Source organism: Photobacterium sp. HL06 (genome assembly GCF_059552575.1).
The window spans coordinates 1034745-1092415 of sequence record NZ_CM183914.1; the positions used below are offsets into that span (position 1 = coordinate 1034745).

A 57671-nucleotide genomic window follows, 5' to 3' on the forward strand; every position below is an offset into this window, starting at 1 on the left:
CTTCCTGCCAGCCTGAAATGGCTACTTTGCGGTTTCCATCTTCATCAATGTTTACGTCAAGGGCCAGAACAATATGTTCAGGGCCGTATTTTTCCATCCAGCCTTTAACAAGCTCTGGCTGTTTCACGGCTGTTGAACCAATGACAACGCGCTGGGCGCCTGCTGCCAATAAATCAGCAACGTCCTTTTCCGTCCGGACCCCCCCGCCAATCTGAATATTAGCGGGAGTGCTGGCAAGCAGTTTACTGATCAGATCCAGCTGGCGGGCCGACGTATCTTTAGCCCCGGTAAGATCAACCAGGTGTAGCCAATCGGCCCCTGCCTGGTTATACAGCTTGAACTGTTCGGCGGGATCAACTTTGTATTCTGTGACTTGGCCGTAGTCTCCCTGAAAGAGGCGAACAACCTGGCCATTAATTAAATCGAGTGCGGGAATAATCATCCTAAGTCCTTTTGATGTGTTTTAACTCACTGAATTAACAAGTCACATCTCTAAAAAGTTTTTGATCAGCTGAGCACCTGCTTTGCTGGAGCGTTCAGGGTGGAACTGCACGCCATAATAATTACCACTCTGGACTGCTGCGGTAAACGGCTGGCCATATTCGCAGCGGGCAATGGTATAGCCCCCTTGATCAGCATCCTCGGCGGAAACCGGCATGGCATAGCTATGAACAAAATAAAAGTAGCTGCCTGCCGGAATATTGTTAAACAGCGGGTGGCCATCGGCAGGGGTGACGGTATTCCACCCCATGTGAGGCAAAGGAAGCGAACCGGTTTCCAGCTTCTTGATGGGCGCATCACACAGGCCAAGGCATGGCACAAGTTCTGTCCCACTCTGGCCTTGTTCTTCTGACAATATGCCAAGCAGTTGCATGCCCAGGCAGATACCCAGCAATGGCTTGTCGACCTGCTTGACGAGTTCGACCAAGTCGCGATCCTGCAGGTTCTTCATCGCCTCGCTAGCGGTGCCTACGCCAGGTAAAAACAGTTTATCTGCCGCCAGTACGATGCTTGGCTCTTTGCTGACAGTAACAGTGTAACCTAAGCGCTCGATAGCAAACCGTACCGAAGAGACGTTGGCACAGCCGGTATCAATAATGACAACTTTCTGGTTTTCGCTTGCCATTACAGTACTCCTTTGCTGCTCGGTAATTCGGTGCCTTCTACTCGAATCGCCTGACGTAGTGTACGGCCAAAGGCTTTGAACAGGCTCTCGACGATATGGTGGTCATTGTCACCAGTCGAAGACAGGTGCAGGGTGCAGGCCAGGGTGTCGGTGAGCGAGCGGAAGAAGTGCGATACCATTTCAGTCGATAGGTCACCGACTTGTTCGCGGCCGAATTGGGCATCAAATTTCAGGTAAGGGCGACCGGACAGATCCAGGGCACACTGGGCCAGGCATTCATCCATCGGCAGGCTGAAACCAAAACGGCCAATACCGCGTTTATCCCCTAAGGCTTCTTTCAGTGCCTGGCCGAGTGCCAGTGCGGTATCTTCTATACTGTGGTGATCATCAATGTGCAAGTCACCCTTGACGGTGAGCTCCATGCGGAAACCACCGTGTGTGGCGATTTGATCCAGCATATGATCGAAGAAACCCAGGCCAGTTTCAATTTTGTTGCCACCCGTTTCATCAAGGTTCACTTTTACCCGGATGTCAGTTTCCTTCGTGGTACGAACCACTTCGGCGATCCTTGGGCTGGTAGTCAGATCTTTAACGATCTGAAGCCAGCTCATGCTCTCGGGATTGTATTGGATACCACGAATGGCCATATTTTCAGCCAGCTGCAGATCTGTTGGACGATCGCCTATGACCGCTGATGTCGCAAAGTCGACACGGCCCTGTTGCAGGTAGCCTTTAACGAGACCAAGCTTAGGCTTGCGGCAGGTGCAGTTTTCGTCGTCAAAGTGTGGGCAAATAAGCACATCATCAAATTTCACCCCTTGTGATTCGAAGATTTCCATCATCATATTGTGCGGGGCGTCGAAATCTGCCTGAGGATAGCTCTCTGTGCCAAGGCCGTCCTGGTTGGTGATCATAACGAGCTTATAGCCAGCATCTTGCAGCTGAAGCAGCGCTGGGATCACGAAAGGTTCGAGCTTCAGTTTATCCAATCGGTCAACTTGAAAATCAATGGGTGGCTCCACAATTAAGGTGCCGTCACGGTCGATAAATAAAATCTTTTCCTTGCTCACAATACTCTTCCTTTAACTCTTAATTCTGGTTCAGTTGCTTGCGGATAAACGCCAGTGTTTTTTCACATTCATCGCGGTTGCCGACACTAATTCGAATACAGTTCTCGATAGGGGAGCGTCGAAGAATAATGCCGTGCTCCCACAACGCGTTAAATAAGGCATCCGCATCCGGGAATTTCACCAGTAGGTAGTTGCCGTAGCCGTCATATACCGTCACCCCTTCCAGCATGCCTAGCCCGGCTTGAAGGTAGGCCCGGTTGGCACTGAGATCGAGGACTTGGAATTTGGTTTTTGCCAAACCGGCCGGCGAGAGGGCCTGAACAGCGATATCAGTCACGGGGACAGGAACAGGGTAAGGTGCGATGACCTTGAGCAGCAATTCAATGATCTCTGGGCTTGCCAGGGTGAAGCCGCAGCGGAGCCCTGCCAGGGCAAAGGCTTTTGACAGCGTGCGTAGAATGACCAGGTTCGGGTATTGGCTAAGCAGATCGACAGCGGATGCTTCCGAACAAAAATCAATATAGGCCTCATCGACGACAACCACTGCCTTGTCGGTAGTCATATCGAGCAGCGCCTCAATATCCTGGCGGTTGATCAAGTTACCGGTCGGGTTATTTGGGCTGCAGACAAAAACGAGTTTAACGGTATCGAGGCTATCTCGAATTGTTGGTAAATCCAGTTGCCACTGCGCGGTCAGCGGAACTGTCTTGGTCTTGACATCAAAGGTCTCTGCACTGATTGCATACATACCATAAGTCGGCGGGCAGTATAGGATGCTGTCTTGGTTAGGCTCACAAAAGGCGCGGATCAGTAGTTCGATGCCTTCATCAGCTCCGCGAGAAGTGAGCACCTGCTCTTTTTTCACGTTAGCATAGTCGGCATAGGCCTGGATAAGCTCTTCCGGCTGGCAGGTGCTGTAGCGGTTGAGGCGATCACACTTGATGTTGTACTCATTGGCAAAGGGGGATTCATTGGCGTTAAGCCAGATATCACCGCTGCCGCCGAGGCGCCGTGCTGACTGATAGGGCGTCAGCTCGCGGACTGTTTTGCGCGCTAGTTTTGAAATTGTCATGACTAGGCCTCCTTTGCTGACGTTCGTGCGGCTTGCTGGGCCTGCAGTTTTTCCACCCGGATGGTAACAGCGCGTTTGTGGGCATCGAGGCCTTCGGCTTCGGCCATCGTTACGACCGTCGGTGCCAATTGCTGCAGGCCGCTGGCACTTAGCTCTTGCACGGTCATGCGTTTGGTAAAATCAGCCAACCCTAGGCTGGAGTAGGTTCGAGTATAGCCGTACGTCGGCAATACGTGGTTGGTACCTGACGCGTAGTCACCGACCGATTCCGGTGACCAGTTACCCAGGAAGATAGAACCTGCATTATCTAACAGTGGCACGAGTTCGCGTGGATTACGAGTCTGTACAATCAGGTGCTCAGGACCATAGTGGTTAGAGATCGAGATACACTGAGTTAGGCTCTCGGCCACAATCAGCAAGCTTGCCCCCAGAGCCTGGCGGGCGATGTCAGCCCGGGACAGCTCTGCCAATTGTTTTTGGATCGCATCTGCGACGCGATCGGCAATGCTTGGATCCGGGGTAACCAGAACAACCTGGGAATCCGGGCCGTGTTCGGCCTGGCTTAGCAGATCGGCGGCGATAAAGTCAGGATCGGCAGTGTCATCGGCAATAACCAACACCTCAGAAGGACCAGCTGGCATATCGATTGCCGAGCCACGGAAGTCGTTGCTGACCTGGCGCTTGGCCTCGGTCACAAAAGCATTGCCCGGGCCGAAAATTTTGTCTACTTTGGCCACGGTTTCTGTGCCGTAGGCCATCGCGGCAACGGCCTGAGCACCACCGACATTGTAAATCTCGTTAATGCCACATAGCTTGGCCACATACAGGATTTCATCGGCAATCGGTGGCGGTGAACACAGTACGGCCTGGCGGCAACCAGCAATTTGTGCCGGAACACCCAGCATCAGAACGGTTGACGGCAATGGGGCGCTGCCACCTGGAATGTACAGCCCAACCGAGTTAATTGGTCGTGTAACCTGTTCACAAACCACGCCTGGCTGGGTTTCAACCCGTAGCGTTTGTTGCTGCTGTGCTTTGTGGAACGTCGCAATGTTGTTATAGGCCTGCTGAAGGGCCTGTTTCATGTTGTCGCTCAGGCGATCGGCAGCGGCTTCCACTTCCTCTGTGTCGACTTTGATAGCCTCAGGGCGAACCTTGTCGAACTTTTCGGTCAGCTCCAGCAGAGCGTCATCGCCGCGCTGGCGGACATCTGCAATGACATCAGAGACGATTGCCGTGATGTTGGCCCCTTCGGTGATTGCCGGGCGCTGGAGCAAGGATTCTTGCTGGCTATCGCTTAAAGATTGCCACACAACCGTTTTCATGGTGTTACTCCATCATCTTTTCAATTGGTAGGACAAGGATTGAACTAGCACCAAGGGCTTTTAGCTGCTCCATGGTTTCCCAGAATAGATTTTCAGTACTCACCAGGTGAACGGCAACGCGGCTTTTATCTGCGGCGAGCGGCAATACGGTTGGGTCTTCAGCGCCAGGAAGCAGTGCTGTGATTTTATCCAGGCACTCTGTCGGCGCATGTAGCATGATGTACTTTGATTCCTTGGCCTGGATGACGCCTTGCATACGGGTTAGGATTCGTTCGATAAGTGATTGCTTGTCCTCGCTAAACTCACCCACGCGCTGGATAAGGACTGCTTTGGAGCGAAGGATCACCTCGGCTTCTTTCAGACCGTTTGCTTCAAGAGTGGCACCGGTAGAAACAAGATCGCAGATGGCATCGGCAAGACCGGCTCGAGGGGCAACCTCAACAGAGCCGTTCAGCATACAAGGGCTGAATTCTACGCCTTGCTCATCCATATAGCGCTTAACCAGTTGCGGGTAGGTGGTTGCGATACGTTGGCCCTGTAGATCTTGCGGACCGTTGTAGGTTGCATCTTTATCAATAGCAATGGATAAGCGGCAACCGCCAAAATCAAGGCGACGTAGTTTGGTGTATTCACAAGGCTCGCCAAGGGCTGCACGCTCAAGGCCAACTTCTTCCAGCTCGTTTTCACCAATCACGCCCAAATCGACCACGCCATCCATGATCAGGCCAGGAATATCGTCATCGCGCACCAGCAATAGATCGATAGGCATGTTCTCAGAGTGTACGACCAGGCGCTCACCCATTAGGTTGAATTTAATGCCGCAGCGTTTGAATAGATCCTGGCACTCCTTGCTCAGGCGTCCTTTCTTTTGAATGGCAATTCGTAGTCGTTGTGTCTGCATCGCTTTATTCCCTGTATTCGATTATTTTTTAAGCCTGAAAACGAAAAAACCCTCGGAAGTTTATTCTTCCGAGGGTCTGAATTCTGTAATTTCTATTGACCGCTGGAAGAGTTTTTGTCCGTCTTCCAGAGTGAGGCGTATCCTCCCGAAAGACTAATCAGGATGATGATGGTGATGTAGGTTTACCATTTGGATACGCATAATTATGTACTCTGTATAAATCGTTATTAACTCATTGCTTGCTATTCACACTAACCAAGCTGATTTGATTTTGCAACAGGATTTTTAATGAAATATTAATTTATTAAAATGTTGCAGATAAATTGTAAGCAATTAGCTTGGGGGCGATGGTAAATCAAGCACCTGGCCTTGTGTGTTTGAGGTGTTGCGAACAGGCCGTAACGTCTTGTTAACGTTGGTGCGGCGATGTGGCTATACATAAATATCAAGCAGTCCCTTGGGCGGCCGTTTTTTTGGTTGCTCCTGAGGGGAATTTTCTTTGTCTTTGTTTTTTGCTTCGACTTTTTGCTTTCGTTCATCAATCAATGATGCCTGGGTGACTTTCTTCAGCTGTTTTTGAGCGGTCAACGGCAGATTGTTATTGGGGTTGATCATGTCATTGCCTCGTTACACAGATACGTTCTGGTTACTTTATCGACAACAATGGGTGTTGATTGAGTGTTTTTTGTTCGTTATGTCGGTTTTATTGGGCGGGGTGTGATATTGCCCGGGGAAATGATCACAAGAATGTAACTGGGTATATAAAAGTAGAAATGAGAAGCCCGCTTAAGCGGGCTTCGTATCGGGATCAGATTGATCAGCCACAGCACTTTTTGAATTTTTTGCCACTGCCGCAAGGACATGGATCGTTACGGCCGACTTTGTCACTGGCTGCTGGCGCCGTGACTACAGGAGCTGTGGTTTCCGGCTCTTCATCCGGGTGAGGGTACTCACCATCAATGTAAAACCATTGGGTTTCTTCACCGACAGGTTCACGCAGGAAACGCGATTTTTCATGCAGGAAAAACTCTTCTTCACCGTCTTGGTAGTACGCTTTGAATTCGACAAAACCCTCACCATTGTCGGCAATTTCGCTGCAAATGACTTCAAGTCCAAGCCACTTGGAGTGGACGGATTCAGCAATGGCTTCACGGTACTGTTCAGCTTCGCAGCTAGGATGGTAGGTGGCGACAACAAAGTCAACCAGGCCCAATACATGGGCGCTGTACCGGGCACGCATTAACTGCTCCGGGTGCTGGGCACGGGATGGCTGCTGGTGAATGGGCTGACAGCAGGCTGTCAGTGTTTTCTTGCTACCACACGGGCATAACTGGGCTGGGTTAGGCATTAATTAGTCTGTCGCTGTTGTTTCAAAAAAAGAGGCCCATTTTAATGACTCCAGATAAAGATCTGCAACGTCTGATTCTTCGATGTTCAGTTGTTGGCTTAATTGGCTGACCTCTTCCCAGTGCGCTTTATCATAAGCCCTGATCAACTTAAGAATGGTACCTAGCGGGCCTGCTTGGCATACCAGGGCCTGCTGTATTTCATCACTAAGAGGAAGGAGGGTGATCAAATCTTCGATGGGTTGATCAAGCAGGGAGTCCAGGAGCGAAAACAACCCGGTTAAAAAGGCTTCATTGCCGATAATTTTTGGCGTTACCAGTGTACTCAGCCGTTCGCAGAAGTGCGCCCGCTGCAGTGACAAGCTATACAGTGATTGCGGCTTTCTTTCTGTCGCATGTGCGGTGGCAACGAAACTAATAAACCGTCGCAGGCGTTCTTCGCCAAGGTAGATCAGTGCTTGTTTAAATGAGGAGACGGGCTTAGCCCGGGTCGATGTCATGTTGTTGACATGACGTAGCAATTTATAAGACATCGAGACATCTGTGGCAATTATGCGCTCGACTTTATCAAAATCCACATTAGGCAGGCTGACTTCCTGATACAGGCGAAGGGTAGTCAATGCACACGGGGTTAGCGTTTTGCGCTGCATCATTTCAGGCTTGCTGAAGAAAAAACCTTGGAACAGATCGAAGCCGGCATTGTATGCCTCCATGAATTCCTCATGGCTTTCGACTTTTTCGGCGAGGAAAAGGATCTTGTTGGCTTTGTCTTTGTGGTGGCGGATAAAGAAGCGAGCCTTGGCAATCGGTGTCGAGCGGATATCAAACTTGACGATATGGATATGTGGCAGGAAACGGTTCCAGGCCGCATTGGGGATAAAATCATCCAGGGCGAGGGTGTACCCCTTCTGGTTTAACTCGATAACGGCTTCAAGCAGCTCGTCGCTTGGGTTGCAGGTTTCGAGTATTTCAATGATGAAGCTCTTTTTTGGGAACATCAGCGGTGTTCGCTGGATCAGGCTGCTATAGGGAAAATTAACGAAAGCTTTTTTCCCCGCCGTGGCTTGTACTGCACCGGACGTAAAAAAGTTATCGGCTAACAAACGGTTCGTTGCTTGTTCATCACCAATATCTGGGAAGCAATTACTGGGTCCATCACGAAACAGCAATTCGTAACCAACGGTTGCTTTGTCTCTGTTTAAAACAGGTTGTCGCGCAAGATATGAGTGCATGAAATAAAACGCAAGCTTTTGATTTAATGGCTAATATACCGTTAAGCGCCAGTGATAATAAAGGGCTAATAACACTGTTTTATATCAAGGTCACTTTACAGCTAAATACTACAAATATTTATGGTTTCACATAGTGATACTAATAGCAAATCAAGACAATGATCAAAAACATAGAATCATTCACTGAGTTAATACACAATAGCCTTCTTTAGCGAAACTTTTGTGCAATATATGACGGTGTTTACAGTCATACAAGCTGGATTGCTTGTAGGTGGAGGCGTTTTTATTGCCATGCTATTGAATGCATGGCGTAAAAATCGCACGCAGGAAGCGCAAACTAAAATTGTTCCTATTGGCCTTATTGGTGGCTTTGCCAACTTCTGCGATACCCTAGGGGTAGGCAGCTTTGCGATAAAAACGGCTGGATATAAGCAGCTGAAGCTGATCGATGACAAGCTACTGCCAGGTACGCTGAACTGCCAGGCAGTCATGGCAACGGTGGTTCAGTCATTGATTTTTTTGACGGCGGTTAATGTCGATGAAATCACGCTGGTGAGTTTGGTGCTGGCTGCCTGTTTGGGAGCAACTGCTGGGGCCCGGCTGGTGTCTGGCTGGGATCGCCAGTTGATCCGGCTAGTGATGAGCGGGGCGTTGTTGGTGGTTGCCAGCCTGATGCTTGCCGGGCAGCTAGAGCTGTTTCCGCTTGGGGGATTGGCCCTGGGGCTTAGCGGCTGGAAGCTGGGGTTTGCTGTAGTGGGCAACTTCCTGTTCGGGGCTTTGATGACCGTTGGGATCGGCCTTTATGCTCCTTGTATGACGATGGTTTACCTGTTGGGGATGCACCCGCTGGCTGCGTTTCCTATTATGATGTGCTCCTGTGCATTCTTGAGTTTCTTCTCCGCCGGAAGTTTTATCCGTATGAACCGTATTAACAGCCGGGCGGCACTGACGGTTGTTATCACTGGCCCTATCGGGGTTGTGATTGCGGCTTACCTGGTCAAATCGCTGGATCTGCAGTTGCTAGCCTGGCTGGTGATCGGAGTGGTGTTGTATACCTCGCTGACGATGTACCGCTCTTGGGCCGCTGAACGAGCAGAGTTGAACGCCGCTCAATCCCCATCCTGAATTTAGGGGCTGGTGTAAAAGAAAAGGTACGCCACGGCGTACCTTTTTTATTCGTATTCATTCGTAGCAATGAGGCTAATAGCCAACGCTAGGATTTCAATGCAAAATCACGCGTTTCCAGCTGGCAGCCATCAGGTGTGCAGACCAATACAGAGCCGTGATCATACCAATCGCCGAGCACAGTACGCAGCGCGGGGTGATCATCGACGGTCAGTTCATGGACATCAGGGCGGTGCGTATGGCCATGGATCATCGCCTTTACCTGATATTGCGCCATGACTTTCACTACCTCATCCGGTGTGACATCCATAACATCCTGCCGTTTCATCTGATTTGTCATACTGCTGTTACTACGCAGTTTGTCACCGACCTTTAGGCGGTAGGATAGCGGCAGGCGGAAGAACAGCCATTGAATAAAACGGTTATGCACTTTTTTCCGATAGCGCTGGTAGCCTTCGTCAAGGGTGCACAGGGTATCGCCATGTAGAATTAGCGTTGGTTTGCCGTACAGGTCAATGACGCTATGTTCCGGTAAGAGCTGGACACCGGTTTCCGCACTGAAGCGCTTGCCAATTAAAAAATCACGGTTACCGTGAATGAAATAGCAAGGGACGCCAGAGTCGGTGAGTTGCTTAAAGGCGGACTTAATTTGCTGGTGGAACGGAGAGTCATCATCGTCGCCTATCCACATCTCGAATAAGTCACCCAGGACGTACAGTGCGTCAATCCCCTTGGTTTCCTCTCTCATGAAAGTAAGAAAACAGTCGGTGATATCACTACGTTCGGCACTGAGGTGCAGATCAGAAATAAACAGTGTTGTCATAAGGAAGGAGAGGGCGGCCGTCAGGCCACCCTGAGAGTATTGATTACTCTTCGATAGTCACGTTGTTGATAACAACTTCTTCAACTGGCACGTCCTGGTGAACGTAACCCCAGTTACCTGTAGAAACCGCTTTGATCTTGTTGACAACGTCCATGCCTTCAACAACTTCTGCAAACACGCAGTAGCCCCAGCCATCAGGTGTCTCTGATTTGAAGTCTAGGAATTTGTTGTCATTAACGTTGATGAAGAACTGAGAGCTTGCTGAATGCGGCTCCATAGTACGTGCCATTGCCAGCGTACCTACTTTGTTGCTTAGGCCGTTGTTAGCTTCGTTTTTGATTGGTGCGCGAGTTTCTTTCTCTACCATGCCAGAAGACATGCCGCCGCCCTGAACCATGAAACCATCGATAACACGGTGGAAAATTGTATCGCTGTAGAAACCATCACGGCAGTATTGCAGGAAGTTTGCACACGTTTCAGGCGCTTTTTCTGTGTTTAGCTGAATTTTGATGTCACCAAAAGTAGTGTGAAGCGTTACCATGAGCTTGTCCTTTAATGGATGTATTTTGCTTTAAACGTTGGATTTTATCTTACTAAGGAAAGGCGTCAACATGATCTCTCATCATTATCTGTCTACGGTGAAATAAGGCGACTATTTCACCAAATCCAACGCCAAACCAATAAGTAAACGTTTAGGTATAACTATAGGTGAATAGGGATGAAAGCGAGAATTCAATTGCCACCTTATTAAGCCCTTTGCGACACTGCGAGCTTTTTGTCCGCCAAGAGGGGATAAACCGTGGCATCGGCGCATTTTTCCTTGCCTTCATTTGTCATAAGAGGTGTAATTACTCCTCTTAAAGTAACCCCATAAAATGAGTAACTACGAGACATGTTAAAGATCTATAACTCGCTCACTAGACAGAAAGAGGAATTTACACCCATCCAGCCTGGCAAAGTAGGCATGTACGTCTGTGGGGTTACCATTTACGATTTGTGTCACATCGGCCATGGCCGTACTTTCGTGTCGTTCGATGTGATTTCTCGCTACCTGCGTTATTCGGGTTATGATTTGACATTTGTCCGTAATATCACTGACATCGATGACAAAATCATTAAGCGTGCGGCAGAAAATGGCGAAAGCTGTGATTCTCTGACCGAGCGCCTGATCGGTGAGATGCACGCTGACTTTGATGCGCTAGGCATGAAACGCCCAGACATTGAGCCACGTGCGACAGCTTACATTGCAGAAATTGTTGCCATGTGTGAGCGCCTGATCGAGCGCGGCTTTGCTTATGTTGGCGATAACGGCGACGTGATGTTTGAAGTCAGCAAGTTTGATGAGTACGGCAAACTGTCCAAACAGGATCTTGAGCAGCTGCAGGCAGGTGCCCGTGTTGATGTTGAAGCGGCTAAGCGTAGTCCGCTGGACTTCGTGCTGTGGAAAATGTCCAAGCCGGGTGAACCGACGTGGGAATCACCATGGGGGCCTGGACGTCCGGGCTGGCACATTGAGTGTTCTGCAATGAACTCGGCTATCCTTGGCGACCATTTTGACATCCACGGTGGTGGCTCTGATCTACAGTTCCCGCACCATGAAAATGAAATTGCCCAGTCATGCTGCGCAACAGGTTCACAGTATGTGAATACCTGGATGCACAGTGGCATGGTCATGGTTGATCGCGAGAAGATGTCCAAGTCTCTGGGTAACTTCTTCACAATCCGCGACGTGCTGGGCTATTTCGATGCTGAAACCGTTCGTTACTTCCTGATGTCAGGCCATTACCGTAGCCAGCTGAATTACAGTGAAGATAACCTGAAGCAGGCTCGCTCTGCACTTGAGCGCCTGTATACGTCACTACGCGGTCTTGACGTACAGGTAGCTGCACAAGGCGGTGAAGAATTTGTCGCACGCTTCAAAGAAGCCATGGATGATGATTTCAATACGCCAGAAGCCTACTCGGTACTGTTCGATATGGCGCGTGAAATTAACCGCCTGAAGTCTGATGACGTAGCCGCGGCTTCAGCTCTGGGTGCCCGAATGCGTGAGCTGGCTGATATCCTTGGCCTATTGGCTCAGGAGCCAGAAGCGTTCTTGCAAGGTGGTGCAGGTGAAAGCGATGATGTTGCTGAAATCGAAGCGCTGATCCAGCAGCGTTTGGATGCCCGTGCAGCAAAAGACTGGGCAGCGGCCGACGCGGCTCGTGACAAGTTACTGGCAATGGATATTATCCTGGAAGATGGCCCGCAGGGTACGACTTGGCGTCGTAAGTAAAAACTCCCTCAGCGAACAATAAAAACCGGAGCCATTGGCTCCGGTTTTTTTATCCCTAGCGACAGGTGGCGTCACGATAGTGAAATAACAGAACAATACACTTTAGGCATAAGGCTTTTACCTGGTTTTCATGCGAACAATTAAATCTGATCTAACATCACCATTCGAAAACAAAATGTTCCAATTCGACTGTTTTCGATCACGTTTAGAGCAATAGGTCTAAAATGATTGTTCAATACTGATTACTATGCTTTTCGTTGTATAACCCAATGATGCTTTCGTTCCCCCGATGAAAAGCATCGATTGCTAAGGATGATAATAATGAAAAAAGTATGGCTTGCTGCTGCAATTAGCAGCTCACTGCTTGCACCTTCTGCCCTTGCTCTACCAACCCCTGACACCGATAAAATTGTGGTTGCCCACCGTGGTGCCTCGGGTTACCTGCCCGAGCATACCCTACCAGCCAAAGCAATGGCTTACGCCATGAAGCCTGACTATATTGAGCAGGATGTGGTGATGACCAAAGATGACAAGTTAGTGGTACTGCACGATCACTACTTGGATCGCGTAACGAATGTGGCTCAGCTGTTCCCTAACCGGGCCCGTGAAGATGGCCGGTTTTATGCGATAGATTTTACCCTGGCAGAGATCAAGCAGCTGAGCGTAACAGAAGGCTTTAATATCAAAGACGGCAAGCAAGTCCAAGGTTTCCCTGAGCGTTATCCAATGTGGCAGTCTGATTTTAAAGTACCTACTTTTGAAGAAGAAATTGAGATGATCCAGGGTTTGAACAAATCATTGGGTTACGACATCGGGATTTACCCTGAAATCAAAGCACCATGGTTCCACCGCTATGAAGGTAAAGATATCAGTAAAGCGGTGCTGAAAGTCCTTAAGGATTACGGTTATACCAATAAAGAGAGCAACGTCTATCTACAGACATTTGATTTTAATGAGCTAAAGCGTATTCATGATGATCTAATGCCTGCAATGGATATAGACGTGAAGCTGGTTCAGCTGCTTGCCTACACCGACTGGAACGAAACCATGGTGTATGACAGTAAAGGGCAGGCACAACCTTACGATTACGACTGGATGTTTGCCAAAGGCGGAATGGAAAAAATCGCCAAATATGCCGATGGCGTTGGCCCGTGGAAACCGATGGTTGTCTCGGATCAATCAACCAAAGGGAATATCAAGCTAACAGGCTTGGTGAAAGCGGCTCACCAGCAAGGCATGCAGGTGCATCCATATACTTTCCGTGCTGATACCGGCCGTATAGCAACGTATGCCAATGACTTCAATGATATGTTGGATATTTTCTACAATACGGCCAATGTTGACGGGGTATTTACAGATTACCCAGACAAAGCCGTTGACTACCTATCATCACAAACCAATTAATTACTATTTATAGCTAGATAGTAACGATAAGGCGGCGCAGTTCTCTGCGCCGCTTTTTTAATACAAGCGACTTTTCGGCTAGACATGTTCCGGCAATTCAGCACCGCATTTCTTACAATAATTCGCATCGGCTTCATGACCGCTGGTGGAGCAGTTGAGACAGCGGATCAGATCTCGCTGTACTTTCATTTCCTGGCTAAGCTCTGCGGTAATAATGCCCGTCGGTACCGCTAGGATGGAGTAGCCAAGCAGCATGGTAAAAGCGGCCAGCGTTTTGCCAAGGTCTGTTTGCGGTACGATATCGCCATAACCGACAGTGGTAATGGTCACGATAGCCCAGTAGATACTTTTCGGGATACTGGTAAAGCCATTGTCTGGCCCTTCTATGACAAAAAGCAACGCGCCCAGCACGGTGACGAGAATAGCAACAGTACTAAAGAAGACGAGGATCTTTCGTTGCGCCATCAATAAAGAGCGCAGCAAGATATTCGAATCCTTGAGGAACCGGGCCAGTTTTAATATACGGAATATCCGCATAACCCGGATCAAACGGACGATCAGCAGATAGTTAGAACCGGGGAACAGGAAGGCGATATAGCTCGGAAGAATCGCAATCAGATCAATCACCCCATAGAAGCTCCGGGCGTAAGCCCATGGTCTCGGCGAGCAATATAGGCGGGCGATATATTCGACAGTGAATAGTAGGGTAAAGACCCATTCCATGACAGAGAGGAGATGGGAGAACTGGGTTTTGACATCTTTCATCGAAGAGAGGATCAATACTAGTTCAGAACATAGGATAGCGATGATCAGGACAATATCGAAATACTGCCCGGCTTTTGTCTGGGTACCAAATATCACTTGATAGAATTTTTGCCGAGTATTGAGTGTAACCATAACGCCCTGAATTCAAAGATAGCTGCCATACCAGATAGGATAATGAACAATCAGGAGGGTTACCAGTTACCGGCAGTAAGTACCTCGCCAAAATAGGAAGGGGAGGTACTTTTGTGAGTTCACTGAACCAGTTTTTGCTTAGTCTGGCAGCGTTGCTATCAAGCCAGGCCCGGGAATAGTGCCCGTAGGCCATTGGCGATAAACTCAATCCCCAGAGCAGCCAGGATCAGGCCCATTATACGGGTGATGACGTTGATACCGGTCTGGCCAAGAAAGCGAACAATAATCGGGGCTGCCCGGAATAACATCCAACAGCAAAAAGCAAATGTAACGATAGTGGCTGCGATACCTAGTGTACTGGCCATGCCTGGGTAGCGGGAGCCATAGACAATCGTGGAACTGATTGCACCAGGGCCAGCCATTAGTGGCATTGCCAGCGGAACCACGCCAATTTGTTCACGGCTGATGGATTCCGACTTTTCCTGCTTGTTCTGCTTATCTTCACCCAGTTTACCGCTCATCATCGAGAAAGCGATAGTTAGCAGCAGCAAGCCACCGGCGACACGAAATGAGTCGAGGGAAATGCTGAACATGTCTAGCAGGAACTGGCCGGCTAACAGTGAGACGGTCAGAATAACGGTAACGGCAATATTGGCGGTATAGGCTGTCTTGTTTCTTTCCTCGGCATTCATATGGCCGGTGAGTGAAACGAAAATAGGCATAATGCCGATAGGGTTGACGGCAGCAATCAGGCCGACAAAAAATTGTAAGAAAATGGCGATTTCGATTGTTTGCATTGCGGGATCATCTAACAAACGTAAAAAATAAGAAGCTAACTTCCTCCTCTTTAACAGATAGGCACATAAAGCTAAGACAGGATTTTCTAAGAAGTAGATAGCGAAAGCCGTAGGGATGGAATTTTGCTACCGGATCAGACTGTCGTGTATTTATATGGCGTCCTGTTATTTGGCGCTACTGTAAGCGAAAGAATGGCGTTGCACCAATTAAAAAATGTTATCTCTACCCTTATTAATAATTATCGGTGAATTTGATGTTACGCCGCTGTAAAGCAAGAGAGTTTTGCATTACTCTTAATGGGTGTTCGATGTGCCACAAAATATGCAACAGAACTGATTTTTCTTGTGAGCTTAATCACATTTCATGTCAAATATGATCAAATATGTAGGTTTGTTACGTAATATTCGTTGCCTGTAAGTGAGTCTGAAAGAGGGGTTTTCTTAAAGTGCAATCCTTTTACTCACAATCTATGAACTTAATGTATTGATTTTACATGAGATCTGTCTGATTTTGACAAAAAGTACTCCTATGGGGTTACAAGTGATCTAAATCAATTTTTTTCAAGGCATGAAATAATATAATCAGTTTTGAAAGCAATTTACTAAGTATGTGTGTTATCGGGTTGTAAGAGTAGGATTGCTCAGTACCGGTAACCGAAAGGATTTAAGACGTATCCTTACTAAAAAGTTTTCAATATTAAGTTAGGAGTTAACTATGCCTGTAACAAATATGGCTGAACTAGATGCAATGGTTGCCCGCGTCAAAGCTGCTCAGAAAGAGTTTGCAACTTTCTCTCAGGAGCAAGTTGACAAAATCTTCCGTGCTGCTTCTCTAGCCGCGAACAACGCGCGTATTCCTCTAGCTCAACAGGCTGTTGCTGAATCTGGTATGGGTATTGTTGAAGATAAGGTTATCAAAAACCACTTCGCTTCAGAATTTATCTACAACAAATACAAAGACGAACCAACTTGCGGTATTTTGGAAGAGAACGAAGAGTTCGGCACCATGACTATCGCAGAACCAGTAGGTATCATTTGCGGTATCGTACCGACAACAAACCCAACATCTACTGCAATCTTCAAATCTCTTATCTCGCTTAAAACACGTAACGCGATTATTTTCTCGCCACACCCACGTGCTAAAAACTCAACTAACGATGCGGCTAAGCTAGTACTTGATGCAGCTGTTGCTGCCGGTGCACCAAAAGACATCATCGGTTGGATTGACCAGCCTTCAGTTGAGCTTTCAAACGCGCTGATGAAGCACGATGACATTAACCTTATCCTTGCGACTGGTGGTCCAGGTATGGTTAAGGCGGCTTACTCTTCTGGTAAACCAGCTATCGGTGTTGGTGCAGGTAACGTTCCTGTCGTTATCGATGAAACTGCTGACGTTAAGCGTGCGGTAGCTTCTGTGCTGATGTCTAAAACGTTCGATAACGGTGTAGTGTGTGCTTCTGAGCAGGCAGTAATCGTAATGGACGAAGTCTACGACGAAGTGAAAGAGCGTTTCGCATCTCACAACGGTTACGTACTGTCTAAAGCAGAAGCGGACAAAGTTCGTAAAGTTCTTCTAATCGACGGCAACCTGAACGCAGCTATCGTTGGTCAGCCAGCAACTAAAATCGCTGAGCTAGCTGGCGTTAAAGTACCTGCTGACACTAAGATCCTTATTGGTGAAGGTGTTGAAGTTAAGTACGAAGATGAGTTTGCTCACGAGAAATTGTCTCCAACACTGGGTATGTTCCGCGCGTCTTCTTTCGAGAACGCAGTAGAGCAAGCGGTAACTATGGTTGAGATTGGCGGTATCGGTCACACATCTGGCCTGTACACAAACCAAGACGTAAACCAAGACCGTATCAAGTACTTCGGTGACAAGCTAAAAACTGCACGTATTCTTGTAAACATCCCGACGACTCACGGTGGTATCGGTGATCTTTACAACTTCAACGTAGCGCCTTCTCTAACTCTTGGTTGTGGTTCATGGGGTGGTAACTCTATCTCTGAGAACGTAGGTCCTAAGCACCTTATCAACAAGAAGACAGTAGCGAAGCGAGCTGAGAATATGTTGTGGCACAAACTACCAAAATCAATCTACTTCCGTCGTGGTAGCCTTCCAATCGCAATGAGCGACCTAGAAGGTAAGAAACGTGCATTCCTAGTAACGGACCGTTTCCTATTTAACAACGGTTATGCTGATGATGTTGTTGCTCTTCTTAAAGCGCAAGGTATCGAAGTTCATACTTTCTTCGACGTAGAAGCAGATCCAACGCTATCTGTTGTTGAGAAAGGTGCTGAAGCAATGAAGAGCTTCCAGCCTGACGTAATTCTTGCTCTTGGTGGTGGTTCTCCAATGGATGCCGCGAAGATCATGTGGGTTATGTACGAGCACCCAGAAACGCATTTCGAAGAACTAGCAATGCGCTTTATGGATATCCGTAAGCGTATCTACAAGTTCCCTAAAATGGGTAAGAAAGCTGAGCTGGTATGTATCACTACTACATCTGGTACAGGTTCTGAAGTTACTCCTTTCGCGGTTGTTACCGACGACAAGACTGGTGCTAAGTACCCACTAGCTGACTACGAGCTAACTCCACAGATGGCTATCGTTGATGCGAACCTGGTTATGAACATGCCTAAGTCGCTAACAGCGTTTGGTGGTTACGATGCAGTTACTCACGCACTAGAAGCTTATGTATCTGTTCTTGCTAACGAATACTCTGACGGACAGGCTCTTCAAGCGCTTAAGATGCTTAAAGAATACCTACCTTCAAGCTATGCGAACGGTGCTAACGACCCAATCGCTCGTGAGAAAGTACACAACGCAGCAACTATTGCTGGTATCGCGTTTGCGAATGCCTTCCTGGGTGTGTGTCACTCAATGGCTCACAAGATTGGTGCTGAGTTCCACCTACCGCACGGTCTTGCTAACGCACTGCTTATCTCTAACGTTGTACGTTACAACGCGAACGATAACCCAACTAAGCAAACTGCATTCTCTCAGTATGACCGCCCACAAGCGCGTCGTCGTTATGCAGAAGTTGCTGACCACCTAGGTCTGTCTAAAGAAGGCGACCGCACAGCTCAGAAGATTGAGCGTCTACTAGCATGGCTAGAAGAGCTTAAAGGTGATTTGGATATCCCACTGTCTATCCAGGCTGCAGGTGTTCCAGAGTCTGACTTCCTAGCGAAACTAGACGAGCTATCAGTAGAAGCGTTTGATGACCAGTGTACTGGTGCTAACCCTCGCTACCCATTGATCAGCGAGCTGAAAGAAGTACTGACAGCGGCTTACTACGGTAACGCATACGTTGAAGGTGAGACTTTCGAAGGTACTACTGTTATCAAGAAATCTGAGAAAGAAGCGGTAGTTGCTGAAAAGCCAGCTAAAGCGAAGAAAGAAAAAGCTACAGCATAATCATTTGTTATAGCTAGCGCACTTTTAAGCCCGCCACTTTGGCGGGCTTTTTATATCCTTACCCCGCCTCCGCTTCTATCATCCGCCCGTTAAAATAATCATTAGCGACAATGTATTCTGCGCTTCTGACTATTTCATACTGCAGTGGCTGGCTAAGCAAATTCCCTTGTGAGTGATTGCTTTCGCGGTCAAAGGTCAGTGGTACAACCCCGCCGACTCGGATATTAAATTCGGCCAGCTCTTTTGCCCAGCTTTGTGTCAGGCCTGAAATCATGGCTTTCGAGCCATTATTGATAGGCTGGTGGGTGTTGATTAGGTTAGCAGCCAGGTTGACAATCACGCCTTCGCTGTGGTGCTCTCGCATGTAGTTAGCCGCCTGTTTGCCAAAAATAAAGAAGGGCGTTGCCCCTTCCGACATCGAACGGCAAAACTGATCGACGGAAGTAGGGCTGAGCAGCATCGGTAGATCTGATCCCAGCCAATAGTTGACCAGGACATCAATAGCCCCAAAGTACTGGTGGACATCATTAATCAAGCTTGCAATGGATGTTTCATCCTGAGCAGCTAGCAAGAAAGGATGTGAATCTCCCCCTGTGGCAAGACAGGCTTGTTGTGTTTGCTGCAAGCGCTCAGCTTCGATATCAACTAGGGCTAGTTTTGCGCCTAGTGATGCGAAGTGGAGTGAAATCGCTTTGCCCATTGGGCTGCCAGCGGCAGTAATTACAATGACAGATTGCGCGATATTCATGACTCGTTCTTTCCCCCGTTTGTACCGGATGGTGCGCTGCTGTTATGGCAGTTTCCGGGCACTCTGAAAGTAAAAGGTGTCATCATTTGGCCATTAGTTGGTTTAGGAATTTATGAATGCCAAATTTCAGTTAATTTCAAAGTTACGCACTTGGCCGATAAATCGATCAACAAGCAAATGAAAAATACAATTTAATAGTGAAGCTTTGAGCCGGGATTAACTGTGAAAAAGCGCCCAAATCGCCTCAAACCGCCAGTAAATGTTAGTAAATTGTGAGCAGCGTGCTGCTTGGGGGTAACAAAGCTATGATGGTTGTCACGAAATAAAAATTACTGTGAGCGAGTCGGAACTAGATTGCAATTTAGGCGGTTTGATACATTTCAGCGAAGCGCTTGGCATGGATCAGTGACAGGTATAAATCCTGCGGAGAGGCCTGAATTGTTGCATCTTCTTTGGGGGGGAGCATTCGGCGCTCATGGCCGGAAAGGTTGTGATACACCTCTTCTGGCATCCCTTTGGTCCCTTGTGGTGGGAAGGTGAGGGCCGTGGGTTGTAATTCGTGGAGCAGGCGGGCGTCAGAAAGCCCGCTGCTATGAAAGACCTTGGCTTGAGCCGCACCATTATCGTAACAGTGCTCGGTGGTGCTCAGTGGCTGCGGATCCTGTAATTCGAAGTAGGCCCGCAGCTCTGTTTCGGTTTTCCCTGGCTTGGGCAGGGCGTCAACCGGGATAGTTTCCAGATGATCCGGAGACAACATCGCCAGCATTAATGCAAAGTCAGCCCGGCGTCCGCCTTCAACCGCGTGGTTGAGGTTGCTGCCTAGCTGCACTTCATTAATGAGTTGCGCTTTGTCTAAAGTATGGATTTGCATTTGCGGCTGCATCTGTAAATAAAGAGGCTCCGGTTAGTGATACCTCTTTATCGGATCGACCCGTAAGAACTTTAGCAGTATTTTTACATCGGTTAATTCAAACCTTCGATAGCACGGCGCATTCGTCGCAAGGCCTCATCCAGAATTTCGCTGCAGCAGGCAAAATTTAACCGTACAAAATCGGCGTTGCCAAAATCAGCGCCTGGCGATAGCCCGACTCCGGCTTGTTCGAAGAACTTAAAGGGGCTGGTAACAGGAAGTGCCGAGGCATCAATCCATGCCAGGTAGGTTGCTTCGATGTGATGCAGTTTGAGAAATGGCATAGCATTAATTTCCTGCTCCAGCTTATCCCGGTGCTGGCGGAGAAAATCCAATTGGTGTTCTAGCCATGGTTGGCAGCTTTCATATGCAGCTTGTGCTGCGGTATAAGCCAGTACGTTCACGTCCGGGACAATACCCGCTTTGGTTTTCATAAACCTGCGGCGTAATACCGGGTTGGGAATGATAGCCATTGAGGCACCCAGCCCGGCAATATTGAAGGTTTTGCTCGGGGCGATCAGGGTGACGGAGCGCTGTGCGGCACTGTCCTTGAGGCTAGCAAAAGGAATATGTTTGGCTTCTTTATCTAAGATTAAGTCGCAGTGAATTTCGTCAGCACAAACATACAGGTCGTTCTGCTCGGCAAAGCTAAGCAATGCCTTGAGCTCGTCCCGACGGTAAACGGTGCCGCCTGGGTTGAGCGGGTTACAAAACAGCAGCAGCTTAGATTCTGGAGTAACGGCTGTCTGCTCTAGATCCATCAGCCAGCGTCCGTTTTGCAGCGTAACAGGGGAAGTAGCAAGAGAACGCTTGGCCAGTTTGACGGACGATATGAATGGGGGATAAATAGGCTTGGGGCTTATCACGCCCTGGTGGTCCCCAGAAAGTGCCCTGACGGCCAGGTTAAGCCCGCATACGAGGCCAGGCAAGTAAACAATCCACTCCGGTTCAATTGTCCAGTTATAGCGTTGTTGCATCCGTTCAACCAGCAGCTCGGTCAGCCGTGGTGGCGGATAGCCATAACCAAAAATACCGTGATCAACATGCTGGTGCAGGGCTTCGGTGATTGCATCCGGTACTCGAAAATCACTGTCTGCCACCCACATCGGCAGAATATCTTTGTCTTTGTACTTGTTCCATTTAACGCTGTTGCTATTGGCGCGATCGATGTGTTGATCGAAGAGCTGGTATGGGGAGTGAACTGTCATACTGATTCCATTCAGGGGGCTGTCGGCTGCTACTATCTTATACCAATCTACTTATCCAGATTGGTATTTGAACTGAATTTCAGATGTAAAAAAGCCCTGACGATGAAGTCAGGGCTCTTGATGTCGCTCATGCTTTAGAACGAAGGCTTTGTACCAAATTGCTCGGCGGCATAGGCCACCCGCTCAGCTGGCGTTGGTGGTGTGTTAGGCGTGCCAAGGTTTTCGATATGGTGCAAGCGGGGCAATAACCCACACCCATTAGCGGTCTGGATCGCCAAACCGGGGCGAGCATTGAGCTCAAGTACCATTGGCCCTTGTATTTTATCAAGAACCATGTCGGTACCCATGTAGCCGAGCCCTGCCATTTCCCAGGCACTTGCAGCCAGCGTCAACAATGTACGCCAATTGGGCACCGCTAGTTCACTCAGTAGTCTGCCTGTGTCGGGATGGCGCTCAACCGGGTGGTCAAACTGTACCGCCCGAATCGCTTTACCTGTGGCGATATCGATCCCGACACCAACAGCACCCTGGTGGAGGTTGGCTTTACCGTCCGAGGCTGCCGTTGAACAACGCATCATGGCCATCACCGGGTAGCCTTTAAAAACGATAACCCTAACGTCTGGCACGCCTTCGTAACTGAAGCCATCAAAGACGTCATCAAACTGGATCAGGTTTTCAACCATCGCAACGTCATTCTTTCCCCCGAGTGAAAAGAGCCCTGCCATAGTGTTATTGATATGACGTTCGACATCTTGCTTATTGATTTCAGCCCCTGATGGTTTGGTGTAAATACCATCTTTATGTTTGACAATAACTAAAATGCCCTTACCACCAGAGCCCTGTGCCGGTTTGATGACAAAACCCGGCCAATCCTTCACCATATCGTGAATTTTTTTTACGTCGACCTGGCTGTCAATCACACCAATCAGCTCAGGCACGGTAGCCCCTGCTCGCTGGGCAATCCGTTTAGTTTTCAGCTTGTCATCTACCAGCGGGTAAAGGCTACGGTCATTGTAGCGGCCGATGTAGCTATGGTTGCGCTGGTTCATTCCCATAATGCCACGTTCACGCAACTTGAACGGAGAAGTAAACTGTGAAAACAGTGACATAGTTTAATCCTCTATAAGTGGTTTAAAGCGGCGAAGCTCACTCAGGCGATAGCCGGTGTAGTTACCCAGCATTAGGATCAACGCCAGAATAACCAGCTGTATACCAATGAAGTTAAAGGTCAGGTGACGAACTAGGCCGTTAGTCATTGCCAGGTAAACCAGTACGGCTGTCAGCAGCGAACCACCACCTTGGATCAGGACTTCTTTGGCACCTTCTTCTTCCCATAGGATCGACATACGTTCGATCGTCCATGACAAGATGATCATCGGGAAGAAGGTAATAGAAAGGCCTTCAACCAGCCCGATCTTGAAGGCGACGACGGTAAATACCGAGATGATCATGATAACCGTGATGATAACGGCAGATATCCTGGCCACGAGAAGCAAGTTAAGCTTCGACAGGTAACTTCGAATAACTAAGCCGGTACCGACAATCAGCAGGAAGCCAAGAATACCGGTGACTAGCTGGGTCTGAACAAAGGCAACGGCGATCAGCACCGGCATGAAGGTACCGGATGTTTTCAGGCCGACAATGATCCGCAGGAACACCACCACTAGGGCGCCGATAGGCACCAGCATGATAGTCTTGAACATCGCCTGCTCTTCAACTGGCAGGCTATGGATAGAGAAGTTCAGCAGATCCTCTGCCTGGACTTTTTCACGGGTAGCCTGTTGTGGGGTGATGTCCTGGGCGATGATCGAAAAACTGATGTTGGAATTGCGTCCGCCAATCACATCAAGCAGGGAATGACCTTGCTGGTTCCAGACCAGGATATCATCAGGTTTGCCTTCCTGACCGCTCTGGAGATCAAACAGCTGCCATTTTATACCGTCCCAGACTTCAACCATCAGGTTGATGCTCTGACGGCGTCGACCGTCTTCGAGGAGTAAACCGCCAACGATACGGGCGTGGATATTCTCCAGTGACAGCAAGTTGATAATGGCCTGTTCACGGCTTAGGCTGTTAAGCAGCAGAGAGGCATTCTGGTTAGACTGATCGTTAAACTGCTTGATGAGCTCACGGGTTAGGGTGATATTGTCTGATGACAGGTTTCGTGCTTGGGTCAGCAGGGCTGTGGCTGCTGTTTGCTGCGGATTGTCCAGGCTGACAGAGACGGTGGCGCCTTTAGGCGGCTCAGAAGTGTAACTTGCCAGCTGATCAACCAGCATCTGGGTTTTGTAGTAGAGGATTTGCTTGCCGGTGGCTTCCCGGATTGACCATTCAGCTCGACGACCTTTGTCGGTGTCAATCAGTGCGACGCCATAGCCCGGTGACGATGTGCTTTCATCGATGAGGGTAAAGCCCTGCTGGGTTTCAGGCGCCGCCATTGACACTTTGACCGGATCACCAATCGCATTAAACTCGATACGCGCTTCGAGCTCCCATAACGCACGCTCTTCGCCTGGCGTCCATGGCACACCGTATACATCATGACGGTACATGCTCAGTGCAGCCCCCGCAATGACGAGCAAGGTGATTAAAAAATAAAACGGGATTCTTGACGTCATGACATCCTCATCAATTAATTATTAATTATTAGTTATTTGTATTTTTTGCTCATTCATTCCCTGAACGAATTTTTTACCGACATCGACTAGGGCGATATCTTTGAAGAATTCTCGACCTAACAATACTGGGTAGGTCATTTGGCTACGGTCTGCAAGTGTAAACTGGGCTTTTTCGTGTAACAGGCCTAATCTTACCCAAGCTTCAATGACCGGACGGCGCTCAGCTTGATCAGAGGTTGACTGGCGCACCTTTACCCAGCGAACAACGGGTGCCTCGACAACTTCAGCGTTTTCACTGTTTTTGTCGAAAGTATGGTTTAGGTTGAAGCGGGCCCACTCTTTTCCGTCACGCTCAAAGATCTGAATATCGACCGCATTGAGGGAAGAAGTCGTTGCACCAGTATCGATTCTGGCTTTGAAGAATGACTGTATTGAGTCTAGCCAAACCCACTCCTCTTCGCCTAAAATCACTTTGCCATGAGCAACTTTGGTGTCAACAACAGGCTCAAGAACTGTGACGGCTTCCTCTTCTTCTTCAACAAATGCCCCTATTGCCGCAGCATCCTGAACGGGAGGTTGTGACAGTTCTTCCGAAATTGATGATAGCTCTTTTTCTAGATTAGCAATATATTCATTTTGTTGATCTATTTGCTGAATCATGGTGGCAAGTTGGAAATTAACGCGGTCTTCCATCGTGTTGATGGCATCCATCGTTTTTTCATGATTATTTGACTGCGTAAGGGTGCAGCCGGAAAGTATAGCTAAAGTGAATAATGGCACACAGCGGCGAAGCATTATGTCTCCCAGAAGTACTTCTTATTTTTCTATAGGAGGCGCTAGTTTAACGTACAAAAAGGGATGCGAATAGCATCCCTTGTCAATAGTTAGTCAGGATTTCTGGCCACCAGGACCGCACGTCTAGGGGCTGGGTAACCTTCTATTGTTTTGCTTGGATCTTGAGGGTCCAAATATTCAGGCAGTGAATTATTAGTCATCCAATCGGTTGAACGCTGTTCGTCGGTAGTTGTGACACATTCATCCACAATACGGACATCCACAAAGCCACATTTTTCCATCCAGACTTTCAGGGCTTTCGCCGATGGGAAGAAGTAGACGTTGTGCATCTGGGCATAACGGCCAGTCGGGACTAATACGTCGTTTTCATCGCCGTCGATGACCAGGGTCTCGAGAAGGACTTCACCATCTTTGCGTAGCTGGTTCTTCAGCTGGATGATGTGATCCAGCGGAGAGCGGCGGTGGTAGAGCACGCCCATGCTAAACACGGTGTCGAAGGCTTTCAGTTCAGGTAGCTGTTCAATACCGAGCGGAAGCAGGAAGGCACGGTTGTCCTGGCCCATCAGGCGGCGAATAGCTTCAAACTGGACTAGAAACAGGTTCGATGGGTCAATACCTACCGTTAGCTTTGCGCCTTCGCCTAGCATCCGCCACATGTGGTAGCCGTTGCCACAGCCCACATCGAGTACAGAGCGGCCTTTCAGCGGCGAGAGGTGGGGCAGGACACGATCCCACTTCCAATCGGAGCGCCATTCGGTATCGATATGAATACCGTGCATGTTGTACGGCCCTTTGCGCCAAGGGTGAAGCAGGCGAAGTAGGCTTTCCAGGCGTTTTTGTTCACCGTTGGCAATACCATCTTCATAACGGACACTGACTTCGTTTTTGAGATCGATAATATCCGGCTTAGCCGTTGGGAATTTTTGCAGGGCACGCATCCAGCGGCCCATGTCGCCATGCTCGGCCGTTTCCCAGTCACTTAACTGCTTAGGCAGCGTATTGAGCCAGGGGCGCAGGGTTTCGTGTTGGGCAATGAGTTGATAGAACTCAGAAAAACTAAACATAGTGGAACGAACTACCTTATTTAATGGCGAACATTGAGCCGAAGTTGAAGCATTGGAACCAGACTTCAGAACTGCTGAAACCGATATTGGCAAAGCGCTGCTTATGGGTGTCGATGCTGTCCGGGCGCATGACATTTTCAATGGCACTGCGCTTTTGGCTGATTTCCAGCTCGCTGTAGCCATTGGCACGTTTGAAATCATGGTGGAGATCGATCAGCAGTTCATGGGAACGCTCATCGTCAAAAATGTATTTTTCAGATAGGATCAGAATACCGCCCGGACGTAGCCCGGCATGGATTTTTTCCAGCAGTGTCTGGCGGTCTTCCGGTACCAGAAACTGCAGGGTAAAATTCAGCACCACAACCGAGGCATCCTTGATATCAACATCGCGGATATCGGCTTCGATAACCTCTACCGGAGTATCAGAACGGTAGGCATCAATGTGCAACCGGCAACGCTCAACCATGGCGGCAGAGTTGTCGATGGCGACAATTTCACAGCCTTCCTGATTGATATGGCGGCGCATCGACAGGGTCGCAGCCCCCAGTGAGCAGCCCAGATCATAGATTTTGGAGTGTGGTTTGGCAAAGCGCTCGGCCAGCATACCAATGGCAGAAATGATGTTGCTGTAGCCCGGTACCGAGCGTTGGATCATATCTGGAAAAACTTCAGCAACGCGTTCATCAAAAGTGAAATCACCGAGCTTTTCAATTGGCGCAGCAAAAATATTGTCTTGGCCTGCCATTCTCACGAACCTCTTAAACGTAAAATAACTGGGATCCCTGGATTCAAATCAGGTGCTCCATCACCGAATATACCCAAACCACCTCAATATACGAGATTCAGAGCTTCCACTGGGGACTCTATTCGAACGAAATATGTGTAGGAATGTGACTCCTTTCAAACACATTTTGTGAAGAAGAGATTTTCCAGTGGAGCTCCCAAAGGGCGAGTTTCATTGGTTTTTACTCTGTGTTAGCCATTATCAAAATAGAACCACTATTCATTCAAATGGCTGCCTTGACTAAAAGCCAATGACGTCTCGCTGAAGCCTGTATATTGAGGTGGCTTGGGTATAAAGGTCGCGTATTGTAGAGAAAATGCGGCCATTTGTCTTTAGTGATTTCTGATTAGTTATATTGCCGGTTTCAGGGGGCCCTGCGTAGGTTAGAGCAAGTCGAACTGCGGGCTGGCCTCTGGCCCTGGCGGGAGTTTGATATCAGGGAGTGGGATCATTTTCGCTACCTGTTGCTGTAATTGCTGGTACAGCCTAACTGCCAGCTCGGGTGCCTGGTTGTTATCGGGAGTGTGGATAAACAGGTAAGGCTGCTTGCCGTCATCTAGCCATGAAGGCAGGCGCTTGAGCCAGTTGGAAAAGAAAGCGTCATTGCTGAGATCGTCAGGATGGCCGATAAAACGGATCATAGGATTACTGGCTGTCGCAATGGCATGAACCGGTACGTGCGGTTTTTTTTGATGGGCATCAATCACCGCCTCGGTCGTTGGCGGGGCGGCGAATACCGGGCGGCTGTCCATAATAATGCGATTGACCTGTTTGTCGACAAGCAGACGGTTTAGCGCCTTTTCTTCATCTCCCTTGGCAAAGAAAACCGGGTGGCGGACCTCGACCGCACAGGTGAGGTGTTTAGGTAGTTTGCACAGGAACTTTTCAAGTGCCGGTAGCGCCTCTGGCCCAAAGTGGGCGGGCAGCTGGATCTTCCAAAGTCCGACTTTTTGCTCCAGTGGGCCCATGACGGAAAAGAAATCAGCCAGCAGCTGATCACAGTGCATTAGCTGGCTCTGGTGGGTGATGGTCGATGGCAATTTGAAGGTAAAGCGGAAATCATCCGGTGTTGCGTCATGCCATTTCTTAACCGTACTGATAGCCGGGGTGGCATAAAATGTTGTGTTGCCCTCTACGGTACCGAATACCTCTGCGTAACGGGCAAGGCGATCTCCCGTCTTGCATCCAGCCCCGTACAGGCTTTGCTGCCAGTGATTGTGTGACCACATGGCAAGGCCGAGCATCAAGGGGCGGGTAGGAGGTGTTGGCATAATCAAAACCACGTATCTAATTGAAATTAAAGCGATGGCTAACTAGCCCAGAAATACGCTCATGGCCTATTGTGAATAGTTTGTTTGCGTCAGGTCAATCATCTAGCAAAAGAATAGGGGATTTTTGCTTGATTTCAGGCCGCGACTTTTCCTACATTGACGTTTTTGCTTTATAATACCTCGTTATTTTTGCCTCTCGGCCAGTGTTAACCCTTTATATCGGATAAAGATTGAACAGTCTGGGCCGGGATTGATTGAGCCTGTGCAAGGTAAGCAATTAAGCTAGCCTAATTCGTTCACAGGAAAGTAAGTAGACAGATCGGGAATTTCATATGCGCACCCAATATTGTGGTCACCTGAACAAGTCCCTAGCAGGACAAACAGTAGAGTTATGCGGCTGGGTTAATCGTCGCCGTGATTTAGGCGGTCTTATCTTTATCGATATGCGAGATCGTGAAGGTATTGTTCAGGTAGTTGTCGACCCGGATATGAAAGACGTATTCGACGTGGCTAACCAACTGCGCAACGAATTCTGTATCCGCCTGACCGGTGAAGTACGTGAACGTCCAGAGAGCCAAGTCAACAAAGACATGGCGACGGGTGAAGTTGAGATCCTGGCAAGCGGCCTGGAAATCATCAACCGTTCAGACGTACTGCCACTAGACTTCAACCAGAAGAACACTGAAGAGCAGCGTCTAAAGTACCGTTATTTGGATCTTCGCCGTCCAGAAATGAGCGATCGCATCAAGCTGCGTGCGAAAGCATCTAGCTTTGTTCGCCGTTTCCTTGATAGCAATGCGTTTCTGGATATCGAAACACCAGTACTGACCAAAGCGACACCAGAAGGCGCCCGTGATTACCTGGTACCGAGCCGTGTACACAAAGGTAGCTTCTATGCATTGCCGCAGTCACCACAGCTATTTAAGCAGCTGCTGATGATGTCTGGTTTCGATCGCTACTATCAGATCGTGAAATGTTTCCGTGATGAAGATCTACGTGCTGACCGTCAGCCAGAATTCACTCAGATCGATATCGAAACCTCATTCATGTCTGCCGAGCAAGTACGTGATGTAACTGAGCGTATGATCACTGAAATGTGGCAGGAGCTACTGAATGTTGATTTGGGTACTTTCCCTATCATGCCATTCGAAGAAGCAATGCGCCGTTTTGGTTCTGACAAGCCGGATCTACGTAACCCGCTTGAGCTGGTTGATGTGGCAGATCTTGTTAAAGACGTTGACTTCAAAGTGTTCTCTGGCCCGGCTAACGACGAAAAAGGTCGTGTTGCTGTGATCCGTGTACCTGGCGGTGCTTCTCTGTCTCGTAAGCAAATTGACGAGTACGGCAAGTTTGTCGGTATCTACGGTGCAAAAGGCCTGGCATGGATGAAAGTGAACGATCGCGAAGCGGGCTTCGACGGTGTTCAGTCTCCAGTTGCTAAGTTCCTGAACGAAGACGTTGTTGCCGGTATCCTTGACCGTACGCAAGCGCAGTCGGGCGATATCATCCTATTCGGCGCTGACAAGAAGCGTATCGTTGAAGAAGCGATGGGCGCACTGCGTCTGAAGCTAGGTGAAGATCTAGAGCTGACTGACAAGAGCGCATGGGCTCCGCTATGGGTTGTTGATTTCCCGATGTTCGAAGAAGACGACGAAGGCAACCTGCATGCAATGCACCACCCGTTCACCTCTCCGCTAGGCGTGAGCCCGGAAGAGCTGAAGGCAAACCCGGCTGGAACCAATTCTAATGCCTACGATATGGTTATCAACGGCTATGAAGTGGGCGGTGGCTCGGTACGTATCCACAATGCAGAAATGCAGTCTGCCGTTTTTGATCTTCTGGGTATTGAAGCCGACGAGCAGCAGCTGAAGTTCGGCTTCCTGCTAGATGCACTGAAGTTCGGTACGCCACCACATGCGGGCCTGGCATTCGGTCTTGACCGCCTGGTTATGCTGCTATGTGGCACCGAGAACATCCGTGATGTTATTGCATTCCCTAAAACAACAGCGGCATCTTGCTTGCTGACCGATGCGCCAAGTCTTGCTAACCCGGCAGCACTTGAAGAGCTGGCAGTAACTGTGTCTGTTGCTAAAAAAGAAGAAGCGAACCAAGAGTAATTGATTCGCATACTGGCCAGCCGTTATTCCATTTTATGGTAATCGGCTGGCCAGATTTATTTTGTGAAACTTGAAGCCACTTAGGCTACATATACGGAGCATGTCATGGCAGGTCACAGTAAATTCGCCAACATCAAACACCGTAAAGCAGCACAGGATGCTAAACGCGGTAAGATCTTCACTAAGCTAATCCGTGAAATTGTCGTTGCGGCCAAAGAAGGTGGCGCAGAGCCTGAAAACAACCCGCGTCTGCGTGCCGCCGTTGATAAAGCACTGTCAAACAACATGACGCGCGATACCATTAACCGTGCAGTTAGCCGCGGTGCTGGTGGTGAAGGCGACGAAGGCGTCGAAACCGTTATATACGAAGGTTACGGCCCGGCAGGTACGGCAGTCATGGTTGAGTGCATGACAGACAACCGTAACCGTACCGTTTCTGGCGTACGTCATGCATTCAGCAAGGCGGGTGGTAATCTTGGTACTGACGGTAGCGTAAGTTACTTGTTCGACAAGAAAGGGGTGATTTCCTACGAGTCGGGCCTAGATGAAGATGCCATCATGGAAGCGGCGCTGGAAGGCGGTGCTGATGACGTTGAAACCAACGACGATGGCTCAATCGACGTTTACACAACGCCAGCTGATTTCGGTACGGTGAAAGATGCGCTGGATGCGGCGGGCTTTGATGCTGCGAATGCAGAAGTAACCCTGGTTCCTTCCACCAAAGCGGATCTGGATGCTGGCACGGCACCTAAGCTAATGCGTCTGATTGATGCGCTGGAAGATCTTGATGACGTTCAGGAAGTTTACCATAACGGTGACATCTCTGATGAGGTTGCGGCGCAACTTTAAGTTTGTTAGGTCATAAGTTTACAAGATCATAAGCTTGCAGCAGCTTGCTTTTAAAGGAGCGTGGCTGAATGTCAGTCATTTTAGGGATTGACCCGGGCTCGCGAATTACTGGCTACGGCGTAATTCGGCAAGTAGGGCGGAACCTTGAATATCTTGGCAGCGGGTGCATCCGTACCTCTGTCGAGGATATCCCCGGCCGGCTTAAACAGATTTATGCCGGTGTCTCAGAAGTTATCACTCAGTTCCAGCCTGATTTTTTTGCTATCGAAGAAGTTTTCATGGGCAAAAACGCCAATTCAGCACTCAAGCTGGGCCAGGCTCGTGGGAGTGCCATTGTTGCCGCGGTAAATGCAGACTTGTCGGTGAGCGAATATGCGCCGCGTTTGATCAAACAAGCGGTTGTTGGGAGTGGCGGTGCAGATAAAGCGCAGGTACAGCATATGGTACGGTCAGTATTGAAACTGCCGGGCAAGCCCCAGGCGGATGCCGCCGATGCATTAGCCGTTGCGATTTGTCATGCACATACCTATAAGACATTGGTTGCAATGGCTGGCCAGGCGCAAAGTGCTCGTCGTGGGCGTTACCGATAACGTTCTATATAACAATGCTTTATAATTGTGCTCAACTAGGTGCATAGTGATACCTTGATCAAAAAAGCAGCCATTGGCTGCTTTTTTCTTTTGTTAAACTATTGTTTAATGGCATATATTGGTCGGAGGTCATACAAGTAACAATATTATTGATAAGGATATGAGAAATGACCCCTCTGGCGATCTGGCGAACCTTGTTTTTGCCTTCTTCGCATAGCTGGCAGGGAGAACATGCCCGTTATGTCGATACACTTCTATTTTTCACCCTGTTGTCCTTCTTTGTTGGGTGTTACAGCTTAATCAAATGGTTTAATCACGATCACTCGCTATTAGTGATGACGTCACTGCTGCTTATTGGTTGTGAGCTGATGGCCGGGGTTATTTTACGCCTGGTACAGGCACCGGGTTTGGCCCTGAATGTTGGTTTTTTCGGTATGGTCGCCCATGCGATGAATATCGTTTACCAGAGTGGCGGTATTGTGGTATCGACCCAGTCATTTTGGATGCCGCTGCTGATCATTGCCTGCTTCCTTGCTGCCAAACCTCTAATGGCCGCGCTATGGAGCGTATTTGTGATCATTGCCTCTGCCTGGATGATTAGCCTGCATTTATCAGGATACCCATTTCCGCAACTGGAGCTTACTGCATCAGCTGCAGCTGTTGAAGTGTGGTCAGGGATGCTCTTGCCGCTAGTGGTTATCGGTATAGCCCAGGCCTATACCGTTAAGCAGCGCCTGGCTGCGATTCAAACCTCGGAACAGGCGCAATTAACAAGCCAGCAGATAGCAGAGCAAGCCCAGCAGGGGGAGCAGCAGTTAACAACTGTGCTGGAGCAGGCGAGTGAGAATGCGAGTCAGCTGGGTCAGGTTGCTGAGCAGTTGGAGCAGCAGTCGGGCAACTTGCATCAGCAAGTGACAGGTTTGAACCTTAACTGCGAATCGCAAGCCAGTGCCGCCGAGCAGATGAGCCAGCAACTGGTGCAGATGACATCGGGTATTGATGAATCCGATCGGTTTGTTGGTGAGCTGAAAAGCCGTAGTGAAACCATTCGTGCCCAGGCTGAGAAAAGCTCTGCCTCACTGAGTGCATCGACAGAAGCAATTGCCCAGATCCTTAGCAGTAATGCAGAGATAATGAAGGTGGCGGATTTAATTACCTCGGTGGCCGATCAGACCAATTTGCTGGCACTCAATGCTGCCATCGAAGCGGCCCGGGCCGGGGATCAGGGACGGGGTTTTGCCGTGGTGGCGGATCAGGTACGTGAGCTGTCGGCGAAAAGTAATAGCTCGGCAGTAGAAATCCGCGCCCTGTTGGATAAAAGCCGCCAGGAAGTACAGCATGGTCAGGCGGTGATTGAAGCCAGTGCCATTGAGTTGTCAGGGATCATCGACCAAGTCAGCAGTATTTCAGGTGATGTGAACCAGCTGGCCGACATTATGGGCCACCAGGTCCATGCGTTGAAAGAGCTAAATACCGCCAGCAGTGAAGTTGCTAATGGGGTAGTGGAAACCAATCAGGTTTCTGATTCGGTGGCGATTCAGGGTTCGCAGCTGGCCGAACAAGTCGAAACCCTCAAGGCATTGGCTGATAGCCTCAATACCGTGGTCTCTGCCAGAGCCCATTCCCTCTAATAAACCCACCGCGATAACCTAAAAAAGAGCTGGATATATATCCAGCTCTTTACTATCCTAAAGCCTATTTTGTGAATCAATAAAGAGATGTTGCTGTGATTGGCCGACTACGTGGAACCATTTTAGAAAAACAACCGCCTGAAGTACTGCTTGAGGTCGGTGGTATTGGCTATGAAGTACAGATGCCGATGAGTTGTTTTTATGAACTACCGGAAGTTGGTCAGGAAGCGGTGATCTCTACCCACTTTATCGTCCGTGAAGATGCCCAGTTGCTGTATGGATTCAACAAGAAAAGCGAGCGAGAGCTGTTTCGCGAAGTCATAAAAGCCAATGGTGTCGGGCCAAAATTAGGCTTGGCAATTCTGTCGGCAATGACGGCCAGCCAGTTTGTCTTGAGTGTCGAAAATGAAGACATTACGACACTAGTGAAAATCCCGGGCGTGGGCAAGAAAACGGCTGAGCGGCTTGTTGTTGAGATGAAAGACCGCCTTAAGGGCTGGGGAGAAGGGGATCTATTTACCCCGGCATCAGATACAGCAGCATCAAATGCATTAGTCGAAGAGCATTCGGCAGCGCGCGCAGAAGATGAGGCAGTCAGTGCCTTGATTGCACTGGGCTATAAACCGCAACAAGCATCGAAAGTCGTTTCCCAGGTAGCGCAGCCGGATATGACCAGCGAAGCGATGATCCGCGATGCATTGCGCTCGATGGTTTAAGGTGTAACCCCCTATGATTGAAGCTGATCGACTCGTATCCAATGATTTTCCGGTTACTCGCGAAGATGACATTATTGACCGTGCTATCCGGCCTAAGCTGCTGGAAGATTACCAGGGCCAGGATCACGTTCGTGATCAAATGGAAATCTTTATTAAAGCGGCCAAGCTGCGTGATGAAGCCCTGGATCATTTATTGATTTTCGGCCCTCCCGGCCTGGGTAAAACCACATTGGCAAATATTGTCGCCAATGAAATGGGGGTGAGCATTCGTACGACTTCTGGCCCGGTATTGGAAAAGGCCGGTGATGTGGCCGCGTTGTTGACCAACCTTGAAGAAAACGATGTGCTGTTCATCGATGAGATCCACCGTCTGAGCCCGCAGGTAGAAGAAGTGCTGTATCCGGCCATGGAAGATTACCAGCTGGATATCATGATTGGCGAAGGGCCAGCAGCGCGTTCGATTAAGATTGATCTGCCGCCGTTTACCTTGATTGGCGCCACAACACGTGCAGGGTCGCTGACGTCGCCATTGCGCGATCGTTTTGGTATCACTCAGCGTCTCGAATATTACAAGGTTGATGATCTGAAAGATATCGTCAAGCGAAGCTCAAATTGCCTAGGCCTGTCGATGGAAGAACAAGGTGCGCTGGAAGTGGCGATGCGTGCTCGCGGAACGCCGCGTATTGCTAACCGGCTGCTGCGCCGTGTGCGCGACTATGCCGAGGTAAAAGGCAACGGCCATATCTGTCCGGATATTGCGGCCAAGGCATTGGATATGCTTGATGTCGATAGCAGTGGATTTGACTATATGGACCGCAAGCTGTTGATGGCGATCATCGATAAGTTCATGGGCGGCCCGGTCGGGCTGGATAACTTGGCAGCTGCCATTGGTGAAGAAAAAGATACCATTGAAGATGTCCTGGAGCCGTATTTGATCCAGCAGGGCTTCTTGCAGCGAACCCCTAGAGGCCGTATTGCGACCAACCGTGCCTACCTGCATTTTGGATTTGATATTCCGCAATCCTGAACCGGGAGCAGGAAAGAAGTATTTAAGATGTAATAAAAACGAGGCCCAAAGGCCTCGTTTTTTTTTGCTATTTCCAGAGCGCACACTAATCGTTCAACTTATTTCTGTCCCGTTTACATAACATTGACATTTCAAGCGATGCAGATGCTATCTGTCATGCCTAAAAAGTTATCTCATGTCGATCAGTGGGGTGTTCTTGAGCACTTTTTAATGATTGCTTTTGTACAACTCAGCAAAAGCTGGTTGGTATAGAGCAATAATTTTTTCAAAAATACGAGCCATAACTACTTCCTCAATCTTAAATTAATGTGTTGGGGAAACAGCATACAACCCGCCTAAAAGACGACTTTTACTGTCTGGGCGGCTTAATCTGTTTCTGCTGCTGATTATAGATATTTATTTGTATGGCAAAAGCGATATAAATTTTAGTTTGGCATTAGTTTTTTTAATGAAAAAGTTTTAAGTTTACAACCTCAGTAATTGACATTATTTACGTTTTATAGCGGCTTACCCCAGCTATAACTCGCCATTTTGCTCGGTACTAGGCCTGTTTTTTCTAACTCAGAAAGCTAGTCAATATGACGATTTAAAACAGAATGTATTTGTATGTTAATTGGGTATTTATAGTATGAAAGATAGTGTTTTTTCCTATACACAGAGTGTTTTAGCTTGTTTTAACTAGGCTTGATCTATATCAATTAATATTGATGCGTATAATTTTTGAGCGGTATTTATTGATATTTATCAAAGCAAATTCTGAGATAAATAGATTGAGCAGGGCAAAGAATACCAGTAATATTAGCAATGACTTTATTAGCTGTAGCTTAACAACAAATTAACTAGTTTGGCACACAACTGCAACATAGAAAGGAAGCCATTAATTATTAAAACAAATGGCTACCAGGAAGGTGACCTAATAAGCGGTTTGTAAGCTACATTTTGCTAAGCCCAACCATCGGTACACTGTGTAGTACTGTCGTCAGTCAGCCTGACGAAAAAAGGAGTTCTCAATGTTCACTGATATCGTCGAACTATCGCGGTTACAGTTCGCATTTACTGCGATGTATCACTTTTTGTTCGTCCCATTGACTCTGGGGATGGCGTTCCTACTAGCCATCATGGAGTCCGTTTATGTAATGACCGGAAAGCAAATCTACAAGGACATGACTAAGTTCTGGGGTAAGCTTTTTGCGATTAACTTTGCTCTGGGTGTGGCTACCGGCCTGACCATGGAGTTCCAGTTTGGTACAAACTGGGCCTACTATTCCCACTATGTCGGCGACATCTTTGGTGCCCCTCTGGCCATCGAAGCCCTGATCGCATTTTTCCTTGAATCTACCCTTGTCGGCCTATTCTTCTTTGGCTGGGATCGCCTGTCTAAGCGTCAGCACCTGGCTGTCACTTGGCTGGTTGCTCTTGGTTCTAACTTCTCGGCATTGTGGATCCTTATCGCAAACGGCTGGATGCAGAACCCTGTAGGTGCAGAGTTCAACTTCGAAACCATGCGTATGGAAATGGTGAGCTTTGCCGAAGTGGTAATGAACCCAGTTGCTCAGGTGAAGTTTGTTCACACTGTCGCGTCTGGCTATGTCTGTGGTGCGATGTTCATCATGGGTATCAGTGCCTACTACATGCTTAAAGGCCGTGATATTCCGTTTGCCCGCCGTTCTTTCGCCATTGCTGCTTCTTTCGGTATGGCATCAATCCTATCGGTTATCGTGCTGGGTGATGAATCTGGCTATGAGCTGGGTGATGTTCAGAAAACCAAGCTGGCGGCGATTGAAGCCGAATGGCACACAGAAGAAGCACCAGCCGCGTTTACGTTGTTTGGTATTCCTAACCAGGAAACCATGCACACTGACTACGCAGTGAAGATCCCTTATGTGATGGGTATCATCGCTACGCGATCTTTTGATACTGAAGTCACGGGCCTTCGCGACCTAAAAGCCGAACACGAAGTGCGTATCCGTAACGGTATGGTGGCGTACGGCCTGCTTGAGAAGCTACGTGCCGGTGAGAAGACACCTGAAAACATTGCCGCTTTCGATGAAGTGAAGCATGACCTAGGTTACGGCCTACTGGTTAAGCCGTATGCAGACAGTGTTGTTGATGCCACAGATGCAGATATTGCTCAGGCGGCAGATGATTCAATTCCTACCGTTTGGCCGCTATTCTGGAGCTTCCGAATCATGGTGGCGTGTGGCTTCTTGATGCTCGGTATCATTGGTGCCGCATTCATTCAGACTTGCCGTCATAAGATCACTGGCAACCAGTGGGTGCTGAAAGCAGCATTGCTAGGTATTCCCCTGCCTTGGATTGCGATTGAAGCCGGATGGTTCGTTGCCGAGTACGGTCGTCAGCCATGGGCGGTGGGTGAAATTCTGCCGGTATCGATGGCAGTATCGAACCTGTCAGCATCGGACATCATTACTTCAATGCTGGCAATCCTTGGCTTGTATACGGTATTCCTGATCGCTGAAATGTACTTGATGATCAAGTTCGCTCGTCTAGGTCCAAGCAGCCTGAAAACAGGTCGTTACCACTTTGAAACTACTGATGCACCACAGAATGTGGTATCGCGTCAGGTTGATGCGTAATCAGGGAGAAGTAAGCAATGTTTGAATATGAAGTATTGCGATTTATCTGGTGGCTGCTGATCGGTGTGCTCTGCATCGGTTTCGCAATCACAGATGGTTTTGATATGGGTGTGGGTGTGCTGTCTAACATCATTGGTAAGACAGACACCGAGCGCCGTGTAATGATTAACTCGATTGCCCCGCACTGGGACGGCAACCAGGTTTGGCTGATCACAGCAGGCGGTGCATTGTTCGCAGCATGGCCGCTGGTGTATGCAACGGCATTCTCTGGTTTCTACCTGGCGATGCTGGTGACGCTGGCCGCACTTTGGCTACGTCCTCTTGGTTTTGATTACCGTTCTAAAATTGAGAGCCCACAATGGCGCAGCGCATGGGACAAGGCGATCTTTGTCGGTAGCTTTGTACCACCAGTGATCTTCGGTGTGGCATTTGGTAACTTGCTGCAGGGTGTCCCTTTTGAGCTAAGCGATCTGTTGATCCCAACGTACAAAGGCTCTTTCTTCGGCCTGCTTAATCCGTTTGCACTGCTGTGCGGTATCGTCAGCATTCTGATGATCACCACTCAGGGCGCGGCTTACCTGCAGATGAAAACCACTGACGAGCTTCGCCAGCGTGCACGTAATGTTGCGCCGCTGACGGCAATTGGAACAGCGGTGTGTTTTGCTATCGCTGGCTTCTGGGCACAGAGTATCGAAGGTTATGTGATCACATCCGAGATCGTGACCAATGGTCCGTCGAACCCGCTGGCAAAAGAAGTGATGCGCCAGTCCGGTGCGTTATTCGCCAACTTTGATGCCTACCCGCTACTGTGGATTGCACCTGCGCTAGCCGTTGTAATGCCGCTGCTGACAGCGATTGCATCACGTGCAAACCGAGGTGGCTTTGCCTTCCTGACATCAAGTTTGACCATGGCGGGTGTGATCCTGACATTTGGTTTTGCCCTGTTCCCGTTCGTCATGCCATCAAGCCTGGTACCGAACCATAGCCTGACAATGTGGGACTCAACGTCGTCTGAGCTGACGCTGAATATCATGACAGGTGTTGCTTTCGTGATGGTGCCTATCATCCTGGCGTACACCTCTTGGTGTTATTACAAAATGTTTGGCCGTCTTGATAACAAGTTTATCGAAGACAACAAGACTTCACTGTACTAAGGAGACAGACTATGTGGTATTTCGCTTGGATTCTAGGTGTTCTGCTAGCCTGCTCTTTCGGTATCATCAATGCCCTGTGGCTTGAGACAACCGAAAATATGGATGAGAACGGTGAGTAAGATCGATCACTGGGTGGAGTGTGGCCACCAGCTGTTGGATAACGGGCTACTGCGCCTGTTAGCCATGGCCCTGGCACTATCGGCAGCAGGGCTGGTGATATGGGAGCCAACACTCTTTGCTCAGGCGATTGGTGGATTCGGACCGGTGATCTCACCAGCCCTGATATGGGCAACATGTACAGCAATGATCTACGGTGTCGGCTTTGTGCCGTACCGCTGGTACTGGCAGGTGTTCTTCACCCCGTATTTCGCATTGCCTATTTTGTCTTATATCATGTGGTTACGTTTGTTCTCGTCGTAGCAATAGCTGAGTACGAGGCAGACAAAAAATGACAAAATTGAAACAGCCCGTTACGAATCAGTAATGGGCTGTTTTTTTATGCACTTAAGTGACTGCTGGTGCCAGTGGCGAGCGGCTGGAATGAATATTATTTCACCATCCATTCATTATTTCCACGAACGAAATGACAAGCCTGTCAAAAAATCAACGGTTTTGTGCGTGTTGGCAAATGTGGCGTTTCATAATGCCTTTCAACTTCGGTATAGTAAGCCACTAATTGAAATATGGGGCGGTAGCTGATGCTGGCCGCAGTGTGATTGCATGGAAACCCGATGACCGAAGAAAATGCCTTTGAATGGCCAATCACTGTCTACTACGAAGATACCGATGTTGGTGGGATTGTATACCACGCCAACTATTTAAAATTTTTTGAACGGGCAAGAACGGAACTCTTCCGCAGCCATGATGTCAGTTTACAGGCATTATTTGAACAGAATGTTAGCTTTGTGGTGCGCCATATCGAGATCGACTACCTCAAAGGGGCGAAGCTTGATGATCGGCTGGTGGTAAGAACCTGGCCGAGGAACATTCGCCGGGCCTCAATCGAATTTTGTCAGGTTTTAGTAAACAATGCAGGCCAAACCTTGTGCAAAGTGATGGTTCAGGTAGCCTGTGTCCATCCTGAAACCATGAAACCTATTCAGATCCCAGAATATATTAAGTCGGAGATATCTAAGTGACTGCTGAACTATCGATTTTAGATCTTTTTTTACAGGCCAGCCTGCTTGTTAAGATCGTGATGCTTATTCTACTAGGTATGTCGATTATGTCCTGGGCGATGATTATCAAACGCTCCTCGGTACTATCGAATGCCGCTTCAAAAGCCGAACGTTTCGAAGACCGTTTTTGGTCGGGCATCGATTTGTCTCAACTCTACCAGGAAGTGCAGGCAAGAAAAGACAGCCTGACAGGCTCCGAGCAAATTTTCCACGCCGGGTTTAAAGAGTTTGCCCGCCTGCACCGCAGCAACGGCAAAGTGCCGGAAGCGGTGATGGAAGGAACGGGACGAGCAATGCGTGTTGCGCTATCCCGTGAAGTTGATGATATGGAAACTAACCTGCCATTTTTGGCTACCGTCGGCTCGATCAGCCCGTATATTGGCCTATTCGGTACGGTATGGGGGATCATGCACGCCTTTATTGCGTTGGGTGCCGTGAAGCAGGCCACGCTGGCGATGGTCGCTCCAGGTATTGCCGAAGCACTGGTTGCAACCGCGATGGGCTTGTTTGCCGCGATCCCTGCCGTGATGTTCTACAACAAACTGACTAACCAGGTTTCTAAGCTAGAGCACACCTACGCCACTTTCATGGAAGAGTTCTCAAGTATTCTTCACCGTCAGGCATTTGCCGCGGCGCAGGAGTAATAAGCCATGGCTTATCAACCGAAAAAGCGCAAAATGACAGCGGAGATCAACGTTGTTCCCTATATCGATGTAATGCTGGTATTGCTGATCATCTTTATGGTGACCGCGCCTTTTGTAACACAAGGGGTAGATGTTGAGCTACCGTCAACCCAGACGGCTAAAACAGCAGCTGAGCTGGTCGGTGATGAAAACAGTAGCGCACCGATCATCGTTGAAGTTGACCAGGACGGTAACCTGGGCCTGAGTGTCGATAATGGCGAGATGATGCGCGGCCTAAGGCTGAACGACTTGTTAACCCGTGTCCGGGCCGAGCTACAGCTGAACCCGAAATCGACAGTCTTGGTGGGAGGAGATAGCCGTGCGCCATATTCTTTCATTATCGAGACGCTGGATGCATTGAATCAGGCTGGAGTGGGTTCTGTGGGTCTGATGACCGAACCTTTAGAGAAGTAGGCAGGCAAGCAGGATGAAAAACAATAATTACAGCGCTGCCGTCATCATATCGTTACTTCTTCATGGGTTACTGTTAGCGGCGCTGTTGTGGGGAACGGACTTCACCATGGACAAGCCTAAGACGTCAGGCAATACGATCAAAGCGGTTGTCGTTGACCCTGCGCTGGTCAGCCAGCAAGCAAAGCAGATCCGCCAGCAACGTGATGTGGCGAAGAAAGCAGAGCAGGATCGCCTGAAGCGACTCGAGCAACAAGCTGAAGCGCTAGAGCAGCAGCGACAGGCTGAAGAGAGAAAGTTGCGTCAGCTAAAAGCCGACAAGCTTAAGGCTGAAAAAGATGCGCGTGCGGCAGAAGCTGAACGCAAGCGGGTTGCCGCCGAGCAAAAGAAAGTTGCCGAGGCAAAACGCAAGGTTGAAGAAGAGAAGCGCCGAGCAGATGAAGCGGCCCGACTTTCTCGGGAGCAAGCGGCAAAAGCAGAAGCTGAGCGCAAGAAACAGTTAGTGCAGCAGCGCAAGGCTGAAGAAGCCAAACGCAAGGCTGTAGAGGAGAAGCGCCAGGCAGAAGCTGCCGCGCGTAAGGCAGAGGAAGAGCGACAGGCAAAAGTTGCCGCGAAGAAAAAAGCAGATGAAGCCGCCCGCAAGGCGGAAGAAGAGCGCAAGGCAAAAGTAGCCGCGAAGAAGAAAGCAGAAGAAGCCGCCCGCAAGGCGGAAGAAGAGCGTAAGGCAAAAGTAGCTGCGAAGAAGAAAGCAGAGGAAGCCGCCCGCAAGGCAGAAGCGGCCCGTAAAGAAGCAGAGCGTAAAGCTGCGGAAGCTCGTGAATTGCAACGACAGCAAGAAGCGGCGCTCAATGATATGTTTGCGGGACTGGAAGCCGAAACTGAGCAGCGCGGCGGTGCCCGCGGCCAGTTTGTGGCTGACGAAACTAACCGTTACGGTGCCATCTATACTCAGATGATCCAGCAAAATTTGCTAAAAAATGACAGTTTGACAGGCAAAGAATGTGATGTGAGTATGCGCCTTTCTTCAACTGGGCTAGTTCTTGATGTGTCAAGTTCAGGCGGAGACACGAATGTTTGTCGTGCGGCGAAAGCGGCGGTGGTAAAAATTAGCCAGTTCCCAATGCCGAAAGATCCGGCCGTTGTTGACGAACTTCGCAGTATAAAATTGCTTGTAAAATTGTAGTAAGCCCACAATGATGAAGGAGTTGTTATGAAACGTTGGGTAATGGGCTTGTGTATTGCTCTTCTGAGTTTTAGCCAAATAGCACAAGCTGAATTGGAATTGGTGATCACCGAAGGTATTGATTCAGCCCGTCCAATTGGCGTGGTGCCATTTCAGTGGGAAGGTGAAGGCAGAATGCCAACAAACCTGTCTGCAGTCATTGCCTCCGACTTACGCCGTAGTGGTAAATTTAGCCCGGTAGCAACGAGTAAAATGCCGCAAACGCCTTATAGCGAAGATCAGGTCGATTATAATGCCTGGACTTCATTAGGGGTGGATGCGTTGGTGACAGGCAAGGTGAGCCTGAATGCCGATGGCAACTATGTGATTAACTACCAGCTGGTGGATGTGGTGCGTGGACAGCTCACCAGCGGTGATAGCCGGGGACTGCAGGACGGAAAGTTGGTACTGACTAAAGATCATGTACTTTATACAGGTCGTGCGGTTGTTAAAAAGAGCCGATTACGCAAGTATGCCCATCGAATTTCTGACATCGTTTATGAAAAGCTGACGGGAGAGAAAGGCGCATTCCTGACGAATATTGCCTATGTCGTGATTGACGATAAAGCCAAATATAAGTACCAGCTTCGCGTCGCTGACTACGATGGTTTTAATGAACGCCTTGCGTTGAAGTCACTGCAGCCGCTGATGTCGCCGTCATGGTCGCCTGATGGCAGTAAGCTTGCTTATGTCAGCTTTGAAAATAAGCAGGCGCAGATCTTCATCATGGATATTTACAAGGGCAGCCGTGAAATGGTCGCCTCGTTCCCGCGTCACAATGGTTCACCACGCTTTTCGCCTGACGGCAAACAATTAGCTATGGTGCTTTCTAAGAGCGGCAGTTTGCAGATTTATATTCTGGATCTGGACACCAAGAAAATGACCCAGGTTACCCGTGGTCGAGCTAACAATACTGAGGCGTTTTGGGATCCCGATGGTCAGAGTATGATCTTTACCTCAGACAGAGGTGGTAAACCCCAGATATATCGAGTAAATTTAGCAGACGGTTCGACTAAGCGCCTCACTTGGCAAGGAAGTCAGAACCTGGGTGGTCAATTGACGCCAGATGGACGGTTCCTGGTAATGGTACACAGATCAGAATCTGGGTATAACATTGCCAAGCAAGATCTAAAAACTGGTGCAGTTCAAATTTTAACGAAGACATTTTTGGATGAGTCGCCAAGTATAGCACCTAATGGCGGCATGGTGATTTACAGCTCAGTTAATGACAAATCCAACGAGCTGTCGTTAGTGTCGATTGACGGACGCTTTAAGGCTCGATTACCTGCGACGAACGGGCGGGTTAGGGCTCCCTCCTGGGGACCATTCCTATAACGTTCACCGTAATTAGCAATATAAAAGGAAAAAAATAATGCAACTGAACAAAGTTTTAAAGGGGCTGGCAATTGCGCTGCCAATGATCACTCTTGCTGCATGTAGCTCAACTGAAAGTACTGACAGCTCAGTGGCGTCTGAAACAACTACTGGTACTGGAACAGGTACAACTGCTACTGAGCAAACTACAGTTGCAACACCAGTAGAGGGCGGTTCTGCAGCGATGTCTGAGCAGGAGCTACGTAGCCAGCAGCTACGCCAGGAGCAAACTGTATACTTCAAGTTTGATAACGCTGAAATCCAGGCTGATTACCAGGATATGCTGACTGCCCACGCTGAGTACCTGCGCGACAACACTGCAGTTAACGTGATTGTTGAGGGTCACGCCGATGAGCGTGGCACGCCTGAATACAACATTGCCCTAGGTGAGCGCCGTGCAAGCGCGGTAGCTAAGTACCTACAGGCGCTTGGCGTATCAGCAAGCCAAATTTCTATTGTTAGCTACGGTGAGGAAAAACCTCTGGTACTAGGCCACTCCGAAACTGACTATGCTAAGAACCGTCGTTCGGTTCTAGTTTACTAATATAGGTAAACATGATGAGCAGTAACAAGATGCGTAGCCTCGCATTTACGTTGCTGGTTGGTGCGGCGACCCAGGTGGCCGCCGCACCTGCTCCCGTTACTGAGCTAAAAGGTGACAGTGCGCAGGGTGGTGATAGCCTTGCGCGCCTGGAGCGTATGATTGAGGCGCGAAATCAGGTGCAGCTCGATATGCAGCGTCAGCTGGATCAGCTTGCATCTGAAATGGATGAACTACGTGGTATTGTTGAGCGCAACAGCTATGACCTGAGTCAGATGCTGGAGCGACAGCGAGAGCTTTACCGTGAAGTGGATGCATTAAGCCGCCAGCCTCAGAAAGAAGTCGAGGATACATCGAAATCCGATCCGGCTTCTACTGAGACGTATACCAGTAACGTCAGTGAAAACGAAGCGTATGAAAAAGCGGTTAACCTGATCCTCAAGGAAAAGGATTACCCGGGTGCGGTTAAGGCGTTTCAGGGATTCTTGTCGAGTTACCCAGAATCTGTGTACAAGCCTAATGCCCACTATTGGTTGGGACAGCTTTACTTTACCCAGAATCAGCTAGCAGAAGCCGGCGAACACTTTAATGCCGTTGCCAGCTATAGTGATTCTAACAAGCGTGCTGATGCCATGCTGAAGCTAGGTGTGATCGCAGAGCGTAGCAAAAAGCCTGATGATGCCAAGAAGCTCTATCAGGAGGTGATCAACCTCTACCCTGACTCGACCAGCTCCCGCCAGGCAGAACGTAACCTCAAAGCGCTTGCCAAGTAATACGTAGTTATAGATAAAGGCCAGTTTTTACTGGCCTTTTTTGATCCTGCCAATAGTGAAGAACAGTGAGATAGCCAGAAAGGTGATTATTTCAACGTTTGCGGTGTATAATGCTCGGATTAGTAAGGACGAGCTGATAGAGCAATCGAGAAATGAGCCTAACATTTGATCCCTCTGAAATGGTATACCCATTTCCACCCAAGCCAATGCCGCTAACTGCTGAAGAGCAGCAGGCATACAAAGCGAAAATCAAAACCCTGTTGAAGGAAAAAGACGCGGTTTTGGTTGCCCACTATTATACCGATCCTGAGATCCAGGCGCTGGCGGAAGAGACTGGCGGGTTTGTCGGTGATTCTTTGGAAATGGCCAAATTCGGTAACCAGCACCCTGCAAAAACACTGGTGATTTGTGGTGTGCGTTTTATGGGAGAGTCGGCAAAGATCCTGACTCCGGAAAAACATGTGCTGATGCCAACACTCGAAGCCGAGTGTTCTCTGGATCTGGGTTGCCCTGCAGACAAGTTCTCTGAGTTTTGTGATGCTCATCCTGACCATACTGTCGTCGTGTATGCCAACACATCTGCAGCGGTGAAAGCCCGCGCTGATTGGGTCGTGACATCTAGCATCGCGCTGGAGATTGTCGAGCATCTCGATAGCGAAGGCAAAGACATTATTTGGGGCCCGGACCGTCACCTTGGCTCTTACATCCAGAAGCAGACAGGCGCTGACATGCTGTTGTGGCAGGGCGAATGTGTCGTTCATGACGAGTTCTCGGCCAAAGCACTGCATGACATGAAGAACTTGTATCCTGATGCGGCGATCCTTGTTCACCCTGAGTCGCCAGCCAGTGTGGTCGCATTGGCGGATGCCGTAGGCTCGACCAGCCAGCTGATCAAGGCGGCGAAGACGTTGCCGAACAAGCAGCTGATTGTGGCCACCGATAAAGGCATTTTCTTTAAGATGCAGCAAATGGTTCCTGGCAAGGAGCTGATTGAAGCGCCGACGGCAGGTGCTGGCGCGACTTGTCGTAGCTGTGCACACTGCCCATGGATGGCAATGAATGGCCTGAAAGCGATTGAGCAGGGGTTACGTGAAGGTGGTGAGGAGCATGAAATTTTTGTGACTGACTCACTGCGGGAAAAGTCACTTATTCCATTGAATCGTATGCTTGATTTTGCTGCTGAGCTGCAATTGAAAGTGAAAGGTAACGCGTAATATCGCGGTACCTGCAAGAATAAAAATGGCGGCCAAATGGCCGCCATTTTTATGTGCTACAGTTTGGTATTTATTTAGATTGGTATGAATTAGGAATAGAAGCAAAATGAGCCAGACAATGTTAACTGTGGCATTGCCAATTGCACTCGCATGGATGATGTTTTGTGTCGGGATAACCCTGTCGGTCGCAGATTTTAAGCGGGTAGGACAGTTTCCGGGGCGGGTATTGCTCGGCTTGAGCGCCCAGTTGCTTGGGTTGCCGCTGCTGGCATTTGTTATGATTTGGCTGTTTGCGCTGCCAGAGCCTGTGGCTATCGGTTTGTGGTTATTGGCACTCGCACCGGGTGGGGCATCATCGAATGCCATTACCCATATGAGCGGAGGCGACTCAGCCCTCTCTATCACGATGACGGCGATAAGCAGCTTGATCATTCCGTTTAGTTTGCCATTGATGCTAGCACTGGTGGTTCCTGACACACAGCTGATCTTTCCTCTCAAGACTGCCATTTTGCAACTTGCCGCGGTAACACTGGTCCCGGTGTTGCTAGGAATGGCCATCAAGCATTGGGTGACGGGGAGTTGGTTTGAACGATTTTCTCAGTTTGCAGGCCGCTCGGCACTGGGCGCATTATTTCTTACCGTGATGGTGACAGTCGCAGCTAACTCCGGGGTTTTTCACCAGCTTTTGTCTTTCGCGTCGGTTGCTGCCGTCAGCTTGTGCCTGGCGGGAATGCTGCTAGGGGCTAGTGCAGCGAAATTACTCCGAGGCGATAAGGCATTGGTGAAAACGATGGCAATTGAAGTGGGGGTACAAAATGCCGGTACTGCAATTTTTGTTGCTGTCGTACAGCTGCAGCGACCTGAATTGGCGTTGACGCCGTTATTGTATGGGGTGCTGATGAACTTACCAGCATTTGTGATGATCTATTGGTACCAGCGGCGAAATTTGGTAAGAGCTTGGTAATTGATAGAATAAATTGATTATTTGGCGTAATGGTTACGGAAGGCAGTGGTAGCTGCGCTTCCGCAACGGTTCGGAGGCTCTTACTGCTCCTGAACCAGGGCTTTTGCTCGTAGCGTAAGGCCACAAAGCATCGTTGGTACAGAGGTGAAGATCTCTTCGAACTGGGCCAGGCCGTCAGCGCCTTCCTGGGATAGGGCCTCCATGGCATTCTCAGGATCATATAGTAGGCTGAAACACAGCAAAACCCCGCCAAGTAGTGCATTGTCTTCACTGTCTTCCGGCATGATAGTTTCCCAATCATCACGTGCCAGCTGCCAGCCTTGCAGTATGCCTTCAGCAAGCTCTCGGGTTGCTTCAGAAACAAGCTCCTTGTCATCAAGCTCACAGCCTTCCGGCCACTGCCATTGGCCCGTCAGTAGGGCTTCACGGCTTTGGTTCCACATATTCACGACTTCGTTGGCATAGTTCTCAAGCTCTTCATGGCTTGCAAATGGTGATGTTTCATCGCCACCCCATAGATATGCCAGCCACTCGGACGGGTCGATCAGGTGTGGGGCTGCTGCCATAGCGGTGACAAAACCACGTGTCTGTGCTTCAGACAACAGCTGATCAGCTAGTTGCGGATTTTGTAGTAACTCACTTAATGGTGAAGACATAGTACGATCTCAGTTGAGTAATGTGTTTTCCCTTCATGCCAATATTACCTGCTGCATAAAGTGTTAACAGAAATAGATAGAATAGTTGCTATGCGGGCTATTGTAGCAGCCTGGGTTGCTCTGCACAGCTTCGCCTAAGTTTTTATCGAGGTAAGTGCCTAAATTGTTGTAATAATATACACCTGATGGGGTTTTTATTGATTTCTATTGACCTTGCGCAGCCAGCGCACTATAGTATCGCTCCGTTGAGACGATAGGGTTCTATTGAAGCCTGATGCTCCAACGACAAACTGATGGTGAGGTGTCCGAGTGGCTGAAGGAGCACGCCTGGAAAGTGTGTATACGGCAACGTATCGAGGGTTCGAATCCCTCCCTCACCGCCATCTTTAGAAAAGCCGCCCTATGGGCGGCTTTTTGCGATCTTAAAGTCACTTCTTACTCTCCGCATTTCTGTTACGTTTACCACATCACACCACACACATCACCCGTACTGCGAGAACCCAAGCTTATAATCAGTAATAGAAAACTGACCGTATTCGGCTTAGTTTGTTTACTGTCATCCCTCTGGTAATACCTATACCAATCACTCCGGCATTCACTAATGGATAGGAAATGCCCACTTTCATTTTTGTTCTTTTATTTCACTTTTGACCCTAATTCTTAATCATCTATCAATATTTTGTGAGTAAATGGAATCGATAGTTGAAGGTTACATAGTGAAATCGAGTATGGTTTGGAAGTTTATGTGCTAGAAGTATTAGCCTTTGGCTGGTTGGTAGTCTTTATTGGTTATAGCGGCTAAAAAAACATTAAAATGTATAGCTTATCAGTCCTTAATGCGTGTTTGTGAAGTATTATGGCTGATGGAATAGAGTTGTTATCATTATTGGTTGCTTTATAAGTCCAATTTATTCATACAGTTAAAGTAATAACCTCCATTGTGTTCAGATATGCTTGGTCGATATCTTGAATAAAATACCATTCTCATATGGTATTTAATTCAATTTGGCAAATCACATGAGATAAGTTTGCTTATCTGGGGCTGACATGCGAAGTAAACTGATATTTTCACCACTACTGCCGTGAAATATTATAGTGAGGCACGTCAGTGCCGCCTTTGTAGCTATTCATGCCAAGTTTGGATTCAAAATCAGTTGTAAATTTACCAACAAATTAAAACTTTGGTATTTTATTTTGGTAAAAACCTGTTTTAATACGCAAATCAACTGGCTTACTGTTGAAAGTCCAGTGAAAGTGTCTTGATAATTATAATTTCATGGCCTAATTTTCTTATTTTGGAGGTTTGCGGTATGTCTGTTAAAGGTCAATTCAATGTGCGTAATGCGGCGGCTGATACCTTTGCTATGGTGGTTTTCAGCTTTATTACCGGCATGTTGATTGAAGTGTTCGTGTCAGGAATGACATTTGAGCAGTCTTTAGCATCGCGAACTTTATCGATCCCAGTCAATATTGCGATTGCCTGGCCATACGGTGTTTTCCGAGACTATGTGATCCGCAGTGGTTATCGTTTGTCTCCGGCCAACTGGATGAAGGGGCTGTCAGATATGGTTGCCTATGTGCTGTTTCAGTCACCTGTCTATGCTGGCATTTTGTGGGTAGTGGGTGCCGATATAGATCAAATTATCACAGCGGTAACCAGTAATGCCTTTGTTTCTGGTGCGCTCGGTGTATTTTATGGCCTATTCCTCGATAGCTGTCGCCGTATGTTCCGTGTACCAGGCTATTACCAGCAAGCATAATTACGGTTAAATATCGACACGATAAAGGCTCCCTCGGGAGCCTTTTTTGTTATTTACGCAGCAGTAGTTATTGTTAAGGCAATATGCAACTGGTTATACCTCCCAGGTGGAGGGGCAGTTTGCTCTTGTTTCGAAGTATTATGCTTATACTGACCTAAATTAAGCAGAACCATTTGATAATCATCAATTTTTGAAGCTCGTCAAAGTTTTGAGTTATATGTTATTCCTTGAGTGAACACTTCCATATACCACTGGTTTGTATGCCTATACTTCAGTATCCCTCTTGAAAGGGTATTTTTTAACTAAATCTGGCAGTGGGGCGCTATGGATAGAAGCCGTTTTTTCTTGATACCGATAGGACTTACGATTATTGCGGCTATTGGGTCGATATTGCTTGGCCAGGCAAGCCCCGTTGCTTATAGCGTCGCAGGTGTATTGGTTGTGAGCGGCTATTTTACTGCCCGATTTTTGCAATCTGGTCATGATGAGGCAATGACAGAGATCCGGGAACAGCAAAACGCCGAGTTATTGTATAAACAGCAACATGCGCAGAAAGAGCTGGCACAACTGATCGAGCTTTGCCTGCAGGTGCTACCAATATGGCAAAGGCAGCTTTGTACGGTAAGGCAACAGACCGAGACCGAAATAACCGCCTTGTCACAACGTTTTTCCGAAATTATTACCGAGTTGGATCTGACCGTAACAGAGTCTCAGAATGTCGCGGGTAGTGGGCAAGGCAGCGAAGAAAACGGCGTGATTGCGGTACTCAGTGACAGCGAAAAGCACTTGGCTCAGGTGATTGACTTACTGCGTTCTACCATGCAGGCCAAAGAAGAAATGCTGGCTCAGGTTCGTCATTTAGCGAGTTACACCGAAGAGCTCGACAATATGGCGGTAGATGTCGCCAAGATTGCGGAGCAGACTAACTTGCTTGCCTTGAATGCGGCGATAGAAGCGGCCAGGGCTGGCGATCAGGGGCGTGGTTTTGCTGTCGTGGCGGGTGAGGTGCGTAAACTGTCCCAACTTTCGGGTGAAACCGGTAAGCATATCCGCGACAAAGTCTCGATGATCAACCAGGCCATGGCCGATACGGTGAACATTGCCGAGCAGAGTGCGCAGCAAGATGCCCGGGCTGAAGCCGCTTCAGAAACCAATATCGAATCTATCCTGGCGAATTTCAAACAGCTGGCTACCGAGCTGAGTGAGTCAACCTCACTGCTGCAAGATAAAAACGTGGATATCCAGCAGGAGATCTCAGGTGTCATCGTCTCATTGCAGTTCCAGGATCGCGTTAGTCAAATAATGACCCAGGTAGAGATGAATCTGGATAAGCTGCAAGCCGAGATCACCGACTATGAGTCAGATCAGCATAATGACGAGGCCCACCGGCTTGATGTCACCAATTGGCTCAATGAGATGAAACGAGACTATGTGGCTCAGGAGCAACACCTCAACCATGACAAACACGAGGCGACCACTGCTTCCTCGCAAGATAGCGAGATAACCTTCTTTTAACCCTCGGAGAGTGCTATGGCAAAAACAATTTTGATTTTGGATGACTCGGCGCCGATCCGTCAGGTTGTCGGTATTGCCCTCAGAGGCGCTGGCTATGAGGTGATCGAAGCCAAGGATGGTATTGATGGCATCGACAAATTGGATGGCCAGAAGCTTAATTTGATCATTACAGATGTCAACATGCCAAGAATGGACGGTATCACCTTTGTCAAAGAGGTCAAAAAGATGCCTCGTTATAAATTTACGCCCATTATTATTCTGACTACTGAATCGCAGGACAATAAAAAGCAAGAAGGTAGGGCGGCGGGAGCCAAAGCCTGGGTTGTTAAGCCCTTCCAGCCACCTCAGCTGTTAGATGCTGTAGCCAAACTGATTTTGCCTTGAAGTGAGGGTTGCTGATGGATATCAACATAACGCAGGAAGAGACTGAGTCGGAATGCAAGCTGAGCTTCAGCGGCGAAATGTCTATTTATAATGCTGCTGAGCTAAAACCCCGTTTACTGGCTTATTTACACAATGCTCAATCACTGTCCCTTGATCTCACTGAAGTGAGTGAAATGGACACTGCTGGTTTGCAGCTGCTTTGGTTGTGCCAACAAGAAGCCGCTATAACAGGCAAGACGTTTTCTATTGCAGGGGCAAGCACTGCCGCCATGGAAGCCATTGCTTTGTTGCGGCTCGAACAGAAGCTTAATTTGCTACCCGTGTAGTTAACTGATTTTCATTGCTCCATGCTCTAGGAGGGAAAATGGAAGAGATGGAACATGCCCAAGAGATGTTTGTCGACGAGAGCCTGGATCTGCTCCAGGAGATGGAGTCGGCATTAAACCAGTTAAAAGCCGCTCCCGAAAACAGTGAGATGATCAATTTGGTCTTTCGGGCAGCCCATACCATTAAGGGGTCGGCCGGGTTATTCGGCTATGAAGGCATTGTCACTTTTACTCACACTGTTGAGAACGTGCTTGAGCAGGTTAGGGCCGGCGAGCGTTCTTGCGATGATGATTTGATTTCTACCTTGTTAGATTGCCGGGATCATATTGAAAGTTTAATTGAGCTGCTAGGTCGTGATGAAGCGCCGTACAACCAAGAGTTAGAGCAACGCGGCCAGGGGTTGTTGGCACGGTTAGTCGAGACGACAGCCATTCAGTCTAGTGGCACTCCGGTAACAGTAGTGCAGCATACCGAAGACAATTCTACGTCTTCTCAAGCGTGGGCTAACCAAGAAGTAGACAATGCTTACTGGCACATTTCCCTGCGATTTGGTCAGGATGTGCTGCGAAATGGCATGGATCCGCTGTCTTTCTTGCGCTATCTCACATCTTTGGGCGAGATTGTCGAACTCATCCCCTTGTTTCATTCCTTGCCGGGTAGCAGCCTCATGGATCCTGAGTCTTGTTATCTTGGACTGGAGTTGCAGCTCGATAGCGACGCAGATCATGCGACTCTGATGTCGGTCTTTGAGTTTGTGGCTGATGAGTGCCAGATCCACATTATTCCCCCCCATAGCGACCTTCAGCAATACGTGTTGTTAATGAACGAATTAGAGCAAGAGGCTGCCGAGTTAGGGGCAATACTCGTGCGTTGCGGTGCGTTGACACAAGATGAGCTTGCGCAGGCTAAGAACCCACCGAAGGAATTAAACCAGCCGGTTTTGCCAGTCGTTGAACCAGAGCCTTCTGTTGCATCTGTGCCAGATAATGAGTCAATACTGCCCTCAGTAGCTGCCGAACCAGAGAATAAATCTGCCAAGGTATCAGAGTCAAAACGCCAGGAAAGCCGCAGCCTGCGAGTAGATGCGCATAAGCTGGATCAGCTGATTAACCTGGTCGGTGAGCTGGTTATTGCCGGTGCCAATACCAGCTTGCTAGCCAGGCAAAACGGTGATCCTGAGCTGGTGGAATCGAGCGCGGTTGTTTCCTTGCTGGTCGAAGAGATCAGGGGATTGTCGCTGCACCTGAGAATGATACCGATAGATGACACATTTAAGCGTTTCCATCGCGTTGTACGTGAGATCAGCCGGGATTTGGGAAAAGAAATCCGGTTGAAAATTGAAGGTGGAGAGACTGAGCTTGACAAGGGAGTGGTAGAAAAAATCAATGACCCACTGATGCACCTAGTCAGGAATGCAATAGATCATGGTATTGAAGCCAAAGAAAAGAGGCAGGCAAAAGGCAAGGCCGCGACAGGCACCGTCACACTACGGGCTTATTACGATTCCGGCAGCATAGTGATTGAAGTTTGTGATGATGGAGGGGGCATTGATCCTGAGAAGGTTCGGGCCAAAGCCATCGAGAATGGGTTGATCAGTGCTGAACAGACATTGAGTGAGAAAGAGCTGCTGAGGCTGATCTTAGAGGCTGGCCTGACGACCAAAACCGCAGTGAGCGACCTTTCGGGCAGAGGGGTCGGCATGGATGTGGTTAAGCGCAACATCGAAGCATTGCAAGGCAGTATTGAAGTAGAAAGCAAAATCGATGAAGGCTCTTTGCTGCGCTTACGTTTACCCCTGACACTTTCTATTATCGATGGTTTTGCCGTCGGGGTGGGAACATCCAGTTATGTTATCCCTCTCGATGCGGTGGTGGAGTGTATCGAGTACAGCGAGCAGCTCAGTAAGAATGGCAATTATGTCAATCTTCGCGGTGAAATCCTGCCTTTTATTAACCTGCAGCAGCAATTTAACGAAAGTTATATCGACGTCAAGCAAAGAAATATTGTTGTGGTACAGAGCGGGGAACAAAAAGCCGGGTTCGTAGTTGATCAGCTGCAGGGTGAGCTGCAAACCGTCATCAAGCCGCTAAGCAAAATATTCTCGCATCTTAGCGGGATCAGTGGCTCAACCATTCTCGGCAGTGGCGAGGTTGCGATGATCCTTGATGTGCCCGCGTTGATCCGTAAGGCAGAGGCATGTCGCTCGTCTAGCTACCAAGAATATGAAAAGGCGGTGCCATAAGGTACTGACTGGTTAGCGGTAAAGGAAAGTACCGTGCTGGGTGCAAGGCCTAAAGGTTGCATTCAGAAGGGGGGAGGATTATGACGCAAAGTGTAAGTTTGGCAACGTCCAGAACTCAGGAGATTAAAGAGATAGATGTGGCGGAACAGCAGCAGTTTTTGACATTTTTACTGCGAGAAGAGCTGTTTGCTATCAACATTCATCCTATTAAAGAAATCATTGAGTATGGGCAGTTGACCAAGGTACCGATGGTTCCTGAGTTTGTTCGCGGGGTGATCAATGTCCGGGGCAACGTGGTGCCCATTATTGATTTGGCACTGCGCTTTGGCTGGCCAACCACACCAGTGACTAAGCGTAGTTGTATCGTGATTGTCGAGGTGGAAAGTGAAGGCGAGCCCCTTGAAATTGGGGTGGTTGTTGATGCTGTCAGTGAAGTACTTGATATTCTGCGCTCAGATATTGAGCCAGCCCCTAGCTTCGGTGCAAGGCTCCGAACAGATTTTATCGAAGGGATGGGAAAAGTAAATGATGAGTTCATCGTATTACTGAATGTCAGCCGAGTTTTGTCAGTTGATGAACTGTCATCACTAGAGGCGTTGCAGGAATAGGTATTGTGACGTAGTTGCTGTTGGTATCAATCAGACTATAAAAACAGACGATTTTTTTAAACGAATAATAACCGGAATAATATCCAGGGAGGCGTTATGCTCCGTTTTAGTGACATCAGGATGAGACCTAAGTTGATCGGCCTGTTTTTGCTGGTCAGTCTTATTCCATTAGCAATTGTGGTATTTATTGCCGTTAAAGCGGCAGCCGACGCGTTGACAACTGAATCGAATCATCAGTTGATCGCAATGCGTGAAGTGAAAAAGTCTCAGATAGAAGACTATTTTGCCGAGCGCCAGAGTGATATTGCAGTCCTCGTGGACACTATTGACACCCTACGTACCAATACCCTGAATAAGCTGCACGCGGCAAAAGAGAGTAAGCGGGCTCAGATTGAGGGGCACTTTCAGGCCCTGCAGGATGATATTGCTATTCTTGTTGAAAATGACGCCGTATCAGAAGCGTTATCTGAGTTCGATGCCGCTTACCGAAGTGAAGGGATGCAAGCTGGTGGTGAGGCTTGGCAGGCCGTCAATAGCCAGTATGGAGCATGGCTGAGTCGCTATAAAGAGCACTACGGCTTCTATGATCTATTCCTGGTGAATGTTGACGGTGAGATTGTTTACTCTGTGACCCAAGAAGCCGATCTTGGTCAGAACATTAAGACGGGTACGCTACGTGATAGTGGTATTGGTCGCCTCTTTAGCCAGGCACAGTCTGCCGTTGCAATCGAAGATTTCTCCCCGTATGCGCCTTCAAACAACCAGCAGTCGGCATTTATTGGTGCGCCAGTCATCCAAAACGATGAACTGAAGGGGGTGCTTATCATGCAGATCCCGACTGAGGATATCGATGCCGTGATGCTGCGTGATGATAATCTAGGGGAGACGGTAGAGACGTACCTTGCCGGCAAGCAAGGTGGGAATATCACATTCCGTAGCAACTTTGTCCAAAGTGATGGTGTAGAACGGCAGATTGGTATGCCGACAAACGAGCCGTTTATCGAACATGCGCTGGCCGGCAAACCCGTTGAGGGCGCATATGTTGATCAAAGCGGCAGGTTGCTATTGGTATCGGCTTCTCCGTTAGAGCTTTATGGGCTGAGCTGGGCTCTGATTTCAACCATCGATCTGGAAGAGGCCTTCATCAGCAAAAGGGAAGGAGAGACAGCCGACTTCCTCACCAGTTACAGTCAGAAGTATGGATATTATGATCTCTTCCTGATCCACCCTGAGGGGAAAGTGTTTTACAGCGTTAGCCATGAAGCGGATTACCAGAGCAATATGGTTGATGGAAAGTACGCAGACTCTAACCTCGGCCAGCTGGTTCGCCAGGTTTTGCAGAGCCGACAGTACGGCCTGGCTGATTTTGCACCTTATGCGCCAAGTAATGGCGAGCCTGCTGCTTTTATCGCCCAGCCATTGATTGAACATGGCGAAATCGAGCTAGTGGTGGCAATTCAGCTACCCCTAGAAGTTATTAACGCCATCATGCAGCAGCGAAGTGGTATGGGAGAAACTGGAGAGACTTACCTTGTCGGGATGGATAAACGAATGCGATCTGACTCTTTCCTCGATCAGGAAGGACGCTCGGTGATGGCTTCGTTTGCCGGAACGGTAGAGCGCAATGGTGTCGATACCCAGGCGAGTAACGCAGCTTTGGGTGGTGAAACCGGCATTGGCCGGGTAAAAGACTATAACGGTAACAATGTGCTGGCGGCTTACACCCGAGTGAATGTCGGCGATACGCATTGGGCGCTATTGGCTGAGATTGATGAAGCCGAGGTGAATGAGCCTATCAATAGCCTGCTGATGATGGTTGGGTTAGTTATTGCCGCTACCGTGGTGGTGATTGTTCTGGTCGCGATGATGGTTGCCTCGACGATTACCCGTCCGTTGGCGACAGCCTTGCAAGTGGCCGAGGCGATGGCCAATGGCGATCTGAACAGCCAAATCGAAACCAGCAGCAAGGATGAAACTGGTCAGTTACTGCGTCGGATGGGGCATATGAGCAGCCGGCTGCGCCAGATTGTGGGGGATGTAAACAGTAATGCCAACGGGCTGGCCAGTGCCTCAGAAGAGATCAGTGCCACGGCGCAATCCCTGAGCCAGGCGGCGAGTGAACAAGCTGCAAGTGTAGAAGAAACCAGTGCATCTCAAGAGCAGATTGCCGCATCGGTGCAGCAAAATGCCGAGAATGCCAAGATCACTGATGATCGCGCCACCAAAGCATCGACCCAGGCGATGGAAGGTGGGCGGGCGGTGAGTGAAACGGTCACAGCGATGAAGGAGATCGCCGAGAAGATCAGCATCATTGAAGACATTGCCTATCAGACAAACTTGCTGGCACTCAATGCGGCGATTGAGGCGGCAAGGGCCGGTGAGCATGGCAAAGGGTTTGCGGTGGTTGCCGCCGAGGTACGTAAGCTAGCCGAGCGTAGTCAGGTTGCAGCGCAGGAAATCAGTAATCAGGCTGGTAGCAGTGTTCAGGTAGCCGAGCAGGCCGGGCGTTTGCTTGATGAAATTGTGCCTAGTATTACCAAAACGGCCGAGCTGGTGCAGGAAATTGCAGCTACCTCGGATGAGCAGGCCAGCGGCGTGACCCAGATCAGTGTAGCGATGGGGCAAATGGATCAAGTCACTCAGCAGAATGCTTCATCTTCAGAAGAGTTAGCTTCGACGGCTGAAGAGATGAGTGCGCAGGCTGAGCAGCTGCAGCAACTCATGAGCTTCTTTAAAATTGATGAGCCGTCAATCGAAGCACCGGAGCCTCATGGGTTGAATATTGTTAGCAACCATGCCTTATCTCCATCAATATCGATATCGAAGACACCCACGAGAAAGCCAGAGAAGAAACACCAGGAGCTGATAGAGGAGGACTTTGAAGCCTTTTAGCGCGACTGAGTTTCATCGAGCGCCTTGTTAACCCAAA

The 57671-nt window shown here is 48.8% G+C and carries 52 protein-coding genes, 1 tRNA gene, 1 pseudogene and 1 other annotated feature (1 of these 55 only partly in view); of the genes and pseudogenes, 31 read left to right on the top strand and 23 right to left on the bottom strand.

Going from position 1 to position 57671, the window contains the following annotated elements; translation table 11 throughout:
* The 9 genes from hisA to AC51G0_RS05165 form a co-directional block, all read right to left on the bottom strand.
* A protein-coding gene (gene hisA, locus AC51G0_RS05125; protein ID WP_496300987.1) for a 1-(5-phosphoribosyl)-5-[(5-phosphoribosylamino)methylideneamino]imidazole-4-carboxamide isomerase crosses the window boundary here: on the bottom strand, positions 1-442 show its 5' portion. The gene continues 293 nt to the left of window position 1, outside the view; the window shows 442 of its 735 coding nt (coding positions 1-442); its start codon is at positions 440-442; the stop codon falls past the left edge of the window.
* A 42-nt stretch (positions 443-484) separates the two neighbouring features.
* Positions 485-1126, bottom strand: a complete 642-nt coding sequence (gene hisH / locus AC51G0_RS05130) for an imidazole glycerol phosphate synthase subunit HisH (protein WP_496300988.1) — start codon at positions 1124-1126, stop codon at positions 485-487.
* Positions 1126-2196 (bottom strand): bifunctional histidinol-phosphatase/imidazoleglycerol-phosphate dehydratase HisB, encoded by a 1071-nt coding sequence (gene hisB, locus AC51G0_RS05135; RefSeq protein ID WP_496300989.1) that lies wholly within the window; start codon positions 2194-2196, stop codon positions 1126-1128. The genes hisH and hisB overlap by 1 nt, the downstream gene beginning before the upstream one ends.
* Positions 2197-2215: 19 nt before the next feature.
* Positions 2216-3262, bottom strand: coding sequence for a histidinol-phosphate transaminase (hisC, locus tag AC51G0_RS05140; protein WP_496301873.1), 1047 nt, complete (start codon positions 3260-3262; stop codon positions 2216-2218).
* 8 nt (positions 3263-3270) lie between these two features.
* Positions 3271-4593, bottom strand: coding sequence for a histidinol dehydrogenase (hisD, locus tag AC51G0_RS05145; protein WP_496300990.1), 1323 nt, complete (start codon positions 4591-4593; stop codon positions 3271-3273).
* 4 nt (positions 4594-4597) lie between these two features.
* Positions 4598-5494, bottom strand: coding sequence for an ATP phosphoribosyltransferase (hisG, locus tag AC51G0_RS05150; RefSeq protein WP_496300991.1), 897 nt, complete (start codon positions 5492-5494; stop codon positions 4598-4600).
* A gap of 40 nt (positions 5495-5534) precedes the next feature.
* Positions 5535-5672, bottom strand: a sequence feature (His leader region).
* Between the two features lie 254 nt (positions 5673-5926).
* Entirely contained in the window at positions 5927-6109 is a 183-nt protein-coding gene (locus tag AC51G0_RS05155; RefSeq protein ID WP_496300992.1) for a hypothetical protein, read from the bottom strand.
* A 202-nt stretch (positions 6110-6311) separates the two neighbouring features.
* Complete coding sequence (locus tag AC51G0_RS05160; RefSeq protein ID WP_496300993.1) at positions 6312-6842, bottom strand: YchJ family metal-binding protein; 531 nt, start codon at positions 6840-6842, stop codon at positions 6312-6314.
* Between the two features lie 3 nt (positions 6843-6845).
* Positions 6846-8072 (bottom strand): EAL and HDOD domain-containing protein, encoded by a 1227-nt coding sequence (locus AC51G0_RS05165; protein WP_496300994.1) that lies wholly within the window; start codon positions 8070-8072, stop codon positions 6846-6848.
* Positions 8073-8303: 231 nt separating this feature from the next.
* On the opposite strand from AC51G0_RS05165, the gene AC51G0_RS05170 reads away from it, so the two are divergent.
* Positions 8304-9197, top strand: coding sequence for a sulfite exporter TauE/SafE family protein (locus tag AC51G0_RS05170; RefSeq protein ID WP_496300995.1), 894 nt, complete (start codon positions 8304-8306; stop codon positions 9195-9197).
* An 88-nt stretch (positions 9198-9285) separates the two neighbouring features.
* On the opposite strand, the gene lpxH is transcribed toward AC51G0_RS05170, so the two are convergent.
* Entirely contained in the window at positions 9286-10020 is a 735-nt protein-coding gene (lpxH, locus tag AC51G0_RS05175) for a UDP-2,3-diacylglucosamine diphosphatase (RefSeq protein ID WP_496300996.1), read from the bottom strand.
* Between the two features lie 43 nt (positions 10021-10063).
* Positions 10064-10561: a peptidylprolyl isomerase gene (locus AC51G0_RS05180; RefSeq protein ID WP_496300997.1), complete on the bottom strand. Its 498-nt coding sequence runs from the start codon at positions 10559-10561 to the stop codon at positions 10064-10066.
* A 351-nt stretch (positions 10562-10912) separates the two neighbouring features.
* Between AC51G0_RS05180 and cysS the strand changes: the two genes are divergently transcribed.
* Both cysS and glpQ read left to right on the top strand, forming a co-directional pair.
* Entirely contained in the window at positions 10913-12295 is a 1383-nt protein-coding gene (cysS, locus tag AC51G0_RS05185) for a cysteine--tRNA ligase (protein WP_496300998.1), read from the top strand.
* A gap of 321 nt (positions 12296-12616) precedes the next feature.
* Complete coding sequence (gene glpQ, locus AC51G0_RS05190) at positions 12617-13699, top strand: glycerophosphodiester phosphodiesterase (RefSeq protein ID WP_496300999.1); 1083 nt, start codon at positions 12617-12619, stop codon at positions 13697-13699.
* 78 nt (positions 13700-13777) lie between these two features.
* On the opposite strand, the gene AC51G0_RS05195 is transcribed toward glpQ, so the two are convergent.
* The gene (locus tag AC51G0_RS05195; RefSeq protein WP_496301000.1) at positions 13778-14596 is read right to left on the bottom strand and encodes an ion transporter; all 819 of its coding nucleotides are present in this window, start codon (positions 14594-14596) and stop codon (positions 13778-13780) included.
* Between the two features lie 158 nt (positions 14597-14754).
* A complete protein-coding gene (locus AC51G0_RS05200; RefSeq protein WP_496301001.1) occupies positions 14755-15393 on the bottom strand; it encodes a YchE family NAAT transporter in 639 nt (212 codons plus the stop codon).
* 715 nt (positions 15394-16108) lie between these two features.
* Between AC51G0_RS05200 and adhE the strand changes: the two genes are divergently transcribed.
* Positions 16109-18811, top strand: a complete 2703-nt coding sequence (gene adhE, locus AC51G0_RS05205; RefSeq protein ID WP_496301002.1) for a bifunctional acetaldehyde-CoA/alcohol dehydrogenase — start codon at positions 16109-16111, stop codon at positions 18809-18811.
* A gap of 58 nt (positions 18812-18869) precedes the next feature.
* On the opposite strand, the gene AC51G0_RS05210 is transcribed toward adhE, so the two are convergent.
* The 9 genes from AC51G0_RS05210 to AC51G0_RS05250 form a co-directional block, all read right to left on the bottom strand.
* Entirely contained in the window at positions 18870-19559 is a 690-nt protein-coding gene (locus tag AC51G0_RS05210) for an SDR family oxidoreductase (protein WP_496301003.1), read from the bottom strand.
* A gap of 361 nt (positions 19560-19920) precedes the next feature.
* Entirely contained in the window at positions 19921-20430 is a 510-nt protein-coding gene (locus AC51G0_RS05215; RefSeq protein ID WP_496301004.1) for a VC2046/SO_2500 family protein, read from the bottom strand.
* Between the two features lie 92 nt (positions 20431-20522).
* Positions 20523-21677, bottom strand: a complete 1155-nt coding sequence (locus AC51G0_RS05220; RefSeq protein ID WP_496301005.1) for a MalY/PatB family protein — start codon at positions 21675-21677, stop codon at positions 20523-20525.
* 134 nt (positions 21678-21811) lie between these two features.
* Positions 21812-22786 carry an alpha-L-glutamate ligase-like protein gene (locus AC51G0_RS05225; protein WP_496301006.1) on the bottom strand — a complete coding sequence of 325 codons (975 nt, stop codon included), beginning with the start codon at positions 22784-22786 and terminating at the stop codon, positions 21812-21814.
* Between the two features lie 3 nt (positions 22787-22789).
* Positions 22790-24295, bottom strand: a complete 1506-nt coding sequence (locus tag AC51G0_RS05230; protein WP_496301007.1) for an inactive transglutaminase family protein — start codon at positions 24293-24295, stop codon at positions 22790-22792.
* 21 nt (positions 24296-24316) lie between these two features.
* On the bottom strand, positions 24317-25090 hold the full coding sequence (locus AC51G0_RS05235; RefSeq protein ID WP_496301008.1) for an ATP-dependent zinc protease family protein: 774 nt from the start codon (positions 25088-25090) through the stop codon (positions 24317-24319).
* Positions 25091-25179: 89 nt separating this feature from the next.
* Entirely contained in the window at positions 25180-26154 is a 975-nt protein-coding gene (gene cmoB, locus AC51G0_RS05240; RefSeq protein WP_496301009.1) for a tRNA 5-methoxyuridine(34)/uridine 5-oxyacetic acid(34) synthase CmoB, read from the bottom strand.
* A 16-nt stretch (positions 26155-26170) separates the two neighbouring features.
* Positions 26171-26899 carry a carboxy-S-adenosyl-L-methionine synthase CmoA gene (gene cmoA / locus AC51G0_RS05245; RefSeq protein ID WP_496301010.1) on the bottom strand — a complete coding sequence of 243 codons (729 nt, stop codon included), beginning with the start codon at positions 26897-26899 and terminating at the stop codon, positions 26171-26173.
* Positions 26900-27321: 422 nt separating this feature from the next.
* The gene (locus tag AC51G0_RS05250) at positions 27322-28209 is read right to left on the bottom strand and encodes a DUF72 domain-containing protein (protein ID WP_496301011.1); all 888 of its coding nucleotides are present in this window, start codon (positions 28207-28209) and stop codon (positions 27322-27324) included.
* 332 nt (positions 28210-28541) lie between these two features.
* Here AC51G0_RS05250 and aspS point away from each other — a divergent pair, with 332 nt between their 5' ends.
* The 19 genes from aspS (at position 28542) to AC51G0_RS05345 (ending at position 47250) form a co-directional block, all read left to right on the top strand.
* Positions 28542-30326 carry an aspartate--tRNA ligase gene (aspS, locus tag AC51G0_RS05255; RefSeq protein ID WP_496301012.1) on the top strand — a complete coding sequence of 595 codons (1785 nt, stop codon included), beginning with the start codon at positions 28542-28544 and terminating at the stop codon, positions 30324-30326.
* 105 nt (positions 30327-30431) lie between these two features.
* On the top strand, positions 30432-31175 hold the full coding sequence (locus AC51G0_RS05260) for a YebC/PmpR family DNA-binding transcriptional regulator (protein WP_496301013.1): 744 nt from the start codon (positions 30432-30434) through the stop codon (positions 31173-31175).
* Positions 31176-31243: 68 nt separating this feature from the next.
* Positions 31244-31765 carry a crossover junction endodeoxyribonuclease RuvC gene (gene ruvC / locus AC51G0_RS05265; RefSeq protein WP_496301014.1) on the top strand — a complete coding sequence of 174 codons (522 nt, stop codon included), beginning with the start codon at positions 31244-31246 and terminating at the stop codon, positions 31763-31765.
* A gap of 167 nt (positions 31766-31932) precedes the next feature.
* Complete coding sequence (locus AC51G0_RS05270) at positions 31933-33396, top strand: methyl-accepting chemotaxis protein (RefSeq protein WP_496301015.1); 1464 nt, start codon at positions 31933-31935, stop codon at positions 33394-33396.
* A gap of 95 nt (positions 33397-33491) precedes the next feature.
* A complete protein-coding gene (gene ruvA, locus AC51G0_RS05275) occupies positions 33492-34112 on the top strand; it encodes a Holliday junction branch migration protein RuvA (protein ID WP_496301016.1) in 621 nt (206 codons plus the stop codon).
* Between the two features lie 13 nt (positions 34113-34125).
* The gene (gene ruvB, locus AC51G0_RS05280; protein WP_496301017.1) at positions 34126-35139 is read left to right on the top strand and encodes a Holliday junction branch migration DNA helicase RuvB; all 1014 of its coding nucleotides are present in this window, start codon (positions 34126-34128) and stop codon (positions 35137-35139) included.
* A 1010-nt stretch (positions 35140-36149) separates the two neighbouring features.
* Entirely contained in the window at positions 36150-37736 is a 1587-nt protein-coding gene (gene cydA / locus AC51G0_RS05285; RefSeq protein ID WP_496301018.1) for a cytochrome ubiquinol oxidase subunit I, read from the top strand.
* Positions 37737-37753: 17 nt separating this feature from the next.
* Complete coding sequence (gene cydB, locus AC51G0_RS05290) at positions 37754-38890, top strand: cytochrome d ubiquinol oxidase subunit II (protein WP_496301019.1); 1137 nt, start codon at positions 37754-37756, stop codon at positions 38888-38890.
* 11 nt (positions 38891-38901) lie between these two features.
* Positions 38902-39009, top strand: coding sequence for a cytochrome bd-I oxidase subunit CydX (cydX, locus tag AC51G0_RS05295; protein WP_075768376.1), 108 nt, complete (start codon positions 38902-38904; stop codon positions 39007-39009).
* A complete protein-coding gene (ybgE, locus tag AC51G0_RS05300) occupies positions 39002-39310 on the top strand; it encodes a cyd operon protein YbgE (protein ID WP_496301020.1) in 309 nt (102 codons plus the stop codon). Before cydX ends, ybgE begins: the two co-directional genes overlap by 8 nt.
* A gap of 311 nt (positions 39311-39621) precedes the next feature.
* Positions 39622-40029 (top strand): tol-pal system-associated acyl-CoA thioesterase, encoded by a 408-nt coding sequence (gene ybgC / locus AC51G0_RS05305; RefSeq protein WP_496301021.1) that lies wholly within the window; start codon positions 39622-39624, stop codon positions 40027-40029.
* Complete coding sequence (tolQ, locus tag AC51G0_RS05310) at positions 40026-40712, top strand: protein TolQ (RefSeq protein ID WP_496301022.1); 687 nt, start codon at positions 40026-40028, stop codon at positions 40710-40712. Before ybgC ends, tolQ begins: the two co-directional genes overlap by 4 nt.
* A gap of 6 nt (positions 40713-40718) precedes the next feature.
* Positions 40719-41165: a protein TolR gene (gene tolR / locus AC51G0_RS05315; protein WP_496301023.1), complete on the top strand. Its 447-nt coding sequence runs from the start codon at positions 40719-40721 to the stop codon at positions 41163-41165.
* Between the two features lie 13 nt (positions 41166-41178).
* Positions 41179-42345 carry a cell envelope integrity protein TolA gene (gene tolA, locus AC51G0_RS05320; RefSeq protein WP_496301024.1) on the top strand — a complete coding sequence of 389 codons (1167 nt, stop codon included), beginning with the start codon at positions 41179-41181 and terminating at the stop codon, positions 42343-42345.
* A gap of 27 nt (positions 42346-42372) precedes the next feature.
* A complete protein-coding gene (gene tolB, locus AC51G0_RS05325; protein WP_496301025.1) occupies positions 42373-43719 on the top strand; it encodes a Tol-Pal system beta propeller repeat protein TolB in 1347 nt (448 codons plus the stop codon).
* 37 nt (positions 43720-43756) lie between these two features.
* Complete coding sequence (gene pal / locus AC51G0_RS05330; RefSeq protein WP_496301026.1) at positions 43757-44302, top strand: peptidoglycan-associated lipoprotein Pal; 546 nt, start codon at positions 43757-43759, stop codon at positions 44300-44302.
* Between the two features lie 14 nt (positions 44303-44316).
* Entirely contained in the window at positions 44317-45072 is a 756-nt protein-coding gene (ybgF, locus tag AC51G0_RS05335) for a tol-pal system protein YbgF (RefSeq protein ID WP_496301874.1), read from the top strand.
* Between the two features lie 152 nt (positions 45073-45224).
* The gene (nadA, locus tag AC51G0_RS05340) at positions 45225-46286 is read left to right on the top strand and encodes a quinolinate synthase NadA (protein WP_496301027.1); all 1062 of its coding nucleotides are present in this window, start codon (positions 45225-45227) and stop codon (positions 46284-46286) included.
* A 106-nt stretch (positions 46287-46392) separates the two neighbouring features.
* Complete coding sequence (locus AC51G0_RS05345; protein WP_496301028.1) at positions 46393-47250, top strand: bile acid:sodium symporter family protein; 858 nt, start codon at positions 46393-46395, stop codon at positions 47248-47250.
* Between the two features lie 80 nt (positions 47251-47330).
* Here the strand turns inward: AC51G0_RS05345 and AC51G0_RS05350 are convergent, their stop codons facing one another.
* Positions 47331-47906 (bottom strand): UPF0149 family protein, encoded by a 576-nt coding sequence (locus AC51G0_RS05350; protein ID WP_496301029.1) that lies wholly within the window; start codon positions 47904-47906, stop codon positions 47331-47333.
* A gap of 295 nt (positions 47907-48201) precedes the next feature.
* On the opposite strand from AC51G0_RS05350, the gene AC51G0_RS05355 reads away from it, so the two are divergent.
* The 8 genes and pseudogenes from AC51G0_RS05355 to AC51G0_RS05390 all read left to right on the top strand — a co-directional run bounded on the left by AC51G0_RS05355 (position 48202) and on the right by AC51G0_RS05390 (position 57634).
* Positions 48202-48289, top strand: a tRNA-Ser gene (locus AC51G0_RS05355).
* A 927-nt stretch (positions 48290-49216) separates the two neighbouring features.
* Positions 49217-49666: an L-alanine exporter AlaE gene (locus tag AC51G0_RS05360; protein ID WP_496301030.1), complete on the top strand. Its 450-nt coding sequence runs from the start codon at positions 49217-49219 to the stop codon at positions 49664-49666.
* A gap of 891 nt (positions 49667-50557) precedes the next feature.
* Positions 50558-50851 (top strand): annotated as a pseudogene (locus AC51G0_RS05365) (methyl-accepting chemotaxis protein); the annotation flags it as partial.
* A gap of 345 nt (positions 50852-51196) precedes the next feature.
* On the top strand, positions 51197-51565 hold the full coding sequence (locus AC51G0_RS05370) for a response regulator (protein WP_496301031.1): 369 nt from the start codon (positions 51197-51199) through the stop codon (positions 51563-51565).
* A gap of 14 nt (positions 51566-51579) precedes the next feature.
* Positions 51580-51891, top strand: coding sequence for an STAS domain-containing protein (locus tag AC51G0_RS05375; RefSeq protein WP_496301032.1), 312 nt, complete (start codon positions 51580-51582; stop codon positions 51889-51891).
* 38 nt (positions 51892-51929) lie between these two features.
* The gene (locus AC51G0_RS05380) at positions 51930-54134 is read left to right on the top strand and encodes a chemotaxis protein CheA (protein ID WP_496301033.1); all 2205 of its coding nucleotides are present in this window, start codon (positions 51930-51932) and stop codon (positions 54132-54134) included.
* An 80-nt stretch (positions 54135-54214) separates the two neighbouring features.
* A complete protein-coding gene (locus AC51G0_RS05385; protein WP_496301034.1) occupies positions 54215-54742 on the top strand; it encodes a chemotaxis protein CheW in 528 nt (175 codons plus the stop codon).
* A 96-nt stretch (positions 54743-54838) separates the two neighbouring features.
* Positions 54839-57634, top strand: coding sequence for a methyl-accepting chemotaxis protein (locus AC51G0_RS05390; RefSeq protein ID WP_496301035.1), 2796 nt, complete (start codon positions 54839-54841; stop codon positions 57632-57634).
* Positions 57635-57671 lie beyond the last annotated feature (37 nt).

Coding starts and splice junctions, on each gene's coding strand:
- AC51G0_RS05220 (WP_496301005.1), bottom strand. CDS start 21,677: ATGACAGTTCACTCCCCATACCAGCTCTTCGATCAACACATCGATCGC.
- ruvB (WP_496301017.1), top strand. CDS start 34,126: ATGATTGAAGCTGATCGACTCGTATCCAATGATTTTCCGGTTACTCGC.
- AC51G0_RS05375 (WP_496301032.1), top strand. CDS start 51,580: ATGGATATCAACATAACGCAGGAAGAGACTGAGTCGGAATGCAAGCTG.
- AC51G0_RS05235 (WP_496301008.1), bottom strand. CDS start 25,090: ATGCTTCGCCGCTGTGTGCCATTATTCACTTTAGCTATACTTTCCGGC.
- cysS (WP_496300998.1), top strand. CDS start 10,913: ATGTTAAAGATCTATAACTCGCTCACTAGACAGAAAGAGGAATTTACA.
- AC51G0_RS05360 (WP_496301030.1), top strand. CDS start 49,217: ATGTCTGTTAAAGGTCAATTCAATGTGCGTAATGCGGCGGCTGATACC.
- cydX (WP_075768376.1), top strand. CDS start 38,902: ATGTGGTATTTCGCTTGGATTCTAGGTGTTCTGCTAGCCTGCTCTTTC.
- hisD (WP_496300990.1), bottom strand. CDS start 4,593: ATGAAAACGGTTGTGTGGCAATCTTTAAGCGATAGCCAGCAAGAATCC.
- AC51G0_RS05195 (WP_496301000.1), bottom strand. CDS start 14,596: ATGGTTACACTCAATACTCGGCAAAAATTCTATCAAGTGATATTTGGT.
- AC51G0_RS05345 (WP_496301028.1), top strand. CDS start 46,393: ATGAGCCAGACAATGTTAACTGTGGCATTGCCAATTGCACTCGCATGG.
- cmoB (WP_496301009.1), bottom strand. CDS start 26,154: ATGTTTAGTTTTTCTGAGTTCTATCAACTCATTGCCCAACACGAAACC.
- cydA (WP_496301018.1), top strand. CDS start 36,150: ATGTTCACTGATATCGTCGAACTATCGCGGTTACAGTTCGCATTTACT.
- adhE (WP_496301002.1), top strand. CDS start 16,109: ATGCCTGTAACAAATATGGCTGAACTAGATGCAATGGTTGCCCGCGTC.
- ybgC (WP_496301021.1), top strand. CDS start 39,622: ATGACCGAAGAAAATGCCTTTGAATGGCCAATCACTGTCTACTACGAA.
- AC51G0_RS05270 (WP_496301015.1), top strand. CDS start 31,933: ATGACCCCTCTGGCGATCTGGCGAACCTTGTTTTTGCCTTCTTCGCAT.
- cmoA (WP_496301010.1), bottom strand. CDS start 26,899: ATGGCAGGCCAAGACAATATTTTTGCTGCGCCAATTGAAAAGCTCGGT.
- AC51G0_RS05210 (WP_496301003.1), bottom strand. CDS start 19,559: ATGAATATCGCGCAATCTGTCATTGTAATTACTGCCGCTGGCAGCCCA.
- AC51G0_RS05380 (WP_496301033.1), top strand. CDS start 51,930: ATGGAAGAGATGGAACATGCCCAAGAGATGTTTGTCGACGAGAGCCTG.
- AC51G0_RS05350 (WP_496301029.1), bottom strand. CDS start 47,906: ATGTCTTCACCATTAAGTGAGTTACTACAAAATCCGCAACTAGCTGAT.
- AC51G0_RS05250 (WP_496301011.1), bottom strand. CDS start 28,209: ATGCCAACACCTCCTACCCGCCCCTTGATGCTCGGCCTTGCCATGTGG.
- AC51G0_RS05215 (WP_496301004.1), bottom strand. CDS start 20,430: ATGCAAATCCATACTTTAGACAAAGCGCAACTCATTAATGAAGTGCAG.
- lpxH (WP_496300996.1), bottom strand. CDS start 10,020: ATGACAACACTGTTTATTTCTGATCTGCACCTCAGTGCCGAACGTAGT.
- AC51G0_RS05260 (WP_496301013.1), top strand. CDS start 30,432: ATGGCAGGTCACAGTAAATTCGCCAACATCAAACACCGTAAAGCAGCA.
- AC51G0_RS05165 (WP_496300994.1), bottom strand. CDS start 8,072: ATGCACTCATATCTTGCGCGACAACCTGTTTTAAACAGAGACAAAGCA.
- tolB (WP_496301025.1), top strand. CDS start 42,373: ATGAAACGTTGGGTAATGGGCTTGTGTATTGCTCTTCTGAGTTTTAGC.
- tolA (WP_496301024.1), top strand. CDS start 41,179: ATGAAAAACAATAATTACAGCGCTGCCGTCATCATATCGTTACTTCTT.
- AC51G0_RS05390 (WP_496301035.1), top strand. CDS start 54,839: ATGCTCCGTTTTAGTGACATCAGGATGAGACCTAAGTTGATCGGCCTG.
- tolR (WP_496301023.1), top strand. CDS start 40,719: ATGGCTTATCAACCGAAAAAGCGCAAAATGACAGCGGAGATCAACGTT.
- cydB (WP_496301019.1), top strand. CDS start 37,754: ATGTTTGAATATGAAGTATTGCGATTTATCTGGTGGCTGCTGATCGGT.
- AC51G0_RS05225 (WP_496301006.1), bottom strand. CDS start 22,786: ATGTCACTGTTTTCACAGTTTACTTCTCCGTTCAAGTTGCGTGAACGT.
- AC51G0_RS05160 (WP_496300993.1), bottom strand. CDS start 6,842: ATGCCTAACCCAGCCCAGTTATGCCCGTGTGGTAGCAAGAAAACACTG.
- AC51G0_RS05370 (WP_496301031.1), top strand. CDS start 51,197: ATGGCAAAAACAATTTTGATTTTGGATGACTCGGCGCCGATCCGTCAG.
- hisH (WP_496300988.1), bottom strand. CDS start 1,126: ATGGCAAGCGAAAACCAGAAAGTTGTCATTATTGATACCGGCTGTGCC.
- AC51G0_RS05180 (WP_496300997.1), bottom strand. CDS start 10,561: ATGGTAACGCTTCACACTACTTTTGGTGACATCAAAATTCAGCTAAAC.
- ruvC (WP_496301014.1), top strand. CDS start 31,244: ATGTCAGTCATTTTAGGGATTGACCCGGGCTCGCGAATTACTGGCTAC.
- AC51G0_RS05200 (WP_496301001.1), bottom strand. CDS start 15,393: ATGCAAACAATCGAAATCGCCATTTTCTTACAATTTTTTGTCGGCCTG.
- nadA (WP_496301027.1), top strand. CDS start 45,225: ATGAGCCTAACATTTGATCCCTCTGAAATGGTATACCCATTTCCACCC.
- AC51G0_RS05385 (WP_496301034.1), top strand. CDS start 54,215: ATGACGCAAAGTGTAAGTTTGGCAACGTCCAGAACTCAGGAGATTAAA.
- hisG (WP_496300991.1), bottom strand. CDS start 5,494: ATGCAGACACAACGACTACGAATTGCCATTCAAAAGAAAGGACGCCTG.
- pal (WP_496301026.1), top strand. CDS start 43,757: ATGCAACTGAACAAAGTTTTAAAGGGGCTGGCAATTGCGCTGCCAATG.
- AC51G0_RS05155 (WP_496300992.1), bottom strand. CDS start 6,109: ATGATCAACCCCAATAACAATCTGCCGTTGACCGCTCAAAAACAGCTG.
- AC51G0_RS05170 (WP_496300995.1), top strand. CDS start 8,304: ATGACGGTGTTTACAGTCATACAAGCTGGATTGCTTGTAGGTGGAGGC.
- aspS (WP_496301012.1), top strand. CDS start 28,542: ATGCGCACCCAATATTGTGGTCACCTGAACAAGTCCCTAGCAGGACAA.
- ybgF (WP_496301874.1), top strand. CDS start 44,317: ATGAGCAGTAACAAGATGCGTAGCCTCGCATTTACGTTGCTGGTTGGT.
- AC51G0_RS05230 (WP_496301007.1), bottom strand. CDS start 24,295: ATGACGTCAAGAATCCCGTTTTATTTTTTAATCACCTTGCTCGTCATT.
- glpQ (WP_496300999.1), top strand. CDS start 12,617: ATGAAAAAAGTATGGCTTGCTGCTGCAATTAGCAGCTCACTGCTTGCA.